Source organism: Burkholderia sp. BCC1988, assembly GCF_905339895.1.
Classification (GTDB): domain Bacteria; phylum Pseudomonadota; class Gammaproteobacteria; order Burkholderiales; family Burkholderiaceae; genus Burkholderia.
In genome coordinates this window covers 1-55,345 of record NZ_CAJPHA010000028.1, presented here as the reverse complement: position 1 = coordinate 55,345, position 55,345 = coordinate 1, and the positions used below count along the sequence as shown (strand labels likewise).

The 55,345-nt window shown below is 68.8% G+C and carries 54 protein-coding genes (1 of these 54 cut by a window edge); 26 read left to right on the top strand and 28 right to left on the bottom strand.

Annotated features, from left to right (window positions below; translation table 11 throughout):
- Positions 1-20, top strand: the end of a protein-coding gene (locus U4012_RS31045; protein WP_039317824.1) for a flagella synthesis protein FlgN. 421 nt of this gene lie to the left of the window's left edge; 20 of the gene's 441 nt are visible here — the last part of the coding sequence; its start codon lies off the left edge, out of view; the stop codon is at positions 18-20.
- A gap of 246 nt (positions 21-266) precedes the next feature.
- Here U4012_RS31045 and U4012_RS31040 read toward each other — a convergent pair whose 3' ends face one another.
- Positions 267-2,117, bottom strand: a complete 1,851-nt coding sequence (locus U4012_RS31040) for a M24 family metallopeptidase (RefSeq protein ID WP_321803247.1) — start codon at positions 2,115-2,117, stop codon at positions 267-269.
- 435 nt (positions 2,118-2,552) lie between these two features.
- Between U4012_RS31040 and U4012_RS31035 the strand changes: the two genes are divergently transcribed.
- Complete coding sequence (locus U4012_RS31035) at positions 2,553-3,365, top strand: helix-turn-helix domain-containing protein (RefSeq protein ID WP_321803245.1); 813 nt, start codon at positions 2,553-2,555, stop codon at positions 3,363-3,365.
- Positions 3,366-3,637: 272 nt separating this feature from the next.
- On the opposite strand, the gene U4012_RS31030 is transcribed toward U4012_RS31035, so the two are convergent.
- The 4 genes from U4012_RS31030 to U4012_RS31015 are packed head-to-tail and all read right to left on the bottom strand — an operon-like array spanning position 3,638 to position 8,550.
- Positions 3,638-4,879, bottom strand: a complete 1,242-nt coding sequence (locus U4012_RS31030) for a multifunctional CCA addition/repair protein (RefSeq protein ID WP_044847868.1) — start codon at positions 4,877-4,879, stop codon at positions 3,638-3,640.
- On the bottom strand, positions 4,876-5,523 hold the full coding sequence (locus tag U4012_RS31025) for a glutathione S-transferase family protein (protein ID WP_124486655.1): 648 nt from the start codon (positions 5,521-5,523) through the stop codon (positions 4,876-4,878). The genes U4012_RS31030 and U4012_RS31025 overlap by 4 nt, the downstream gene beginning before the upstream one ends.
- A gap of 54 nt (positions 5,524-5,577) precedes the next feature.
- The gene (locus U4012_RS31020; protein ID WP_044847866.1) at positions 5,578-6,540 is read right to left on the bottom strand and encodes a complex I NDUFA9 subunit family protein; all 963 of its coding nucleotides are present in this window, start codon (positions 6,538-6,540) and stop codon (positions 5,578-5,580) included.
- 57 nt (positions 6,541-6,597) lie between these two features.
- Positions 6,598-8,550, bottom strand: coding sequence for a lytic transglycosylase domain-containing protein (locus tag U4012_RS31015; RefSeq protein WP_124486656.1), 1,953 nt, complete (start codon positions 8,548-8,550; stop codon positions 6,598-6,600).
- Between the two features lie 8 nt (positions 8,551-8,558).
- Here U4012_RS31015 and U4012_RS31010 point away from each other — a divergent pair, with 8 nt between their 5' ends.
- The gene (locus tag U4012_RS31010) at positions 8,559-9,164 is read left to right on the top strand and encodes a 5-formyltetrahydrofolate cyclo-ligase (RefSeq protein WP_321803240.1); all 606 of its coding nucleotides are present in this window, start codon (positions 8,559-8,561) and stop codon (positions 9,162-9,164) included.
- 71 nt (positions 9,165-9,235) lie between these two features.
- Here the strand turns inward: U4012_RS31010 and U4012_RS31005 are convergent, their stop codons facing one another.
- Entirely contained in the window at positions 9,236-9,748 is a 513-nt protein-coding gene (locus tag U4012_RS31005) for a winged helix DNA-binding protein (protein ID WP_044847863.1), read from the bottom strand.
- A gap of 148 nt (positions 9,749-9,896) precedes the next feature.
- On the opposite strand from U4012_RS31005, the gene pxpB reads away from it, so the two are divergent.
- The 3 genes from pxpB to pxpA are packed head-to-tail and all read left to right on the top strand — an operon-like array spanning position 9,897 to position 12,436.
- Positions 9,897-10,553, top strand: coding sequence for a 5-oxoprolinase subunit PxpB (gene pxpB, locus U4012_RS31000; protein WP_321803238.1), 657 nt, complete (start codon positions 9,897-9,899; stop codon positions 10,551-10,553).
- On the top strand, positions 10,550-11,617 hold the full coding sequence (locus U4012_RS30995; protein WP_124520540.1) for a biotin-dependent carboxyltransferase family protein: 1,068 nt from the start codon (positions 10,550-10,552) through the stop codon (positions 11,615-11,617). Before pxpB ends, U4012_RS30995 begins: the two co-directional genes overlap by 4 nt.
- Positions 11,618-11,671: 54 nt before the next feature.
- Complete coding sequence (gene pxpA / locus U4012_RS30990; RefSeq protein WP_321803235.1) at positions 11,672-12,436, top strand: 5-oxoprolinase subunit PxpA; 765 nt, start codon at positions 11,672-11,674, stop codon at positions 12,434-12,436.
- A 570-nt stretch (positions 12,437-13,006) separates the two neighbouring features.
- On the opposite strand, the gene U4012_RS30985 is transcribed toward pxpA, so the two are convergent.
- From U4012_RS30985 to U4012_RS30940, 10 genes are all read right to left on the bottom strand, one after another.
- Entirely contained in the window at positions 13,007-14,152 is a 1,146-nt protein-coding gene (locus U4012_RS30985; RefSeq protein ID WP_321803233.1) for a TraB/GumN family protein, read from the bottom strand.
- Complete coding sequence (locus U4012_RS30980; RefSeq protein WP_124570738.1) at positions 14,145-15,161, bottom strand: peptide ABC transporter ATP-binding protein; 1,017 nt, start codon at positions 15,159-15,161, stop codon at positions 14,145-14,147. Before U4012_RS30980 ends, U4012_RS30985 begins: the two co-directional genes overlap by 8 nt.
- Positions 15,158-16,156 carry an ABC transporter ATP-binding protein gene (locus U4012_RS30975; protein WP_044848857.1) on the bottom strand — a complete coding sequence of 333 codons (999 nt, stop codon included), beginning with the start codon at positions 16,154-16,156 and terminating at the stop codon, positions 15,158-15,160. The genes U4012_RS30980 and U4012_RS30975 overlap by 4 nt, the downstream gene beginning before the upstream one ends.
- A 2-nt stretch (positions 16,157-16,158) precedes the next feature.
- Positions 16,159-17,076, bottom strand: coding sequence for an ABC transporter permease subunit (locus U4012_RS30970; protein ID WP_044848856.1), 918 nt, complete (start codon positions 17,074-17,076; stop codon positions 16,159-16,161).
- 4 nt (positions 17,077-17,080) lie between these two features.
- Complete coding sequence (locus U4012_RS30965) at positions 17,081-18,091, bottom strand: ABC transporter permease subunit (protein ID WP_044848855.1); 1,011 nt, start codon at positions 18,089-18,091, stop codon at positions 17,081-17,083.
- Positions 18,092-18,208: 117 nt separating this feature from the next.
- Positions 18,209-19,837, bottom strand: coding sequence for an ABC transporter substrate-binding protein (locus tag U4012_RS30960; protein ID WP_044848854.1), 1,629 nt, complete (start codon positions 19,835-19,837; stop codon positions 18,209-18,211).
- A 314-nt stretch (positions 19,838-20,151) separates the two neighbouring features.
- The gene (locus U4012_RS30955; protein ID WP_257774007.1) at positions 20,152-21,459 is read right to left on the bottom strand and encodes an MFS transporter; all 1,308 of its coding nucleotides are present in this window, start codon (positions 21,457-21,459) and stop codon (positions 20,152-20,154) included.
- Between the two features lie 188 nt (positions 21,460-21,647).
- On the bottom strand, positions 21,648-21,959 hold the full coding sequence (locus U4012_RS30950) for a high-potential iron-sulfur protein (protein ID WP_021163765.1): 312 nt from the start codon (positions 21,957-21,959) through the stop codon (positions 21,648-21,650).
- A 172-nt stretch (positions 21,960-22,131) separates the two neighbouring features.
- The gene (locus U4012_RS30945) at positions 22,132-23,241 is read right to left on the bottom strand and encodes an NAD(P)/FAD-dependent oxidoreductase (RefSeq protein ID WP_321803227.1); all 1,110 of its coding nucleotides are present in this window, start codon (positions 23,239-23,241) and stop codon (positions 22,132-22,134) included.
- A 151-nt stretch (positions 23,242-23,392) separates the two neighbouring features.
- Positions 23,393-24,373: an AAA family ATPase gene (locus U4012_RS30940; RefSeq protein ID WP_044848851.1), complete on the bottom strand. Its 981-nt coding sequence runs from the start codon at positions 24,371-24,373 to the stop codon at positions 23,393-23,395.
- Positions 24,374-24,600: 227 nt separating this feature from the next.
- Between U4012_RS30940 and U4012_RS30935 the strand changes: the two genes are divergently transcribed.
- From U4012_RS30935 to U4012_RS30895, 8 genes are all read left to right on the top strand, one after another.
- Complete coding sequence (locus tag U4012_RS30935; RefSeq protein WP_044848850.1) at positions 24,601-25,329, top strand: nitroreductase; 729 nt, start codon at positions 24,601-24,603, stop codon at positions 25,327-25,329.
- A gap of 147 nt (positions 25,330-25,476) precedes the next feature.
- Entirely contained in the window at positions 25,477-25,965 is a 489-nt protein-coding gene (locus U4012_RS30930; RefSeq protein WP_257774004.1) for a hypothetical protein, read from the top strand.
- A 5-nt stretch (positions 25,966-25,970) separates the two neighbouring features.
- Complete coding sequence (locus tag U4012_RS30925) at positions 25,971-26,786, top strand: endonuclease/exonuclease/phosphatase family protein (RefSeq protein ID WP_124486665.1); 816 nt, start codon at positions 25,971-25,973, stop codon at positions 26,784-26,786.
- A 359-nt stretch (positions 26,787-27,145) separates the two neighbouring features.
- Positions 27,146-27,916 (top strand): ferredoxin--NADP reductase, encoded by a 771-nt coding sequence (locus tag U4012_RS30915; RefSeq protein WP_059535031.1) that lies wholly within the window; start codon positions 27,146-27,148, stop codon positions 27,914-27,916.
- 416 nt (positions 27,917-28,332) lie between these two features.
- Positions 28,333-29,148, top strand: coding sequence for a quorum system sensor histidine kinase RqpS (gene rqpS / locus U4012_RS30910; protein WP_321803216.1), 816 nt, complete (start codon positions 28,333-28,335; stop codon positions 29,146-29,148).
- A gap of 7 nt (positions 29,149-29,155) precedes the next feature.
- A complete protein-coding gene (gene rqpR, locus U4012_RS30905) occupies positions 29,156-29,812 on the top strand; it encodes a response regulator transcription factor RqpR (protein ID WP_044848845.1) in 657 nt (218 codons plus the stop codon).
- Between the two features lie 214 nt (positions 29,813-30,026).
- On the top strand, positions 30,027-31,433 hold the full coding sequence (locus U4012_RS30900) for an amino acid permease (RefSeq protein WP_321803214.1): 1,407 nt from the start codon (positions 30,027-30,029) through the stop codon (positions 31,431-31,433).
- A 339-nt stretch (positions 31,434-31,772) separates the two neighbouring features.
- Positions 31,773-32,798 carry an XdhC family protein gene (locus U4012_RS30895; RefSeq protein WP_044848843.1) on the top strand — a complete coding sequence of 342 codons (1,026 nt, stop codon included), beginning with the start codon at positions 31,773-31,775 and terminating at the stop codon, positions 32,796-32,798.
- A 165-nt stretch (positions 32,799-32,963) separates the two neighbouring features.
- On the opposite strand, the gene U4012_RS30890 is transcribed toward U4012_RS30895, so the two are convergent.
- The 6 genes from U4012_RS30890 to fliE all read right to left on the bottom strand — a co-directional run bounded on the left by U4012_RS30890 (position 32,964) and on the right by fliE (position 37,258).
- Positions 32,964-33,698, bottom strand: coding sequence for a PepSY-associated TM helix domain-containing protein (locus U4012_RS30890; RefSeq protein ID WP_321803211.1), 735 nt, complete (start codon positions 33,696-33,698; stop codon positions 32,964-32,966).
- 468 nt (positions 33,699-34,166) lie between these two features.
- Positions 34,167-34,487, bottom strand: coding sequence for an EscU/YscU/HrcU family type III secretion system export apparatus switch protein (locus U4012_RS30885; protein WP_044848841.1), 321 nt, complete (start codon positions 34,485-34,487; stop codon positions 34,167-34,169).
- Positions 34,484-35,878, bottom strand: a complete 1,395-nt coding sequence (locus U4012_RS30880) for a flagellar hook-length control protein FliK (protein WP_321803207.1) — start codon at positions 35,876-35,878, stop codon at positions 34,484-34,486. The genes U4012_RS30885 and U4012_RS30880 overlap by 4 nt, the downstream gene beginning before the upstream one ends.
- A gap of 75 nt (positions 35,879-35,953) precedes the next feature.
- The gene (locus U4012_RS30875) at positions 35,954-36,286 is read right to left on the bottom strand and encodes a flagellar protein FliT (RefSeq protein WP_044849239.1); all 333 of its coding nucleotides are present in this window, start codon (positions 36,284-36,286) and stop codon (positions 35,954-35,956) included.
- A complete protein-coding gene (gene fliS, locus U4012_RS30870; RefSeq protein ID WP_044849240.1) occupies positions 36,283-36,717 on the bottom strand; it encodes a flagellar export chaperone FliS in 435 nt (144 codons plus the stop codon). Before fliS ends, U4012_RS30875 begins: the two co-directional genes overlap by 4 nt.
- A gap of 196 nt (positions 36,718-36,913) precedes the next feature.
- Entirely contained in the window at positions 36,914-37,258 is a 345-nt protein-coding gene (fliE, locus tag U4012_RS30865; RefSeq protein WP_044849241.1) for a flagellar hook-basal body complex protein FliE, read from the bottom strand.
- A gap of 251 nt (positions 37,259-37,509) precedes the next feature.
- On the opposite strand from fliE, the gene fliF reads away from it, so the two are divergent.
- Genes fliF through U4012_RS30835 form a run of 6 tightly spaced genes read left to right on the top strand, consistent with a single transcriptional unit; the run spans position 37,510 to position 44,326 of the window.
- Positions 37,510-39,273: a flagellar basal-body MS-ring/collar protein FliF gene (gene fliF, locus U4012_RS30860; protein WP_044849242.1), complete on the top strand. Its 1,764-nt coding sequence runs from the start codon at positions 37,510-37,512 to the stop codon at positions 39,271-39,273.
- Positions 39,263-40,258, top strand: coding sequence for a flagellar motor switch protein FliG (gene fliG, locus U4012_RS30855; RefSeq protein ID WP_044849243.1), 996 nt, complete (start codon positions 39,263-39,265; stop codon positions 40,256-40,258). The genes fliF and fliG overlap by 11 nt, the downstream gene beginning before the upstream one ends.
- Complete coding sequence (gene fliH, locus U4012_RS30850; RefSeq protein WP_321803200.1) at positions 40,251-40,934, top strand: flagellar assembly protein FliH; 684 nt, start codon at positions 40,251-40,253, stop codon at positions 40,932-40,934. The genes fliG and fliH overlap by 8 nt, the downstream gene beginning before the upstream one ends.
- The gene (fliI, locus tag U4012_RS30845) at positions 40,928-42,469 is read left to right on the top strand and encodes a flagellar protein export ATPase FliI (RefSeq protein WP_321803198.1); all 1,542 of its coding nucleotides are present in this window, start codon (positions 40,928-40,930) and stop codon (positions 42,467-42,469) included. Before fliH ends, fliI begins: the two co-directional genes overlap by 7 nt.
- Positions 42,470-42,474: 5 nt before the next feature.
- The gene (gene fliJ / locus U4012_RS30840; RefSeq protein WP_321803196.1) at positions 42,475-42,933 is read left to right on the top strand and encodes a flagellar export protein FliJ; all 459 of its coding nucleotides are present in this window, start codon (positions 42,475-42,477) and stop codon (positions 42,931-42,933) included.
- 31 nt (positions 42,934-42,964) lie between these two features.
- Positions 42,965-44,326, top strand: a complete 1,362-nt coding sequence (locus U4012_RS30835; RefSeq protein WP_321803194.1) for a flagellar hook-length control protein FliK — start codon at positions 42,965-42,967, stop codon at positions 44,324-44,326.
- Positions 44,327-44,359: 33 nt separating this feature from the next.
- Here the strand turns inward: U4012_RS30835 and U4012_RS30830 are convergent, their stop codons facing one another.
- Positions 44,360-46,000, bottom strand: coding sequence for a GMC family oxidoreductase (locus U4012_RS30830; RefSeq protein ID WP_321803192.1), 1,641 nt, complete (start codon positions 45,998-46,000; stop codon positions 44,360-44,362).
- Positions 46,001-46,217: 217 nt separating this feature from the next.
- On the opposite strand from U4012_RS30830, the gene U4012_RS30825 reads away from it, so the two are divergent.
- Together U4012_RS30825 and U4012_RS30820 are read left to right on the top strand one after the other, a co-directional pair.
- Positions 46,218-46,682, top strand: a complete 465-nt coding sequence (locus tag U4012_RS30825; RefSeq protein ID WP_321803190.1) for a hypothetical protein — start codon at positions 46,218-46,220, stop codon at positions 46,680-46,682.
- Between the two features lie 39 nt (positions 46,683-46,721).
- On the top strand, positions 46,722-48,164 hold the full coding sequence (locus U4012_RS30820; RefSeq protein ID WP_044847857.1) for a coniferyl aldehyde dehydrogenase: 1,443 nt from the start codon (positions 46,722-46,724) through the stop codon (positions 48,162-48,164).
- Between the two features lie 79 nt (positions 48,165-48,243).
- Here U4012_RS30820 and U4012_RS30815 read toward each other — a convergent pair whose 3' ends face one another.
- Entirely contained in the window at positions 48,244-49,275 is a 1,032-nt protein-coding gene (locus tag U4012_RS30815; RefSeq protein WP_321803187.1) for a serine/threonine protein kinase, read from the bottom strand.
- 49 nt (positions 49,276-49,324) lie between these two features.
- Entirely contained in the window at positions 49,325-49,537 is a 213-nt protein-coding gene (locus tag U4012_RS30810; RefSeq protein WP_011886311.1) for a hypothetical protein, read from the bottom strand.
- An 823-nt stretch (positions 49,538-50,360) separates the two neighbouring features.
- Here U4012_RS30810 and U4012_RS30805 point away from each other — a divergent pair.
- Both U4012_RS30805 and U4012_RS30800 read left to right on the top strand, forming a co-directional pair.
- Positions 50,361-51,242, top strand: coding sequence for a DMT family transporter (locus tag U4012_RS30805; RefSeq protein ID WP_321803183.1), 882 nt, complete (start codon positions 50,361-50,363; stop codon positions 51,240-51,242).
- A gap of 308 nt (positions 51,243-51,550) precedes the next feature.
- Complete coding sequence (locus U4012_RS30800) at positions 51,551-51,736, top strand: hypothetical protein (RefSeq protein WP_014895742.1); 186 nt, start codon at positions 51,551-51,553, stop codon at positions 51,734-51,736.
- 119 nt (positions 51,737-51,855) lie between these two features.
- Here the strand turns inward: U4012_RS30800 and mgrA are convergent, their stop codons facing one another.
- A complete protein-coding gene (gene mgrA, locus U4012_RS30795; protein WP_124486683.1) occupies positions 51,856-52,899 on the bottom strand; it encodes an L-glyceraldehyde 3-phosphate reductase in 1,044 nt (347 codons plus the stop codon).
- Positions 52,900-53,083: 184 nt separating this feature from the next.
- Between mgrA and U4012_RS30790 the strand changes: the two genes are divergently transcribed.
- Positions 53,084-53,290: a DUF3185 family protein gene (locus U4012_RS30790; protein ID WP_044847854.1), complete on the top strand. Its 207-nt coding sequence runs from the start codon at positions 53,084-53,086 to the stop codon at positions 53,288-53,290.
- A gap of 157 nt (positions 53,291-53,447) precedes the next feature.
- Here U4012_RS30790 and U4012_RS30785 read toward each other — a convergent pair whose 3' ends face one another.
- Complete coding sequence (locus U4012_RS30785; RefSeq protein WP_321803180.1) at positions 53,448-54,221, bottom strand: phytanoyl-CoA dioxygenase family protein; 774 nt, start codon at positions 54,219-54,221, stop codon at positions 53,448-53,450.
- 353 nt (positions 54,222-54,574) lie between these two features.
- Here U4012_RS30785 and U4012_RS30780 point away from each other — a divergent pair, with 353 nt between their 5' ends.
- Positions 54,575-54,916 (top strand): hypothetical protein, encoded by a 342-nt coding sequence (locus U4012_RS30780; protein ID WP_044847852.1) that lies wholly within the window; start codon positions 54,575-54,577, stop codon positions 54,914-54,916.
- Between the two features lie 119 nt (positions 54,917-55,035).
- Here U4012_RS30780 and U4012_RS30775 read toward each other — a convergent pair.
- A partial coding sequence (locus U4012_RS30775) for a methionine adenosyltransferase domain-containing protein (RefSeq protein ID WP_321803177.1) occupies positions 55,036-55,345 on the bottom strand: 310 nt, incomplete at its 5' end.

Genomic DNA, 55,345 nt, shown 5'->3' with positions numbered 1-55,345 from the left:
TATCGGCGCTGATGCGCTGATTCTCCGACGTACTGAATCTCCGACGTACTGATTCCCTGACGTACGGATTCCCTGACGCACCGATTCCCTGACGCACCGATTCCCTGACGTACCGTTTCACTGACGTACCGATTCTCTGACGTACCGATTCTCTGACGTACCGATTCTCTGACGTACGGATTCCCGACGGACCGATCACGCCGGCGCATCGACGCGCCGCGCGTGCATCGCGCGGCCCGCCTGCGGCCGCGCGCCCCTTCCCCGCCTTACAGCAGCGGACACGCAGTGACCTGCGTGCCGCGTTCCACGCAAAGCCGTTCGTAGTCGCGCAGGTATGCGCGCTCGTCGTCGTTCAGCAGTTCGACGTCGATCAGGTCCCAGTCGTAGCCGACCGTGACGATGTTCTCGAACGCGACGGTGTCCGACGCTTCGTCGTCCGCGCGCACGATCACGATGTTCTCGATCCGCACGCCGCCCTTGCCCGCCACGTAAATGCCCGGCTCGACCGAAATCACCGCGTTCGGCACCAGCCCGTACTGCGCGCCCGGCGCGAACCGCACGCCGCCCTCGTGCACGTGGATCCCGACGCCGTGCCCGGTGCCGTGACCGAAATCGTAGCCGTGGTCGCGGCACACCTGGCGCACCGCCGCATCGACGTCGCCGCCCGTCGCCGTCTTCGGGAAACGCGTGACGAGCCCCTTGATGCAGGCCTTCAGCGCGACCGTGTAGATCTCGCGTTGCCACGGCTGCGCGACCGTCTCCGGCCGCGTGCGGCGCAGCACGACGCGCGTGCAGTCCGTCGCGAAACCGGCGTCGTAATACGCGCCGCTGTCGAGCAGCACGAGTTCGCCTTCGGTCAGCTCGACGTCGGCGCTCGCCGCCGTGTAGTGCGCGAACGCGCTGTTCGCGCCGTTCGCCGCGATCGACGGGAACGTCAGCGCGACCGCCGAGCGGGCGCCGTACGCGTCGTTGATCGTGCGGGCCAGGTCGTACTCGGTATGGCGCTGCCCCGGCTCGCCGGCCTTCGCCCAGCGCATCGTTTCGGCGATCGCCGCCGAACTGCGCGCGAACGCGTCGCGGAACCGGTCGAGCACCGCCGGCGTCTTGCAGGCGCGCAGCGCCTCGACCGGGTTGAAGTCGGCGTGCCGCGCGTGCGGCCACACGCGGCGCACCGACTCGACCAGCGCGCAGTTGACCGACTCGAAGCCGTAACACACGTGCTCGACCGCGAACCGCGCGAGGAAGCGCTCGAGTTCGGCGAAGTCGCGCCGGATCACGTGCAGCGCCGGATACGACGCCAGTTCGACCGGGCAGCGGTCGCAGCCCTCCGGCAGGAACAGCGCGACCTGCTCGCCGATAGCGAACAGGAAGCCCAGGTGCGACGACGCATTCGGGATGTGATAGCCACGGCTGTTCAGCAGGTACGCGAGGTCGTCCGACGCGCACGTGAAGAACGCGGTCGTGCCGGGCGCAGCGCCCGTGTGCGCGGCGAGCCGCCGGTTCAGCGCGTCGAGGTTCTGCGCGACGCTCGCGCCGGTCATCGCGTCCGGCAGCTCGAAGATCGGCCGCTCGACCACCCAGCCCGGCAGCGCGATCGCGCGGTCGATCTCGCGCTCGACGAGGCCCGTCCAGTCGAGCGACGCCGCCTGCGTCTGCGCGACCAGCCGGTCGCGCTGCGCGACGCTGATCCGCAGCGCGTCGTAGCCGACCCGCGCGAGCCGGCTCGCGTGCGCGAGCAGCCAGTCGGCCAGCGCCTGCCAGATCGTCACGTTCATGCCGAGCTTCTCGATGCGCACGCGCGCCGGGTCGCACTGCTGTTCGGCCTGCAGGTGATAGCGGCCGTCGACGAACAGCACGAACGGCGGCACGCCGAGAGCCTCGGCGGTCGCCGCGCTCAGGAAGATGCCGCAGCCGGCCGAGCCGTCGAAGCCCGACAGCGCGTAGCGCGGGTTGTTGCGGCGCGGCAGGTATTCGGTGATGTACTCGTCCTGCGACGTGACCACGACCGCGTCGAGCCGGGCGGCGTCGAGCAGGCGCGACAGGCCGGCCTGCGTGTCGGCGACGGACGCGTCGTACGGGGGAAGGCCGGAGAAGCTGTATTTCAGTCGATCGATCATCGGATACCCGTTATGGATTGTTGTCGGCGGCCGGCGGCGTCACGCGGCATGGCGCCCGCCTCACCCGGCACGCTGCCCGCGCGCGGACGACTCGCGACCCGGCGGGCAGCCGGGCCGTGGTGCCGTTCCCGCAGCAGGCTCTCGGGAAAATTTTTGTCTCACTTAACTTTGTTTGATGCGTGCGACAGAATCTAGAGCACGGTGAAATTGAGGTCAAGCTAAAATTTTCGTAGGGCTAAAATTGCCGGTGCGTGCGGTGCGCGACGGCGGCACCGCCGTGCGCGGCGTGGCGGCGGACCGGCGCGACTGCGCGGTACAATGCGCCCGCATCGTCGTCCCGACGGCCGTGCTTCGTGCGATTCGCGGAACGGCAACGTCCGGCGACTGCACCGCCCCCCTCGCTCGCCTCCCGACTCGTTGCCACGAAAGAGATCCATGGATTCAGACATCATGCGTATCGGCCAGCGCATTCGCCGCCTGCGCCGGGAAGCGAAGAAAACGCTGCTGGAAGTCGCGACCGAAGCGAACCTGTCGGTCGGGTTCCTGTCGCAGGTCGAGCGCCATCTGACCGGCATCTCGCTGTCATCGCTCGTCAACGTCGCGAAAGCGCTCGACGTACCGCTCAGCACGCTGATCGACCAGCCGCGCCAGGCGCAGCCCGACTCGCACGCGGGCCGCCGCGAACCGTACGCGGTCGACGCCGCGTCGCAGTGGTACGAGCGCCTGTCCACCACCTTCGACGGCAGCCAGATCAACGCGCTCAAGGTCCGGATGATGGAGGGCTACCGGTCGGAATGGGTCGCGCACGGCGGCGACGAGTTCGTGTACGTGCTGACCGGCCGGCTCTGCTACACGATCGACAAGAAGGATTACCCGCTGTCGCCCGGTGATTCGCTGCACTTCGACGCGAGGAAGCGCCATCGCGTCGCGAACGTCGGCGACGGGCCCGCGGAGCTGATCGCGGTCGGCACGCTGCCCCTCTTCGACGACAACTGCGCCGAGTTGGGGTCCGCCGCGATGAAAATCAGGCTGCTCGCGCGCGATGCCGGCGCGACCCCGGGCGAGCCGCGCGTGAGCCGCCGCGAACCGGCTCCGAAGCGGGAGCGCGACGCGGACGCCGCGCAGCCCGCCGACAAACCGGCCCGCGCCGCGGCCAAGACGGCTGCCGGGAAGTCCCGCGCGGCCACCGGCAAACGTCCGGCTGCCGCCACGCCGGCGCGCCGCACCGCCGAGCGCATGAAGAAATGACGGCTGGCGGCCGGGCGGCGCACCGCTCGGCGCGGTCCGCACGATTTGCGGAATCGATTTGCGGAATCGATTCACGGCCTGATTCACGGCCTGATTCGCAGCCCGATTCGCAGCCCGATTCGCGGCCCGGTTCGCGGCCCGGTTCGCACCCCTGGTTCGCAAGCCGGTTCCCAGTCCGATTCCCGGCCCGGTTTGCAACCCAGCTCCCAAGCCGGTTCGCAACCCAGTTCACAGCCCGGTTCCCAGCCCAGTCCGCGCCCCGATTCCCCCGCCTATTCCGCGATCGCCAGCGCCTGTTTGACGGCCTCGACCCGCGCGCGATGCACGGCGTCCTTGATCTGCATCGCATCGTTGCCGACACCGCGCGCGATCGCGCCCGCGTCGACGCTGCGCGCCGCCACCAGCGCCACGCGCAGCCGCTCGGCCTGCGGATACGGCTGCGTGTCGAGCCCGAGCCGGCCGCGCGCATCCGCTTCGCACGCCTGCAGCATCTCGGCGAAGCGCGCCGGCTTGCGCAGCGCGTCGCTGCGCTCGAAGAAGCGCACCAGCGCGGCCGCGCCCATTTCCATCACGCGATGCAGGTTGCCGTGCTCGCGCGCGACCACCAGCGCGAGATCGCGGCAATCGTTCGGCACGCGCAACCGCTCACACAGCGGCTTGATGAGGTCGACGCTGCGGCCTTCGTGGCCGACATGGCGCGGCAGCACGTCGGCGGGCGTCGTCGCCTTGCCGAGATCGTGCGTGAGCGCCGCGAAGCGCACCGGCAGCGAATAGCCCTGCTTCGCCGCATAGTCGACGACCATCATCACGTGCACGCCGGTATCGACTTCCGGGTGATAGTCGGCGCGCTGCGGCACGCCCCACAGCGCGTCGACCTCGGGCAGGATGCGCGCGAGCGCGCCGCAGTCGCGCAGCACCGCGAACATCCGCGACGGTTTCGCCTCCATCAGCCCGCGCGCGATCTCCTGCCACACGCGCTCGGGCACCAGCGCATCCGCTTCGCCCGCGTCGACCATCCGCCGCATCAGCGCGAGCGTGTCGTCCGCGACCGTGAAATCGGCGAAGCGCGCGGCAAAGCGCGCGATCCGCAGGATCCGCACCGGATCCTCGACGAACGCGTCGCCGACATGCCGGAACACGCGTGCGCGCAGGTCGGCCTGTCCGTCGAACGGATCGATCACCGGGCCGACCAGCGCGCCCTCCGGGCTCACTTCGCGCGCCATCGCGTTGATCGTCAGGTCACGCCGCGCGAGGTCCTCTTCGAGCGTCACGTCCGGCGCATAGTAGAACTGGAAGCCGTGATAGCCGGCCGCCGTCTTGCGCTCGGTGCGCGCGAGCGCGTATTCCTCCTGGGTGCCCGGATGCAGGAACACGGGGAAATCCTTGCCGACCGGCCGGAAGCCCTGCGCGGCCATCTGCTCGGGCGTCGCGCCCACCACCACGTAGTCGCGGTCCTGCACCGGCACGCCGAGCAATTCGTCGCGGATCGCTCCGCCTACTGCGTAGATGTTCATGGCGTCGGTTCGTATTCGGCGATCACGTTGGTTTCGCGGCGCGCGCCATCGATCCAGCGCTGCACCGCCGGCAGTGCCGTCACGCGCGCCGCATACCCGGCCGCTTCCGGCGACAGCGCCGGCGCATACGTGTTGAAGCGCATCACGACGGGCGCATACATCGCATCGGCGATGCCGAATTCGCCGAACAGGAACGGGCCGCCCGAGGCCTCGATGCACGCGCTCCACAGCGCGTCGATGCGCGCGACGTCGGCGAGCGCCTCGGGCGTCGCGCCGCGCCCCGGCATCGACGCGCGCACGCTCATTCCCATCTGCGTGCGCAGCGCGGCGAAGCCCGAATGCATCTCGGCCGAGATGCAGCGCGCATGCGCGCGATCGAGCGGATCGGCCGGCCACATCGGGAACTGCGGATAGCGCTCGGCGAGCGTCTCGGCGATCGCGAGCGAATCCCAGATCGCGACGCCGTGGTCGTCGATCAGGCACGGCACCTTGCCGGTCGGCGAATACTCGCGGATGCGCGCGGCCGTGTCGTCGCGGCGCAGCTCGATCACGATCTCGTCGAACGGGATGCCGAAATGCGCGAGCAGCAGCCACGGCCGCATCGACCACGACGAGTAGTTCTTGTCTCCAATGACGAGTTTCATGGCGGTGTTCCGGAAAGCGCGAAAGTGAATGACGGAAGCGACGGTCCGCGGCGCCTAGCGGCGGCGCGAGCGGAACCAGTCGAAGCGGGAGCGCCGCGCGGCATGGCCGAGATACGCGGGCGCGATACTCTCGAGACTCGCGGGCGAGATCCCGAGTTCCGGTGCGAGCGGCCCGGACAGCACGTTCGGCACCGACATCGACGCGAGATTGTCGCGCGTGATCACCGGCTCGCCGGGCAGGCATTCGAACACGCTCGCCTGCAGCCGCGCGAGCGCGTCGGGCAGCCGCACGATGCGTGCCTGCCGGCCGACCAGCGTGCCGCAATAGCGCACCAGCTGCTCGAGCGTGTAGACGGTCGGGCCGCCGAGTTCGTAGGTCTTGCCGTGCGCGGCCGCGAGATCCAGCGTGTTGACGAACGCGCGCACGACATCGCCGACGAACACCGGCTGGAAGCGCGCATCGGGCATCGCGAGCGGCAGCACCGGCAGCGTGCGCTGCAGGTTCGCGAACGTGTTCAGGAACGCGTCGCCGGGGCCGAACACGACCGACGGGCGGAAGATCGTCAGCGCGAGCGAATCGGTCGCCGCGACCGCATGCAGCGCGGCCTCGCCGTCGCCCTTCGAGCGCTGGTACATGCTCGGGCCGTGCGAATCGGCGCCGAGCGCGCTCATGTGCAGCACGCGCCGCACGCCGACTTCGACGCACGCGGCGGCCAGCGCGGCCGGCAGCGCGACGTGCGCGCGCTCGAACCCGGGCCCGTACGGCGTGCCGCGGCCGCCGTGCAGCACGCCGACGAGATTGACGGCCGCATGCGCGCCGGCGACGAACCGGGCGAGCGTGCGCGTATCGAGCGCGTCGAGCTCGACGATCTCGACCGGCAGCATCTGCAGGTGGCGTGCGTGCTCGCGCCGCCGCGTGCCGATCCGCACCTGCTTGCCGGCGTCGATCAGCGCGTTGACGAGCCGGCTGCCGATGAAGCCGGTGCCGCCCAGCAGCGCGACGGTCTGGCGATCCATGTTCGGGTCCTCAAAAGAACACTGCCGCGTCTCGCGCGGCAGTGTGAAGATTGCGGATCAGGGCGAGATCATGCCTAGGCGTTTCTTCAACGACTGCGGTTTGCCCTCGAAGAGCGCCGCGTAGTAGACGGTATTCGACAGCACGTTCTTCACGTAGTCGCGCGTCTCGTTGAACGGAATCGTCTCCGCGAAGATCGCGCCTTCGACCGGCTGCGTCAACACCTGGCGCCACTGGCGCGGCCGGCCCGGACCCGCGTTGTAGCCGGCGGTTGCCAGCACCGGCGAGCTGTCGAAGTTGTTGTAGATGTCCGCCAGATACCAGGTGCCGAGCTGGATGTTGGTATTGATGTCGTGCATCTGCGCACGCGTGATCGTGCCCATCCCGAGCTTCTTCGCGACGAGCTGCGCGGTAGCCGGCATCAGCTGCATCAGGCCGCCCGCGCCGACCGACGAACGCGCGTTCGTGATGAAGCGCGACTCCTGGCGGATCAGCCCGTATGCCCATTCGATGTCGAGGCCCGACGACTGCGCGTAGCGCTCGACGATGTCACGGTACGGCGACGGGTAGCGCAGCGTGAAGTCGTGCTCGGCCTTCGTGCGGTCGGCCGTGTTGACGGTGCGGTCGAGCAGGTCGATGCGCTTGCCGTATTCTGCGGCCGCGAGCAGCTGGCGATCGGTCATCCCGCGCAGCGGCCAGTTCCATTCGCGGTTGCCTTCGAGACGCAGGTTCAGCCCGTAGAAGCGTTGCGCGAGCGCGAAGCCCGGGATCTTGCTCATCGCGTCGATGTCGCCATCGCTCACCTTCGTGCGCGGCGGGATCGACGTGCGCTGGCCAAGCTCTTCGCCGGCGAGCTGCCCGTAGAAGTTGTACTGGCCCGCGACCTGCTCGAATTCCTGGTTCGCCTGCAGCGTGTCGCCGCTCTGCTTGAGCGCGCGCGCATGCCAGTAGATCCATGCCGGATCGTCGCGCAGCGACGGCGGCATCTGTTCGATCGACCAGCGCACCATCGGCCAATTGCCGGCGAGCAGCGCGGCGCGCGTGCGCCATTCGTAGCCCGGGTTCGACAGCGGCGCGTTCGCGGATTTCGCATACCAGACCGACGCGAGCGCCGAGCGCTTGATCGCGCCCTGGTAGCCGATCGCGCCCCACGCGATCGCCTGCTCCTGCTTCGTCAGCGAGCCGGCGATCGACGTCAGCATCCCGGCCGCCGCGTCCGGATCGTTGCGCGCCATGCGGCCGAGCGCGATCAGCGCGAGCTGGTGCGATGCCGCGTCGGGGCCGACGCCGCGCGCGAGGTACAGCGGCGGCGCGCTGGTCGCCTGGTCGAAACCGACCGGGCGCGCGCCGAGCGCGTCGACGATCTTGCCGCCGAGCGTCGTGTAGTTCTGCTCGTACGCGAGGCGCGCCTGCTGCCACACGTCGTCGCTCGTGAACTGCTGGTTGACGGTGAGCGCCGTAATCAGGTCGACACAGGCGTCGCCGTAGTATTTCGGCTCGACGAGCAGCGCACGCGCCGCCTCGGCGACGTTCTCGCCGCGCGCCGCGCGCGATTCGAGCGCGTAGCACTTGACCTGCGTGTCGTCGTCGAGCACGAAGCGCTTGTACTGGTCGTCGAAGTTGCGCCAGTCGTGACGCGCGCCGAGCACGAGCAGGTAGTCGTTGCGCAGGCGGTCGGCGATCGCCTGGCCGTCGTAGCGCTGCAGGAACGACTGCACCGGCGCGTCCGGTGCGTCGACGCGTGCGCGGCCGGTCGAATCGAACAGCTGCGGCTTGATCTGGAAATACTCGACGTAGGACGGGACCGGATAGTTCGGGATCATCGACGCGAGCTGCGCGGCCTTCGCGGCGTCGTTGCGGCGCGCGGCCTCGCGCAGCTGCACGAAGATCTGGTCGTCCCCGGCGAGCGTGTCGTCGCCCGGTGCGGCGCACGCGGCCGTGCCCGCGACGAGCGCGGCGGCCGAAAGCGTGAGCGCGACCGCGCGATATACTCGGAAAAGGCTGTTCGACATCGTTATGAATGGAGCACGAAGTGAGCGAAAGCATAGCATGCAACCCTGTGCCGAACCCGAAGGTTGCACTGCGCAAAACGCTGTCCGGCGCGCGTCGCGACGCCGCGTCGCAGCCCGCCGCGAACGCCGCGCTCGACGCGCGGCTGCGCCTGTTGCTCGAGCGCCTCGCGCCCGCGACGGTCGGCTTCTACTGGCCGCTGCCGGGCGAATTCGACGCGCGCGACGCGGTGCTCGCGTGGGCCGCGGCCGGCGCGGGCCGCCGCGCCGCGCTGCCGGTGATCGGCGAGCGTCACACGCCGCTCGCGTTCCATGCGTGGGATGCGGATACGCCGATGCGCGAAGGCCATCACCGGATTCCGGAACCGGCGTCGGGCGTCGTCGTCGTGCCCGACCTGCTGCTGATTCCGTGCGTGGGATTCGATCTGCAGCGCTACCGGCTCGGCTATGGCGGCGGCTACTACGACCGCACGCTCGCGGTGTGGCCCGGCGACACGCTGCCGGTGACGGTCGGCATCGCGTATGAAGCGTGCCGCGTCGATGCGCTGCCGGCCGAGGCGCACGATCTCGCGATGCGCTGGATCGTGACCGACGGCGCGCTTTACCCGGCCGCCTGATGACGCGGCGCGCGCTGCTGCGTGAGCGGCATGCCGCGCGTCACCGCGCTCACCCTCCCGTCCGCAATCGTTTACAGCGACGCCGCCGCGCGCGCGGCCGTGTCGTAGAGGCCCGATGCGTGGCGCAGCAACTGCGCCGCGTCGCCGATCTGCTCGTTGGTGAGGCCGCTGTCCTTGAGCGTCTCGATCAGGCAGTGCTCGCGCACCTCCCGATACTTCAGGCACAGCTCGCGGCCCGCGTCGGTCGCGAAGAAGAACACTTCCTTGCCGCTCTTCTCGCTCTTCACATAGCCGCGCGCGATCAGTTTTTTCAGCGCATAGGTCGCGACGTGCGTATCCTCGATATTGAGCACGAAGCAGATGTCGGCGAGCTTCTTCTTGCGTTCGCGGTGGCTCACGTGATGCAGCAGCGACACCTCGACCGCCGTCATGTCCTTCGCGCCCGCGGCCGACATGCAGCGCACCATCCAGCGGTTGAATGCGTTGCCGGCCATGATGAGCCCGTATTCGAGTTCCGACAGCTCCGCGCTCGAATCGGAAACGAGGTGTTCGGATGACACGATCTTGGTCGCAGGACGCTTCATGGAAAGGCGGAGCAAGCCGGATGACAGGGTGTGCCGAGTGTACGCCAGAAGCCCGGACATACGGGCTAGGCGAAAACGCTTATTGGGAAGTTGTCGATATTTTATTGACAATGTGCGCTAACATTGCCGTCCGAACCGTGCCAGTCCGATGACGCAACCCCGCATTTATCCGCTCGGCGATGCCGCCCTCGTCTGCGAGGTACCGCCGCCCGCCACGCTCGATTGCCAGCGCCGCGTCTGGGCCGTCGCCGAGGTCGCGCGCGCGTGGCCCGACGTGATCGACGTCGTGCCGGGCATGAACAACCTGACGATCGTGTTCGACGCGCTCGCCACGACGGCCGACTCGCTCACGCCGGCGCTGCGCGACGCGTGGGAAACCGCCGATATCGAGCACGCGGACGGCCGGGAAATCGACATCCCGGTCGAATACGGCGGTGCCGCCGGCCCCGACCTCGCCGCCGTCGCCGCGCACACCGGGCTGTCGGCCGACGAAGTCGTCGCGCGCCACGCGGCCGGCGCCTACGTCGTGTTCTTCGTCGGCTTCCAGCCGGGCTTCGCGTATCTCGGCGGCCTCGATGCGTCGCTGCACACGCCGCGCCGCGCGGCCCCGCGCCTCGAGGTGCCGGCCGGCTCGGTCGGCATCGGCGGTGCGCAGACGGGCATCTATCCGGCCACGTCGCCCGGCGGCTGGCAGCTGATCGGCCGCACGTCGCACGTGCTGTTCGACCCGGCGCGGCCGCAGCCCACGCTGCTGCTGCCCGGCGACCGCGTGCGCTTCACCATTGCCGGAGTCGACGCGACATGAGCCAGAACACCGCACCGGGCACGATCGAGGTCGTCCGCGCCGGCCCGCTGTCGACCGTGCAGGATCTCGGCCGCCGCGGCACGCGCCATCTCGGCGTCGCGCAGGGCGGCGCGCTCGACGGCCTCGCGCTCGAGGTCGGCAACCGGCTCGTCGGCAACCGCCCCGACGCGGCGGCCGTCGAAATCACGATCGGCCCGGCCGCGTTCCGCTTCACGCGCGCGACGCGCATCGCGATCACCGGCACCGAATTCGGCGCGACGCTCGACGGCCGGCCCGTGTATTCCTGGTGGAGCCTGCCGGTCGACGCCGGCCAGACGCTCGTGCTGCCGGCCGCGAAACGCGGCATGCGCGGCTACCTGTGCATCGCGGGCGGCATCGACGTACTGCCGATGCTCGGCTCGCGCAGCACCGATCTCGCGTCGCGCTTCGGCGGCCTCGGCGGCCGCGCACTGCGCGACGGCGACCGGCTGCCGGTCGGCGTGCCGCCGGCCGGCGCCGGCTGCCTCGCGGCCGACGCGCCCGAATTCGGCGTGAAGGCGCCCGCGTGGTGCGCGTTCGTGCGCGTCGACGAACCGCCGCGCCGCCACCGGCCCGCGCATGCGCCGTGGGCGATGCCCGTGCGCGTGCTGCCGGGCCCCGACTACGCGTCGTTCGCGGCCGATTCGCAGCAGGCGTTCTGGGACGAGGAATGGCTCGTCACCGCGAACAGCAACCGGATGGGCTATCGTCTCGCCGGCGCCGAACTGGTGCGCGAGCGGCCGGTCGAGCTGCTGTCGCACGCGGTGCTGCCCGGCACGATTCAGGTGCCGCCGAACGGCCAGCCGATCGTGCTGATGCACGACGCGCAGACCACCGGCGGCTATCCGAAGATCGGCACGGTGATCCGCGCGGATCTCTGGAAACTCGCACAGGCGCGGCTCAACCTGCCGATCCGCTTCGTGCGCACGACACCCGACGCCGCGCGCGCCGCCCTGGTCGCAGAACGTGCCTATCTGCGCCAGATCGACGTCGCGATCGAGATGCGCGAGGAAACGCGCCGCCGCGCGCAATCGCGCGCAGCGTGACAATGACGGAAGCAGGACGAAGGACGCGCCACGCACCCGTGGACGAGGAACATCATGGAAATCGATCTGAATGCCGATCTCGGTGAAGGATGCGGATCGGACGAGGCGCTGCTCGACCTCGTCACGTCGGCGAACATCGCGTGCGGCTGGCATGCAGGCGGCGCCAATGCGATGCGCGACTGCGTGCGCTGGGCCGTGCAGAAAGGCGTGTCGATCGGCGCGCACCCGAGCTTTCACGACCCGGAGAATTTCGGCCGCAAGGAAATGCAGCTGCCGGCCGGCGACATCTATGCGGGCGTGCTGTACCAGCTCGGCGCGCTGTCGGCGATCGCGCAGGCCGAGGGCGGCCGCATCGCGCACGTGAAGCCGCACGGCGCGCTGTACAACCAGGCCGCGCGCGACCCGCTGATCGCCGACGCGGTGGTGTCCGCGATCCACGACTTCGATCCGTCGCTGGCCGTGTTCGGGCTCGCGAACAGCGTGTTCGTCGCGGCCGCGCGCCACGCGGGACTCGCCGCGGTGGAGGAAGTGTTCGCCGATCGCGGCTACCGCGCGGACGGCTCGCTCGTGCCGCGCAACCAGCCCGGCGCGCTGATCGACGATGAAGATGCGGTGCTCGCGCGCACGCTCGACATGGTGCGCGAGCGGCAGGTGCGGGCAGTGAGCGGCGAGTGGGTGCCGCTCAACGCGCAGACGGTCTGCCTGCACGGCGACGGCCCGCATGCGCTCGCGTTCGCGAAACGGATCCGCGCGGCGCTCGAAGCGGCGGGTGTCGACGTCGTCGCGCCCGGCGCGCTGCAGGCCGGGGAAGACGCATGATGGCGTGACGCGTCGTCGAAGCGCTCAGCCGTCGCAGGTCGAAAACCGCCGCCACAAAAGAAAAAAGCGCCCTCGTGGCGCTTTTCTGTTGGCGCAATCGCCGCGGACTTCGCCGTCTGTCGATTCGCCCCCCGAAACCGTCTGTCGACGGTGACCGGAAACATGCTCCGGATCAAAAAACGTCCGCCGCCGCCCGCTTGCTGCTTCCCCCGGTCGGACGACGGAACGTTGCTTATGCCGCAAGTCTGTCGCATGCATTTGTTGTGCCGACGATGTTTGGCCCCGCCGTGCATGCAGACACTCCGCGGCCGGCACGTTACAGACGTGCCGGCTACGCCAACCCCGCGCTTTGTTTTCTGCTACCCCGTAGAACTTATCTATTCTTTTCATTTTTTCAACTTGTGGGATGAAGAATAGAGATTGGCAGAACCGGATGTCAATCGTTTTAAACGCTATTTCCTGAAGATTCGAGGGTTTTCCTTATCGAGTCGCGCGGCCGCGCGGGGGCCTCGCAGCGCATGCATCTCGTCGATCAAACAGGGGAGGATCGGCGCGCGGTGCGCGGCGCGATCAGTTCGCGTCGACCTGATACCCTTGCTGGCGCAACAATTCGAGCACGCCGCGCGGGCCGCCCAGATGCAGCGCGCCGATGGCCACGAATACCGGCCGGTTCGGCGCGGCGATTGCCGTCATCCGTGCAACGAAGCGCCGGTTGCGCTCGTACAGGATCTTGTTGTCGATCGACGCCGACAGCGCCTTCGAACGGGCCAGCCGCTCGCTCTTCGCGACCGCCCACGCCGAGATCGCGTCGGCGTCGCCAATTCGCCACAGCCGGTGCAGCGCCTTGATGTCGTCGGCGTTCTGCGCCGGGGTCTGCACCATGTCCTGCGCGAGCATCTCGCGCTGCTCGGCGAGCGTCAGCCCGGTGAACGCGCGCATCTGCTCGGCGAGCGCCTCGAGCCCGATCACGCGGCCGCCCTTCTTCTTCAGGAACACGTTCTGCAACTGCGCCTCGGTGCCGTACTCGGTCTGCAGGCCGGCCGCCAGCGAGTCGTAGGTTTCGACGACCAGCGCCGCGAGCCACGGCCGCATCCGGCGGATCTCCGCGAGCGCGGCCGGGTTGCCGCGCAGGCGCGCCGCGAGGCGCTGCCACTGCGGCTCGGGCAGCAGGCGCTGCAGGCACGGGTAGCGGCACACGCCGTACTTCGACACGTCGTCCTGCGATTCGAGGAGATCATCCGGCGACAGTTCGAGCGCGAGCGTCGGCGACGCGGCGAGCGCCGCGAGGATGCGCGGCCTGAACGGCTGCGCGGGCGGATAGTCGGACGGGTCGCCCGTGTGCAGCGTGCCGAGCACGTACAGCGTGACCCTGCCCCGGGTCGCGACATAGAACGGCATGCGCGCGGGCTGCACGCGCACCGTGCCGCGCGCGACCGTGCCGTTCGACACGGACGGCACGTGGAAACCCGGCAGGTTCATGCCGGGCGGCGGAACCTGCGACGGATGGATCGGCGAACTCGCCGGCGCGCGCCGTTCGGCACGCGCGGCGTCGACCGGGACCAGCACGCTGGCCGCCACGCACGCGCCGGCCAGCGCCGCGCCCGTGACCGTGCGCACGCTCCAGCGCCGTGCATTGCGGCACGCGCGCATCACGCGCGCGCGGCCGCCCCCCGAACGGCGCACGCCAGGCGCGCGCGCCGCCAAACCATCAGGCATTCACCTCCCCTACCTCCTCGGCGCGATGGCAGGCCACGCGGCGTCCGTCGACGTCGCGCAGCTGCGGTTCCTCGACGCGGCAGCGCTCGACCGCGTACGGGCAGCGCTGGTGAAACGCGCAGCCCGACGGCGGATTGAGCGGCGACGGCAGCTCGCCCTGCAGCTTGATCTGCACGCGGCGGTCTTCCTCGAAGATCGCCGGCGTCGCCGACATCAGCGCGCGCGTGTACGGATGGCGCGGATGCGCGTAGATCGTCGCCTTGTCGCCGAGCTCGGCGACGCTGCCGAAGTACATCACCATCACGTCGTCGGCGACGTGCTCGACCACCGACAGGTTGTGCGAGATGAACACGTAGCTCGTCTTGAACTGCTCCTGCAGGTCCATGAACAGGTTCAGGATCTGCGCCTGGATCGACACGTCGAGCGCGGACACCGGTTCGTCGGCGACCACGATCCGCGGATCGAGGATCATCGCGCGCGCGATCGCGACCCGCTGGCGCTGGCCGCCCGAGAACATGTGCGGATAACGCTTCGCGTGCTCGGGCCGCAGGCCGACCGTGCGCATGATCTGCGCGACGCGCTGCGCGCGTTCGGCGGCCGTCAGGTTCGCGTTGATCTCGAGCGGCTCGGAGAGCGTCTGCTCGACGGTCTTGCGCGGGTTCAGCGACGCGAACGGGTTCTGGAACACCATCTGTACGCGGCGGCGCAGGTCGGCGACCGTCTCGCGGCTCGCGCCGGCCACGTCCTTGCCGTCGATCGTCAGGTGGCCCGAGGTGGGCGTCTCGATCATCGTGAGCTGGCGCGCGAGCGTCGATTTCCCGCAGCCGGACTCGCCGACGACGGCGAGCGTCTTGCCGCGCTTGAGCGTGAACGACACGCCGTTCAGCGCCTTCACGGTGCCCTGCCCGAACATCCCGCGCTTGACCGTGTAGTGCTTCGCGAGCCGGTCGGCGACCAGCACCGCTTCCTCGTCGTGCGGCACGCGAGGCGTTTCGTGGACTGCATTCATCGTGCGCCTCCCGTCAGGTCGAGGTTGGAAACATTGAGCGGCTTGATGCAGCGCGCGCGCATCGCATCGTTGGCCGGCACCAGCGTATCGAGCGCCGGACGCGCCTTGCGGCAATCGTCGACGACGTACTTGCAGCGCGGCGCGAACAGGCACCCGGACGGGCGATCATCGCGGCCCGGCACCATGCCCGGCAATGCGGCAAGGCGACGCGCCCCCTGATTGTGCTCGGGAATCGCCGCGAGCAGCGCTTCGGTATACGGATGATGCGGCGCACGGAAGATGTCCGGCACGCGATTGGTCTCGATGACCTCGCCCGCATACATCACCGCGACGCGCTGCGCGACCTCCGACACGACGGCCAGGTCGTGCGAGATCAGCACGAGCGCCATCCCGCGCTCCTTCTGCAGCTTCACGAGCAGGTCCATGATCTGCGCCTGGATCGTCACGTCGAGCGCGGTGGTCGGCTCGTCGGCGATCAGCAGCTTCGGGTTGCACGCGACCGCCATCGCGATCATCACGCGCTGGTTCATGCCGCCCGACATCTGGTGCGGGAACGCCGTGATGCGGTTCTTCGCATCCGGAATGCCGACCTGGTCGAGCAGCTCGAGCGCGCGCCGGTGCAGCGCGTCGCCGCGCAGGCCTTCGTGCAGCTTCAGCACCTCCTTGATCTGGTAGCCGACCGTGTAGCTCGGGTTCAGGCTCGTCAGCGCGTCCTGGAACACCATCGCAATGTCCTTGCCGACGATCTTGCGGCGCGCCTTCGGCGACGCCTTCAGCAGGTCCACGCCGTTGAACGTGACCTCGTCGGCCGTCACCTTGCCCGGCGCATCGATCAGGCCCATCAGCGCCATCATCGTCACGCTCTTGCCCGAGCCCGATTCGCCGACGACGCCCACCACCTCGCCCGGCGCGATCGACAGGTTGATCCGGTCGACCGCGGGCAGGCCGTTGAAGTTCACCGCGAGATTGCGGATAGTCAGTAGATCTTGGCTCATGGTCACGCCATCCGCTTCAGTTTGGGATCGAGCGCGTCGCGCAGCCCGTCGCCGAGCAGGTTGATCGCGAGCACCGAAATCAGGATCGACAGGCCGGGCATCGTCACGATCCACCATGCGTTGTCGATGTAGTCGCGCGCGGACGCGAGCATCGCGCCCCACTCGGCGGTCGGCGGCTGCACGCCGAGGCCGAGGAAGCCGAGCGCGGCCGCGTCGAGGATGGCCGACGAGAAGCCGAGCGTCGCCTGCACGATCAGCGGCGCCGTGCAGTTCGGCAGCACCTGCGAGAACATCAGGCGCAGCGTGCCGGCACCGGCCACGCGCGACGCCGTCACGTACTCCTTCTGCAGTTCGCCGAGCGCGGATGCGCGCGTGAGACGCACGTAGGCCGGCAGCGCGACGATCGCGATCGCGAACATCGTGTTGGTGAGGCCCGGGCCGATGATCGCGACGACCGCGACCGCGAGCAGCAGCGACGGCAGCGCGAGCAGCACGTCCATGATGCGCATCACGGGCGTGTCGGCCCACTTCTGGAAGAACGCGGCGATCAGCCCGAGCACGATGCCGGGGATCAGCGCGAGCACGACCGACACGAAGCCGATCCAGAACGACATGCGCGCGCCGAACATCAGGCGCGAAAGGATGTCGCGGCCCGCTTCGTCGGTGCCGAGGATGAACTGCCAGTTGCCGCCCGCGAGCCATGCGGGCGGGATCTTCACGTAGTCGCGGTATTGCTCGACCGGGCTGTGCGGCGCGATCAGCGGCGCGAACAGCGCGACGAGGATCAGCACCAGCACGACGATGCCGGCGCCGACGGCGCCGCGGTTGCGCGAGAAATTGGCCCAGAACTCGCGCAGCGCGAGCGCACGGCCGCCGGCCGGCGCGGATTCGCTCGGCAGGGTGTTTTGCAGATTGCTCATGGGATTACCTCGTGTGGCGGATGCGCGGATTCAGCACGCCGTACAGCAGGTCGACGACCAGGTTCACGACGATCACGAGCGTCGCGATCAGCAGGATGCCGCCCTGGACGACCGGATAGTCGCGGCGGCCGATCGCATCGATCAGCCACTTGCCGACACCGGGCCACGAAAAGAGCGTCTCGGTCAGCACGGCGCCCGCGAGCAGCGTGCCGATCTGCAGGCCGATCACGGTGACGACCGGAATCAGCGCATTGCGCAGCGCATGCACGACGACCACGCGCACGGGCGACAGCCCCTTCGCGCGCGCCGTGCGGATGTAGTCCTCGCGCAGCACTTCGAGCATCGACGAGCGCGTCATCCGCGCGATCACCGCGAGCGGGATCGTGCCGAGCACGATCGCCGGCAGGATCAGGTGGCTGACAGCCGATTTGAACGCGCCTTCGTCGGGTGCGAGCAGCGCGTCGATCAGCATGAAACCGGTCGGATGCGGGAAATCGTATTCGACCGCGATGCGGCCCGACACGGGCGTCCAGCCGAGGTACGACGAAAACACCATGATGAGGATCAGCCCCCACCAGAAGATCGGCATCGAGTAGCCGGTGAGCGCGGTGCCCATCACGCCATGATCGACGACCGAGCCGCGCCGCAGCGCGGCGATCACGCCGGCCGGCAGCCCGACCGCGAGCGCGAACACGAGCGCGCACAGCGACAGTTCGACGGTCGCCGGGAAGCGCGCGAAGAATTCGCCCGCGACGCTGGTGTTGGTGATGATCGACGTGCCGAGGTCGCCATGCAGCGCCCGGCCGATGTAGTGGATGTACTGCAGGGGCAGCGGCTGGTCGAGCCCGAGGCGTTTCATGGCCTCCGCATGCATCGCGGGATCGACGCCACGCTCGCCCATCATCACTTCGATGGGGTCGCCCGGTATCAGGTGAATCAGCGCAAACGCCAGGATGGTGATGCCGATGAAGGTCGGGATCACCATGCCCACGCGGCGCAACACGAATGTGAACATGATGCGTCTCGTATTTTCTTGTGGGAAATGTACGACCGGCGACGAGGGGCTTTTGGCCCCTCGTCGCCGGATGATTTCAAGCCGGTCTTCTCAAGACGACAGCTTACGCCAGGCCGGTTACTTCACGCTGACACCGTCGAAACGCGCATAGCCGAGCGGCTCGATGCGCATGTCGACCACGTTCTTGCGTACCGGCTGGTAGACCGTCGAGTTCGCGATCGGCGAGAACGGCAGCTGCTGCGCGAAGATCTGCTGGGCCTGCGTGTAGATCTTCGTGCGCGCGTCCTGGCCCGTCGTCGTGCGACCCTTCTGGATCAGGTCGTCGAACGGCTTGTAGCACCAGTGCGAGAAGTTGTTGCCCTTGATCGCCTCGCAGCCGAGCAGCGTGCCGAGCCAGTTGTCCGGGTCGCCGTTGTCGCCCGTCCAGCCGATCAGCATCGTGTCCTGCTCGCCCGTGTGTGCGCGCTTGATGTACTCGCCCCACTCGTACGTGACGATCTTCGCCTTCACGCCGATCTTCGCCCAGTCGGCCTGGATCATCTCGGCCATCAGGCGGGCGTTCGGGTTGTATGCGCGCTGCACCGGCATCGCCCACAGCGTGATGTCGAAACCGTTCGGATAGCCGGCCTTCGCGAGCAGCGCCTTCGCCTTCTCGGTGTCGTTCGGGGCCATCTTCAGGTTCTTGTCGTACGACCATTGGGTCGGCGGCATCGGCGCGCTGGCGGCCTGGCCGGCACCCTGATAGACGGATTCGAGAATCGCCTTCTTGTTGATCGCCATGTCGAGCGCCTGACGCACTTCGAGCTTGTCGACCGGCTTGTGCTCGACGTTGTACGCGAGGTAGCCGAGGTTGAAGCCCGGCTGCGACGGCATGTCGATGCCCGAGTCGGCCTTCAGCGCCGCGATGTCGGCCGGACGCGGATAGCTCATCACCTGGCACTCGTTGCGCTTGATCTTCTGCACGCGCACGCCCGGGTCGGGCGTGATCGAGAAGATCAGCTTCGACAGCTTCACCGCGCCCTTCTTCCAGTAATCAGGATTGCCATCGAAACGGATCGTCGCGTCCTTCGTATAGCTGCGGAAGATGAACGGGCCCGTGCCGACCGGCTTCTGGTTGATGTCGGCGGCCTTGCCGGCCTTCATCAGCTGGTCGCCGTATTCGGCCGACAGGATCGACGCGAATTCCATCGCCATGTTCTGGATGAACGGCGCGTTCGGCTCGGACAGCGTGAACTTCACGGTGTACGGATCGACCTTCTCGATCTTCGTGATCAGCTTGTCGAGGCCCATGTCGGTGAAGTACGGGAACGACACCGGGTAGGCCTTGCGGAACGCATTGTTCGGATCGAGCATGCGCTCGAACGAGAACACGACGTCGTCCGCGTTGAATTCACGCGTCGGCTTGAAGAAGTCGGTCGTGTGGAACTTCACGCCATGACGCAGGTGGAACGTGTACACCTTGCCGTCGGACGAGACGTCCCACTTCTCGGCGAGGCCGGGCTCGACCTTGGTGCCGCCGCGCTCGAATTCGACGAGGCGGTTGTAGACGGTGAACGTGGCGGCGGTGAAATCGACGCCGGTCGTGAATTGCGCGGAATCAAAACCCGCCGGGCTGCCTTCTGAGCAGTAGACGAGCGTTTTGTTCGGGATCTGTGCGAATGCAGAACCCGCGACGCCGAGCGATGCCGCTGCCACGCCTGCGATGGCGGTAACACGCAGGGTGTGCAACAGACGGTTGTATTCCATGTTTCCTCCAGGTCTCCAGATCGGAACCGGTCCCCCTGGGGGCCGGGTACGCGGATATTACTTGAGCTAGCGATTTTGCAACAAGCTGGAGAAAAAACTCTTCTAGACGCGCATCCACGCGGGTTTTTGCCGATGTCTTGCACACGCGAAAAGTGCCTCTGCGCGCGCGAGCGGCCATTTCGTTCATCCCGCGCATGTTTCGTTCGACAACTAAACAATTCGGGCGCGAACGCAGAGGGTTGTCGCGCCGTGGTCGCAGCCAGTCCGCACATCGTTGCTGCTTCCGAAACGATGCATGCGATGCAATGCAACTGTCAGGCCGGCGCGTCGAGATCCGCGCTGCGCGCGGGCACGAACGCGACCGCGACGATCGACAGTGCGATTCCCGCCATCACGTAATAGGTCGGTGCGAGCGGCGTGCCCGTCACCTTGATCAGCCACGTGACGATGAACTGCCCGAAACCGCCGAACAGCATCACCGCGACGTTGTACGCGATCGACAGCCCGGTCGAGCGCACGTTGGCCGGGAACAGCTCGGCGATCATCGCGCCGAACGGCCCGTAGTAGCCGGCGAGCGTCACCGACAGCACGGCCTGCACCGCGATCAGCCGCGCGATGCTCGGCGCCGCGTCGAGCCACGCGAACAGCGGATACATCAGCACGAGCGTCAGCCCGAGCGACCACAGCGACAGACCCTTGCGGCCGATGCGGTCCGACCATGCGCCCGCGACCGGCGACAGCACCATCAGCAGCAGGTTGCCGATGATCACCGCATAGAACGATTGCGCATACGGCAGCTTCAGCTGCTTCACCGCGAAGGTCGGCAGATAGCTGATCAGCACGTAGACCGTCACCGTCAGCGCGATCACCGAGCCGAGCCCGCACAGCACCTCGCGCGGATGGCGCGTGAACACTTCGCCGAGCGTTGCGCGGCGTGCGCTTTGCTGCGCATGCAGGAACGCTTCGGAATCGGCGAGATGACGGCGGATGTAGAAACCGATCGGGCCGATCACGAGCCCGAGGATGAACGGCACGCGCCAGCCCCAGCTGCGCAGCGCGTCGTGCGACAGCCCGCGCGTGACGGCCGCGCCGACGAGCGCGCCGATCAGCAGCGCGCCCGCCTGGCTCGCCATCTGCCAGCTGCCGTAGAAGCCGCGTTTCGAGAACGGCGCGGCTTCGATCAGCAGCGCCGTTGCGCTGCCGAATTCGCCGCCCGCCGAGAAGCCCTGCAACAGGCGGCCGAGCACGATCAGGAGCGGGCCGCCGATGCCGATCGCCGCATAGGGCGGCGCGATCGCGAGCAGGAAGATGCCGGCCGTCATCAGCAGGATCACGAGCGACAGCGCGGCCTTGCGGCCCGCGCGGTCGGCGTACAGCCCGAACACGATGCCGCCGATCGGGCGCATGAAGAACGCGACGCCGAAGGTCGCGGTGGTCAGGAGCAGCGACGAGTATTCGCTGGTCGTCGGGAAGAACAGTTCGGCGATCACGACGGTCATGAAGCCGAACACCGTGAAGTCGTACCACTCGAGCGCGTTGCCGATCACGGCGGCGACTACCGCGCGGCGGTTCAGCGCGCGCTCGGGCCGGATCGTTTTCGTTGAATTCGCAATCGTCGCCATGCGAGCCTCGTTCTCGTGAATCCGCCGTATCGGGCGCGGCGCGCGGAGGGCCCGCGGCGCGTTGGTTTGCAGCGAGTGTAGAAAGCGACGGAACCGTTTTCAAGCATAAAAAACGCCCGCCATCGTCCGATGGCGGGCGTTTTGCGGTTTTCGCCACATTGCGGCATCGCACGATGCCGCCGCGGCCATCAACCCATCTTCGAGAATGCGCTGCACCAGCCCTTCGCCGATACCTGCTTGCCCGGGAATGCACCGCACGGGCCCGACGCCGAGCCCTTCTTGCCCTGGTACAGCATGCAGGCCGCGCAATCCTGGCCCGCTGCGTATTTCGGATACTTCGTCTTGTCGACCTTCGTCGCATCGGCCTTGTAGCCGAGCGCCACGGCGGTCGGATCCGTTTCCGACAGCATCGGCGCATCGGCCAGCGCTTCGCGCGACAGCGCCAGCGCGGACACGGCGCCGATGCTCGTGATCAGGAAACTCCGACGGGATGTTTTCATGGGGGACTCGCTCCAACGTTATCGGTTTGAAAGCCGTTCTGGCGACGGCCGTTCAACAGAATAACGCTCAAGCGCATGAATGTGCGCGCCGAAATGCCGGAGATAAGGGATTTCACACGGGTCTCGCCCGGGGTTTCGCACGGCCGGCCCGCACGGATGCGGGCCGTGAGCGTCAGCCATGCGACGTCATGTCGGCGACGCGCTGCGCGAGCGCGAGCGACGCGGTCAGCCCCGGCGACTCGATGCCGAACAGGTTCACGAGGCCGCGCACGCCGTGCTGCGCCGTGCCCTGCACGATGAAGTCGGCCGGCGGCTCGCCGGGCCCCGCGAGCTTCGGCCGGATCCCCGCGTAGGCCGGCTGCAGCGCGTCATCCGGCAGGTCGGGCCAGTACGTGCGGATCGACGTGTAGAACGCCGGCGCGCGCGCCGGATCGACTTCGTAGCGCAGCGCATCGACCCACTCGACGTCCGGGCCGAAGCGCGCCTGCCCGGCGAGATCGAGCGTCAGATGCACACCGAGCCCCGCGCGGTCGGGCAGCGGATAGACGAGATGCGAGAACGGCGCGCGCCCGGACAGGCTGAAGTAGTTGCCGCGCGCGAGATAGAGCGGCGGCACCCAGCGCGGATCGAGGCCGCGCGTGCGGCGTGCGAGCGCCTGCGCGCCGAGGCCCGCGCTGTTGATCACGCACGCGGCCTCGATTTCGGTCGGCGCGTCGCCGCCGGTGCGCACGACGAAGCGGCCGCCGCGCAACACGTCGATCGACTCGACCGGGGATTTCAGCGCGCACACCGCGCCGTCGCGCTCCGCGTCGCCGAGCAGCGCGAGCATCAGCTGGTGACTATCGACGATGCCGGTGCTCGGCGAAAACAGCGCCTCCACGCAATCGAGCGCGGGCTCGAGCGTCTGCGCCTCGGTGCGCGTGAGCGGCATCAGGTCGAGCACGCCGTTTTCCGCCGCGCGCGCGGCGATCGCCTTCAACTGCTTCACCTGCGCGGTGCTCGTCGCGACGAGCAGCTTGCCCACGCGCCGGTGCGGCACGTGACGCGTCTCGCAGAACTCGTACAGCAGGTCGCGCCCGCGCACGCACGACATCGCCTTCAGCGAGCCGCGCGCGTAGTAGAGCCCCGCGTGAATCACCTCGCTGTTGCGCGAGCTCGTGCCCGTGCCGATTGCGTCGGCCGCCTCGAGCACGATCGTTTCGCGTCCGCGCGCGGCCAGCTCCCGCGCAATCGCAAGACCGACGACACCCGCGCCGATCACCACACAATCCATCTGCTCCATGGCGTTTCGCGTCGCTCACGCGTCGAGGGGAGAGAAGAGAATTGTACGTCCCGGTTCGCCCGCCTGCCGAACGCGCTTGCATCGGCACCTCGCGTGCGCCGCGCCGCACGGCGCGACGCGCGCAGGCCGCGGCGAGGCGCGCGCCGCCGGCTCAGAACCCGATCGGCCGGCGCTTCGCCGCGCCCTCGTCGGCGCGGATGTCGGACGGTGCGATCACGTCCCGGCCGTCGAGCCGCGCGGCGCCGAACGCATGCAGCAGCGCACGGCGCATCGTGCGCGGCGGCGTCGCGGCCAGCACGTCGAGCGCGTCGTCGTCGAGCGTGTCGGGGAAGCGCCGCCCCCACGCGTGCGACGTGCGGATCTCGTCGTAGATCGTCTGCGCGATCCGGCGCGCGCCGGCCGCGTCCGGCGGCGCGATCTCGTACACGTTCATCCGGTTCAGCAGCGGCTCCGGGATCGCCTGCGCATCGTTCGCGGTCGCGACCCAGATCACGTTGCCCGCGTCGATCGGCACCTCGGCGAATTCGTCGACGAACGCGCGCGCGGTGTCGTGCTCGAGCAACGCGTACAGCGCGCCGAGCGGATCGTATTGCGCGTCGCTGCCCGCCTTGTCGATCTCGTCGACCGCGATCACCGGGTTCGCGTAGCTGCCGTTGACGAGCGCTTCGAACACCTTGCCGGGCTTCGCGTTCTTCCATTGCGACGACGCGCCCGACAGGATCCAGCCGGCCGTCAGCGAACTCATCGGCACGTAGTGGTACGCGGTGCCGAGCAGCTGTGCGAGCGCCTTCGCGAAATGCGTCTTGCCGATGCCGGGCGGCCCAAGCAGCAGGATCGGCATCAGTTCGAGCCGGTCGTCGGTCTCGAGGCACAGCGCGACCTGCTTGCGCACGTCGTCGAGGGGCTCCGTGAAATTGGGCAGCGCGTCGCCGAGTTCGTCGAACGACGGCATCCGGTTCGGCTTCACGCAAAAGCGCAGATTGCCGGTCTTGAGCATCCGCTCGTAGGTAGCGCGCAGTGCGTCGCTCGCGCTCTCGTTCAGCTCGTTCAACGCGGTCTCGACCTGCTCGAGGTCGTACACCGTGCTGAAGGACGCCACCGCCAGTTCCTGTTTCACCATCGCCGTCGTCATACCAACCTCGCCACTGCTGCCGTCACTCGATCATCAGACCCTTACGATTTCAGTGTAGCGATCCCGCATCGGCGTGCAAGCAAGCAGCCACCGCGGTCTGCTGCTAACACCGTGCGCGCGCTGCGGCGTCGCGCCGCGCGGCGTATGATCGATGATTCACCGGCCGTCGCGCCGGCCTCGCCACGGCGCCCGCGCGGCGCCGCGCGCTTCGTCTCGAAGGGTTGCCGATGTCCGTCCCCGCTGCTGTCTCGCGCGTCGATCCCGACGCGATCCACGCCGTCGACGCTGTCGACGCCGCGCTCAAGTCGCGCCGCGCGATTCGCGCGTTCCTGCCGACGCCCGTGCCGCGCGACACGCTCGAGGCGATCCTCGAAGCCGCGAGCCGCGCGCCGTCGGGCACCAACATCCAGCCATGGCACGTGTACGTCGCGACCGGCGCGACCCGCGACGCGCTCGCCGCGGCCCTCACCGCGGCATACGACGATCCGGCACGCGACGAGAAATACGTCGCCGAGTACGACTACTATCCGCGCGAATGGGTGTCGCCGTACCTCGACCGGCGCCGCAAGGTCGGCTGGGACCTGTATGGTCTGTTGAACATCGGCCGCGACGAAAAGGCCCGCATGCACGCGCAGCATGCGCGCAACTTCCGCTTCTTCGATGCGCCGGTCGCGCTGTTCTTCACGCTCGACCGCGTGATGACGCACGGCGCGTGGCTCGACTGCGGGATGTTCCTGCAGGGCGTGATGACGGCCGCGCGCGCACGCGGCCTCGACACCTGCCCGCAGGCCGCGTTCGTGCCGTTCCACCGGATCGTCGCCGAGCATCTCGGCATCCCGGCCAACGAGCAACTCGTGTGCGGGATGTCGCTCGGCCATGCGGACCCGCACGCGATCGAGAACCGCCTCGTCACCGAGCGCGCGAGCGTCGCCGAGTTCGCGCGCTTTTTCGCTTGAAAACGCGTGACGCGCACCTACCTTTCGATCAGGACCAGATCGTGCTGCGAACCCGCGGCGACGCATCGTGTCACGCGACCGTCCGGATCGATCGGGCGTAAGATGTGCGTCCGTTCCCCGCTACCCCCGCGTTTCCGGAGAAGTTTCATGCTGAAACACGGCCTGGCCGTCCTGCTCGCGAGCGCCGCGCTCGCGGCCCATGCGCAGAGCGCCGCACCGGCAGCCGTCGCATGGGAGATCCAGGTGGTGCGCGACGGTCAGACGATCGACACGTTCCAGCAACGCACCACCGTCGGTCAGACCCGCACCGACACCCATCGCTATCCGTCCGCCGTGCCCGTCGGCTGCGGCAACGCCGCGCGCGTCGTGCCGACCGAGCGCTCGCGCTCGGTGACGGTCGCGCCGCTCACCGTCGACGACGCCGCCCGCACCGTGTCGCTCGCGCTCGACGTGCAGGAAACCCTCGACGACGAAAACGCGACGCGCAACGATCCGTGCGTGCCCGCGTCGCCGCGGCAGATCGTCGCGAGCCATCCGGGGCTGTCGGTCGGCGGCGACGCATGGACCGACTGGACGCTCGTCGAGCAGCGCCCGCATCTCGTCTACCGCGTGCGCGCGCACGTCGCGAAGGACTGAGCGCCATGTCCGCCGACGCCCTGTCCCTGCCGTTCGCCGAACCGCACGCCGCGCCCGACGAAATCACCGCGGTCAGCTGGAACCTGCACAAGGGCCGCTCGCCGCTCGGCTTCACCGCATGGAACGCGATGCGCAACTGGATGCAGTCGACGCACGCCGACGTGTATTTCCTGCAGGAAGCGATGGCGCGCCGCATGCCGCGCCCGATGCTCGCCCCCGGCTTCGGCGCGCCGATGGACGACGCGGTCGACGACGTGTGGCACTGCCAGGCCACCGAGATCGCGCAGGCGCTCGACTGGCAGATCGCGCTCGGACCGAACGTGTTCAAGCCGTCGTGGCGGCACGGCAACGCGATCCTGTCGCCGCACCCGCTGGACCTCGGCGGCCGCTGGGACATCTCCGCGCACCGCTTCGAGCGGCGCGGGCTGCTGGTCGCGCGCGCGACGCTCGCCGGCGCGCGGCCCGTCACGCTGCTGTGCGCGCACCTCGCGCTCACGCGTGCGGCGCGGCTGCGCCAGATGCACTGGATCGCACACTGGATCGTGCGCAACGCGGGCGACGACCCGCTCGTACTCGCCGGCGACTTCAACGACTGGCGCAACGATTCGGTCGCGCTGTTCGCCGAGATCGGGCTGTCCGAAGTCGCGACGCTGCTCGGCGAGTCGGGCCGCACGTTCCCCGCGTTCTCCCCGGCGCTCGCGCTCGACAAGATGTTCGTGCGCGGGCTGACGCCGCTCGAATGGCAGGCGCCGTCCGGCGAAACCGCGTGGCTGTCGGACCACCTGCCGTATATCGCGCGGCTGCGCCTCGATTCGCAGTGACGCGGCAGCACCGCATGCCCGCGACTACCGAAGCGCATATCGCGGCGGCCGGTTCACCTGCCTGACCGGCTCGAAAGCGTGCGCGTTCCGGACCCGCGTGTTCGCGGCGCGAAGCTCGCTGCCGATTACTGAAAGCCGTTTGCAAGATTCCGTTGCGCCAAATCCGCGCAGCCACGCGGGTCAAGCCCGCATCTGCCCCAAGCAGGGTAAAATAAAGAGTTCCTCAAACGTCTGTCATCGAGAAGGCGCGTGTCCGACGCGCCGGCCGGCCGATCCGCGATCGGGCCGACGCACTCGGTTTTTTTGCCCGTTTTTGGGCCCGTTACACGCGTCCGCTACGCGCGTCCGTTTTCAAAGCCATGAGCAAATACGACACCGCCACCGTCCAATCCGTCCATCACTGGACCGACACGCTTTTCAGCTTCACCTGCACCCGTGAGCCGAGCCTGCGCTTCAACAACGGCGAATTCACGATGGTCGGCCTCGAGGTCGACGGCAAGCCGCTCGCGCGTGCCTACTCGATCGTCAGCCCGAACTACGAAGAGCACCTCGAATTCTTCAGCATCAAGGTCCAGAACGGCCCGCTGACGTCGCGCCTGCAGCACCTGAAGGTGGGCGACTCGGTGCTGATCGGCAAGAAGCCGACCGGCACGCTCGTCGCCGACAACCTGCTGCCCGGCAAGACGCTGTGGATGCTGTCGACCGGCACGGGCCTCGCGCCGTTCATGTCGATCATCCGCGACCCGGACATCTACGAACGCTTCGACAAGGTCATCCTGACGCACACCTGCCGCCTGAAGGGCGAGCTGGCGTACATGGACTACATCAAGCACGACCTGCCGGGCCACGAGTACCTCGGCGACATCATCAAGGAAAAGCTCGTCTACTACCCGACGGTCACGCGCGAAGCGTTCGACAACGAGGGCCGGATCACCGACCTGATCGCGACGGGCAAGCTGTTCACGGACCTCGGCGTGCCGGCGTTCTCGCCGGAAAACGACCGCGTGATGCTGTGCGGCAGCACCGCGATGCTGAAGGACACGACCGACCTGCTGAAGCAGGCCGGCCTCGTCGAGGGCAAGAACAGCGCGCCGGGTCACTACGTGATCGAGCGCGCATTCGTGGACTGATCGAGCCCCGAATTTGTGCCGTATCAAGAACCGGAGCAAAAGCTCCGGTTTTTTTTCGTCCCTACTTGGCGAATTCGTAACAAACTGGGACTATTCCATGTCAAATCGTTACATTTGGATACGCGCAGCGCCGGTGCTTTCGTGTCGGTGTTTTTCCTACAGCCAGCTTCATTCCGATTATTCACATTTACCCTTAAACCTCCGTCTGACATGACCTTTTCAAAATTTTTGAGATATTATTCGGCCCGCATGGTTGGCGTCGGGACGGTCATCGAAGGGTCGGACTCAAACGTTACAAATTGTAACTTCTGTTACCTCGGCAAGGGGCGATTCCCTGACGGCGACCGTCATCGAAACGGCAGCCGATCCACGCAGCCAGCCGGTGCCCGAACCGCTTTCTGACAGCAGGGAGAGTCATGGATACGTCGCTCAACGCGCCCCCGGGCGCCCACGCCCCGTTCCCGTCGCAGCCGCGCGTGCCTGGCGACGGCGCGGCAGCCCCCGTGGCCGAAGCCCTGCCCAACCGCGACACGTCCGCCGCCCGGATCGCGGCGCTGTCTCTTCAGCTGACGGCCGCCGACGAAGCGGCCCGCCGCCATCTGGCCGGCGAACTGCATGACGGGCTCGGCGCCGAACTCACCGCCGCGCGTTTCGCGCTCGCAAACGTTCAAACGTGGCTGCCGGCCGATGCGCCGGAGGGCTGTCTGCGCGCGCTCGAGCTGGCGCAGCGGTCGCTCGACGCCGCGACCGACGCCAACCGCAGGCTGATCGACGAGCGCGACACGCCGGCACTCGACGGCGGCGTCGTCGGCGCACTGTCGACGTGGGCCGACAGCCACGCGGCCCGCACCGGCCTGCGTACGAGCTTCGTCTGCGCGGCCGACGCGCGGCTCACGCAACTCGGCGGCGCCGGCGCGCTCGCGATCTTCCGTGTCGCGCAGGAAGCGCTGTCGAACGTCGCGAAGCATGCGCGCGCGGCGTCCGTCGACGTGCAGATCGACACGGACGCCACGCATCTGTCCCTGATCGTCACCGACGACGGGACCGGTTTTGCCCGCAGCCGGCGCGCCGGCTACGGCCTCGCCGGGATGCGCGCACGCTGCGAGGCGTTCGGCGGCAGCTTCGACGCGCGTGCGCCGGAAGCGGGCCGCGGCACGCGCGTCATCGCGCGCTTCGCGTGGGACTCGCTGTTCGCGGTGCCGGCCGCCGCGCGCCGCGCGTCGCTTTCGTGAGGTCGTCATGAGCCTGAACATCCTGCTCGTGGACGATCATGCGATCGTCCGCCAAGGGATCCGCCACCTGCTGATCGACCGCGGTGTCGCGCGCGACGTGACCGAAGCCGAGACCGGCAGCGATGCGATGGCCGCGGTCGACCGCCAGGCCTTCGACGTGATCCTGCTCGACATCTCGCTGCCGGACGCGAACGGCATCGAGGTGCTCAAGCGCATCAAGCGCAAGCTGCCGGGTGCGCCGGTGCTGATGTTCTCGATGTACCGCGAGGATCAGTACGCGGTGCGCGCGCTGAAGGCCGGCGCCTCCGGCTACCTGTCGAAGACGGTGAATGCCGCGCAGATGATCGGCGCGATCCAGCAGGTCGCGGCCGGCCGCAAGTACGTGAGCCCGGCGATGGCCGAGGCGCTCGCCGAATACGTGTCGTTCGAGAACGAACCGCTGCCGCACGAGAAGCTGTCCGACCGCGAATACCAGACGCTCTGCATGCTCGCGTCGGGCAAGCGCCTCACCGACATCGCGAACACGCTGTCGCTGTCGGTGAAGACGGTCAGCGTGTACCGGTCGCGGCTGCTCGAGAAGATGCGGCTGTCGAACAACGCGGAACTGACGTTCTACGTGATGAGCAACCGGCTCGTCGAGATGACGCCCGCGTCGGGCGCCTGATCCGCCGGATTCACCGGAATCGCGCCGTTCACCGCGCCTGCCTGCGCCGCGCCGGCGCCGGCCGCCGAATGCTGCGCGCAAGCGCTTGTTTTGTCGGGCGATTCCGGAGCACGCCGCTGCGCCGCAGCGGGTCTTTCACGCCAAATCGGCTAAAATTGCGGGTTTTCACTCACTCGGCGCCGCCGCGCTCGCGCGCGCCGGAGACACATCCGCAATGTCCCTCTTCCGCAAGAAAAACGTCGATCGCATGATCGCCGGCGCGCACGGCGCCGGGCTCAAGAAAGCGCTCGGCGCAATCGACCTCACCTTCCTCGGCATCGGCGCGATCATCGGCACCGGCATCTTCGTGCTGACCGGCACGGGCGCCGTGCAGGCCGGCCCCGCGCTGATGCTGTCGTTCGTGATCGCCGCGATCGCATGCGGCCTCGCGGCGCTGTCGTACGCCGAATTCGCGTCGACGATTCCGGTCGCGGGCTCGATCTACACGTATTCGTACGCGACGCTCGGCGAGCTCGTCGCGTGGATCATCGGCTGGGACCTGATGCTCGAATACGGCCTCGCGGCGTCGGCCGTGTCGGTCGGCTGGTCGGGTTACCTGCAGTCGCTGCTGCAGGGCTTCGGGCTCTCGCTGCCGACCGTGCTGACGGCCGCACCCGGCGCGATTCCGGGCGTCGTCACGTGGTTCAACCTGCCGGCGTTCCTCGTGATGGTGGTGATCACGACGCTGCTGTCGATCGGCATCCGCGAGTCGACCCGCATCAACAACATCATGGTGTTCATCAAGGTGTCGGTCGTGCTGCTCGTGATCGCGGTCGGCATCTTCCACGTGACGCCCGCGAACTGGAAGCCGTTCATGCCGCACGGCTGGAACGGCGTGTTCGGTGCTGCGGCCGTGATGTTCTTCGCGTTCATCGGCTTCGACGCAGTGTCGTCGGCGGCCGAGGAAGTGAAGAACCCGAAGCGCGACCTGCCGATCGGCATCATCGCGTCGCTCGCGGTGTGCGCGGTGCTGTACGTGACGGTCGCGGCGGTCGCGACCGGCATCGTGCCGTCGGCGCAGTACGCGAACGTGTCGCACCCGATCTCGTATGCGCTGCAGATCGCCGGCGAGACGTGGGTCGCGGGCTTCATCGACCTCGGCGCGGTGCTCGGCATGCTGACCGTGATCCTCGTGATGAGCTACGGCCAGACGCGGATCATCTTCGCGATGTCGCGCGACGGGCTGCTGCCGGCGACGCTGTCGCGCGTGCATCCGCGCTACGCGACGCCGTTCCTGACGACCTGGCTCGTCGGCCTGTTCTTCGGGCTGATCGCCGCGCTCGTGCCGCTCAACGTGCTCGCCGAGCTGATCAACATCGGCACGCTCGCCGCGTTCTCGATGGTGTCGATCGCGGTGCTGGTGCTGCGCCGCACGCACCCGGAGCTGCCGCGCGCGTTCCGCTGCCCGGGCGTGCCGGTGGTGCCGATCCTCGCGGTCGGCGCGTGCCTGTTCCTGATGCTGAACCTGCAGCCCGTCACGTGGGCCGCGTTCGGCATCTGGCTCGTGATCGGCCTCGTGATCTACTTCCTGTATTCGCGGCGCCACTCGAAGCTCGCGCACGGTCACCACGACGCGCATTGACCGCCGCCGCTGCGCGCGCACACCGCGCGCAGCACGCAGCGTGTAGCGGTACGACGCCACGCCGGGCCGGCACCGGCCCCGTGCCCCCGCTCCCTCCCGCCTGAATCGTCCCCGCCCGAATCGTCCCCGCCATAGGCGCACCCGCGCGGGCGGCGCGACATGCGCCGCTTCGCCCCGCCCGCGCACGATCGCTGCCCGATCGTCGCGATTTCTTGCCCGATCGTCCGGATTTGCCGCCACGATCTGCACGCTGCCGGCACGCGCGCGCCGGCCGGTTCATAATCCCGCCATCGAACGACGGCCCGGCCCGGCGGGCCGTCCGGCAACAGGAACAGGATGATGGAAAGCGTCGATCTCGATGTACTGAAATCCAGCGCGCGCTGGCTCGACGAAGGGCGCCGCGTGCTGCTCGTGACGGTCGTGAAGACGTGGGGCTCGTCGCCGCGCCCCGAAGGCGCGATGCTCGCGGTGCGCGAGGACGGGCTCGTGGTCGGCTCCGTGTCCGGCGGATGCATCGAGGACGACCTGATCGCCCGCGTGCATGCGAGCGGGATCGCGGCCGACGCGCGCCCGGAAGCCGTCAAGTACGGCGTGACGGCCGAGGAAGCGCACCGCTTCGGGCTGCCCTGCGGCGGCACGATCCAGCTCGTGCTGGAGCCGCTCACGCGCGACAGCGGGATCGCCGCGTTGTGCGCGGAAGTCGAAGCCGGCCGCCTCGTCACGCGCACGATGACGCTCGCGACCGGGCGCGCGTCGCTGTCACCCGCGCAGGCGACCGACGGGCTCGCGTTCGACGGCGAGCGGCTCGTGACGATCCACGGGCCGCGCTACCGGATGCTCGTGATCGGCGCCGGGCAATTGTCGCGCTATCTGTGCCAGATCGCGGTCGGCCTCGACTATCAGGTGACGGTTTGCGATCCGCGCGAGGAATACACGGATGCGTGGGATGTGCCGGGCACGCGCGTCGTGCACACGATGCCCGACGACACGGTGCTCGACATGAAGCTCGACGCGCGTTCGGCCGTGATCGCGCTCACGCACGACCCGAAGCTCGACGATCTCGCGCTGATGGAGGCGTTGAAGACGCCCGCGTTCTACGTGGGCGCGCTCGGCTCGCGACGCAACAACGCGGCGCGGCGCGAGCGGCTGCTCGAATTCGACCTGAGCGAGGCGGAACTGGCGCGGCTGCACGGGCCGGCCGGCATCTACATCGGCAGCCGCACGCCGCCCGAAATCGCGATCTCGATCCTCGCCGAAGTGACGGCCGCGAAGAACAACGTGTCGCTGCCGACGATCCTGCAGGTCGAGGGCGCGAAGGCCGCCCGCGAAATCGCGGCAAACGGCGGCGCGGCCTGCGGCCTCTGAGGCCCCCTCCAAACCGGTCGCTTCGCGCCAGCCCCCAAGGAGACTTCCTTCGGGGCGGAAAACCTGGGGCGGCCCGGCGTTTTCTTGACGCCGTCGCTGCGGTGCAAGGCCGCGCCGGATGGCCGTCATGCGTCGGCGGAAAACCGGCGCGCGTCGATGCCGACGTCAGGCAAGGCCCGCGGCGAGCGCAGCGGCGACCGAGCCGGCCACCAGCACGACGCCGACCGTGCGGCGCTTGTTCAGCTCCGTCCACAGCAGCACGCCCGTCAGCGATAGCAGGATCAGCGAACCCGCGATCGTGTCCATCAGCAGCACCCAGCCGAGATTCATGCCGACGCCGCGATGCAGGTTGTTCAGCGTCGTCAGGAACGTGTTGCCGCTGCGCTTCACCGACACGTAGCCGTTGCCGACCCAGTATTCCGCCTGCAGGTTCTGGTGCGGACCGAACAGGCCCATCTGCCAGTGCTCGGGCTGCATCACGCGCTTGTCGCCCCAGGCGACCGGCTGCGCAGGCTCCTCGCGCACGCGGCCCGGCCGGCCGTCGAAGTGCAGTTCCTGCTGGAGCCACTTCGTCATCGCGGCGGGCGACTTCGGCACCGGGTCCGGCAGCGCGATCTGCATCTGTTCGACCTGCGGTTCGCCGGTCGGGATCTTCAGCGGCGGCGCACGGTGGTTCAGCAGCACGCCCGTCACGCCGAACAGCAATCCGAGCACCGCGCCCCACAATCCGACCCAGCCGTGCACCTTGCGCAGCCATTTGATGAAGGTCGCGCGGCGCGAGCGCTGGCGGCGCGCCGCCAGTTCGGCGTCGCTCAGGGGCCGTGCGGCCGGATGCAGCACGGTAACGCCCGCGGGGGGCCTGCCCGCCTGCGGCGGGGCGATCGTTTCGGGCGCGTTCACGCGAGAGTATCCATTCGTTCAAAGCAACGGGCGGCGCACGGAAAACGTACGCCGCCCGGACAGCATGAAAATGAGAATGGATATCATTACACAAATGAAGCGGCCACTCAATCCGCCGGCACACGCCGGAGCGGGCGAGAAAGTCCATAGATAACCGAAAAAGCATGCTGATCGCGCGCAGATTCCGGTCAATAGACGAGAAATGCCGACAAAATGATCGCGAACGACCCGGATAGCATTTCGCAAGAAAACCCGGGCGGGCGTGGGCGTGGGCGTGGGCGTGGGCGTGGGCGTGGGCGTGGGCGTGGGCGTGGGCGTGGGCGTGGGCGTGGGCGTGGGCTCAGCGATTCAGCGATTCAGCGATTCAGCGATTCAGCGATTCAGCGATTCAGCGACTCAGCGATTCAGCGACTCAGCGACTCAGCGATTCAGCGACTCAGCGATTCAGTGGCTCAGCAGCTCAACTACTCAGCGGCGCAGCGGCGGCAACGGAAAGCGCGGCGCGGCGTCACCCGGTTCGGGCTCGGTGCGATCGAGCGCATACAGCCACGCGAGCAGATCCGCGACGGCCTGGTAAAGCTGCGGCGGAATCCGGTCGTCGAGGTCGACCTGCATCAGCAGCGACACCATCTCCGGCGCGGTATGCACGTACAGCCCCGCATCACGGGCGCGCGCGACAATCATCTCGGCGAGCAGGCCATACCCCTTCGCGACCACGCGCGGCGCGGCATCGCCGCCTTTCGGATCGTAGACGAGCGCGGCCGCGCGCTTGCGCGACGTCATGCTCATCGCGGCACCTCGTCGTCGGCGCCCGGCATGCCGCCAGCCGCACTGCGCGCATACGCGGCAGCGGCGGCCTGCGCGACGAGCGGATCGAAGCCGTCCGGCTCGTCGCCGACCGCGCGGATCGACAGTCCGCCGAGCTGCAGGCCCGATCCCTCGAACCGTTGCCGCAACGCCGCCTCGTTTCGCGTGAGCCGGTCGGCGCCGGCCGAATTCGCGCGCAGCCGCGCGACGAGCTGCTTGCCGTTCAACACCAGCTCCGCGTCGACCGTGCCGAGCGACGGCAACGTGAGCGTCAGCCGGGTGCGCCAGGCGATCCCGTCACCCGTGTCGTCGCCGCTGCGCGACGCGCGGCCCCCCGGCTCGTCGGGCTCGATCGTCCAGTCGAGCCGCGCGCCGGGCCATGCCTCACCCGCCCAGCGAAACTGGTCCGTCGCGAGTGCGTCGAGCTGCTGCCGGACGATCGGCACGGCGGCCGGATGCACGGGAGCCGATGCCTGCGCCTGCGGATCGGCCGACGCGGCGGCCAGTTCGGCGCGCGCCGGCGTCCAGCGCGGGTCGGGATGGTCGCCGAGCGGGTCGGTCAGCGCGGCCGTGGCCGACGCGGTACCGGGCCGTGCGGCCGGCTGCGTGTTCTGCACGAGCTCGTGCGGCACCGCACCGCCCGGCGCGGGCGCGCCCGGCTGCATGGCGGATCGCGGCGCGGCCGCCGGCAACGGCAGACGCGGCGCGAGCAGTTCGTCGAGCACATCGGGCGCATCGTGCTGCGCGGCATCCGGGGCGGGCTGCACCGGCACGGTCGTGAGGCGCGCCTGCGGTTCGCGCATCAGCGCGGCGAGCGGGCGCTGGCCGGCCAACCACTGCGCGAGATGGGATTCGTAGAAGAGGCCGCTTTCGCTCACGGCCTGCGCGAGCGCCGCGCGCAGCGCCGCGACGGGTGGTGCGGCAGCCGCAGCGCGCGTGGCCGCGACGTCGGACGCGGGCGACGCGGTTGAAGAAGTGCTGGAAGAAGCGATGTAGGAAGCAGTGGAAGAAGCGGCGGCCGAAGCGGCCGGATCGGAGGCGCTCTGCCCGACCGGGAGCGCGGTCGCCGCGCCGCCCAGCAGCACGGTAGGGTCGGCCAGCAGCGGCGTGCGCCCGGCGATCACGGGTGTCGCGACACCGCCCGAGCGCGAGATCGCATCGAGCACGAGCGCGACATCGGACAGCGCCGTCTGCGCGGACGCCGGCGGCGCGGCCGGCGTGGCCCCCGTCGCGGGCGGCAACGACGCGCCGGCACCCGGCGTGCCGACTTGCGCGGTCGCGCCGCCGCCGGCGGGCGCCGTCACGGTGCCGGCCAGCAGGCTGTCGAGGCGGCTCGCCAGCAGGGCGGCCGCAACGGAGTCGATACCGGTCATGATCGAAGCCTGCTCACCTCAGCCACATCGTTGCGAAGCCGGGCACGCGGCTACCGCCGCCCCGGCAAACGGGCACTATCCGCGAGCGCGGTAGAGATCGGTCAATACCTCGGTCGAGCGCCGCGCCTCGAACAGCGCGGACAACCGCGCGACTTCCGGGCTCGCGAGATCGCGGATCGCGGCGTCGTCGGCGAGGATGCGGCGAATCAGCGCGAGCTTGCGGCCGAGGTCCGCTTCGTCGAGCGCGACGCCCGGAGCGGCCGCCTTCAATCCGTCGACGAGCCTCAGGAATTCGGCCTGCAACTCCGGCAGCGCCCGCCAGTCCGCGCCGCGCGCCGCGCACAGCATGCGGCCGGATACGGCCGCGAGCGCCTCGTAGCGAGCGAAGTATTCGGCCTTGAGATTCATCGCGCCGCGCCCGCCGCCTGTTGCGCGGCCATGCGCGCGACTTCCGGAGCGATGCCCGTCCACGCTTCCTCGAGCGTCGCGAGCAGCCCGTCGACCTCGACCAGCATCGCGTCGCTCGCGTGCATGTTGGCTTCCAGCAGGCGCCGGCCGATATAGGTGTACAGCGCGTCGAGGCGCTCGGCGATCTGGCCGCCCGCGTCGCGATTCAGCGACACCTGCAGGCCGTTCTCGACGATCCCGATCGCCTTGCCGATCGCTTCGCCGCGTGCGGACACGTTGCCCTGCTGCAAATGCATGCGCGCGAGCGCGATGGCCTGCCGCGCGCCCTGATACAGCATCGCGATCAGCCGGTGCGGGGAGGCGCCCATCACCCCCGTCTCGACGCCGACACGCGCGTACGCACTGGCTCCAGCGTGTCCTGGGGAAAACATGCGCTTCTCCTTGTGATGCGTTGGCTATGCGGTGGCCGCCGCCTTGCGATGCACGACGCGGCCTCGTTCCAGAGTTATCGGAACGGAATTGGAAAGCTTTAGGTGCGCGGGCCGCCGGCGCGGCAGGCAGGCTGCTCGCCTGGGCGGCTGCCCCGGGAAGCCCGTCGCCGGATGCCCGTCGCCGGTTGCCCGCGGGTCAAACCGACATCTGCATGATGTCGTTGTATGCGCTCACGAGCTTGTTGCGGACCTGGAGCCCGAACTGGAAGCCGATGTTGGCCTTCTGCATGTCGACCATCACGTCGTTCAGCGACACGTTCGCCGCGCCGACCTCGAACGCGTGCGCCTCGCCGAGCGCGTGCTGCTGGTCGCCGCTGATCTTGTCGAGCGACGCCTTCATCGCGCTCGCGAACGTGCCGGCCGTCGCGGCGCCCGAGCCGGCGAGCGCTGCCGCCGGGCTCCCGACGCCGCCGCTCGCCTGCGCGGCCATCGCCTGCATCTGTTGCAACACCGAACCGATTCCGCTCACGTTGGCAGCCATGCTGTTCCCAGACCTGTAAGAAATGAGACCCGGGCACACCGGGCGTTTCCGACGGCGCCGCACGACGCGCACCATGCCGGATCGCGAAAAAGGATAGCAGCGCGGCGCGCGCCAAAGCCGCGAAAGTACGGGGGAAACCCCGCTCTTTTCGGTCGATCGGAGTCGCGCCCGGGTCCCGATAATCGCATCGTGTCATTGTCCGTCCGCTCGTCCGAGCGGCTCAGTCGTCCCGCTCCGGAGAAACTCCACGCATGGATTCGCAGGCCAACTCGCTGATCAACCCCGACGCCCGCACGGGCCTCGCCAGCCCGGTGCCAGGCGCCACCGCGGCCGCCGCGTTGCCGGGAGCAGGCGGCGCCGGCGCGGACTTCGGGTTCGGCGGCTTCGCGGAACGCATCCCCGGCATCTCGCGGATGAAGGGCAACCCGAAGCTGCCGTTCGTGATCGCCGTCGCGTTCGCCGTCGCCGCGATCACCGCGCTCGTGCTGTGGAGCCGCGCGCCCGACTATCGCGTGCTGTACAGCAACCTGTCGGACCGCGACGGCGGCGCGATCATCACCGCGCTCCAGCAGGCAAACGTTCCCTACAAGTTCGCCGACGCGGGCGGCGCGATCCTGGTGCCGTCGAACCAGGTGCACGAAACGCGCCTGAAGCTCGCCGCGATGGGCCTGCCCAAGGGCGGCTCGGTCGGCTTCGAGCTGATGGACAACCAGAAATTCGGCATCAGCCAGTTCGCGGAGCAGGTGAACTACCAGCGCGCGCTCGAAGGCGAGCTGCAGCGCACGATCGAATCGATCAACGCGGTGAAAACGGCGCGCGTGCATCTCGCGATCCCGAAGCCGTCGGTGTTCGTGCGCGACAAGGAAGCGCCGAGCGCGTCGGTGTTCGTCGACCTCTACCCGGGCCGCGTGCTCGACGAGGGCCAGGTCCAGGCGATCACGCGGATGGTGTCGTCCGGCGTGCCCGACATGCCGGCCAAGAACGTGACGATCGTCGACCAGGACGGCAACCTGCTGACCCAGACGGCGTCGGCCTCCGGCCTCGACGCGAGCCAGCTCAAGTACGTGCAGCAGGTCGAGCGCAACACGCAGAAGCGCATCGACGCGATCCTCGCGCCGATCTTCGGCGCCGGCAACGCGCGCTCGCAGGTCAGCGCCGACGTCGATTTCTCCAGGCTCGAGCAGACCTCGGAAAGCTACGGCCCGAACGCCTCGCCGCAGCAGACCGCGATCCGCAGCCAGCAGACCAGCACGGCCACCGAACTCGCGCAGGGCGGCGCCTCGGGCGTGCCGGGCGCGCTGTCGAACACGCCGCCGCAGCCGGCCTCCGCGCCGATCGTCGCCGGCAACGGCCAGAGCGGGCCGCAGTCGACGCCCGTCAGCGACCGCAAGGACCAGACGACCAACTACGAACTCGACAAGACGATCCGCCACGTCGAGCAGCCGATGGGCAACGTGAAGCGGCTGTCGGTCGCCGTCGTCGTCAATTACCAGCCGGTGGCCGACGCGAAGGGCCACGTGACGATGCAGCCGCTGCCACCCGCGAAGCTCGCGCAGATCGAGCAGCTCGTGAAGGACGCGATGGGCTACGACGAGAAGCGCGGCGACTCGGTGAACGTCGTGAACAGCGCGTTCTCGACCGCGAGCGATCCGTACGCCGACCTGCCGTGGTGGCGCCAGCCGGACATGATCGCGATGGCGAAGGAAGCCGCGAAGTGGCTCGGCATCGCGGCGGCCGCGGCGGCGCTCTATTTCATGTTCGTGCGCCCGGCGATGCGCCGCGCGTTTCCGCCGCCCGAGCCGGCCGCGCCGGCGCTCGCGGCGCCGGAGGATGCGGTCGTGCTCGACGGCCTGCCCGCCCCGGACAAGGCCGACGAGCCCGATGCGCTGCTGCTCGGCTTCGAGAACGAAAAGAACCGCTACGAACGCAACCTCGACTACGCGCGCACGATCGCCCGCCAGGATCCGAAGATCGTCGCCACCGTCGTGAAGAACTGGGTGTCCGATGAACGCTGAAGGCCTGACCAAGAGCGCGCTGCTGCTGATGTCGATCGGCGAGGAAGAGGCCGCTGAAGTATTCAAGTTCCTCGCGCCGCGCGAGGTGCAGAAGATCGGCGCCGCGATGGCCGCGCTGAAGAACGTCACGCGCGAGCAGGTCGAGGACGTGCTGCAGGAGTTCGCGAGGGAAGCCGAGCAGCACACCGCGCTGTCGCTCGATTCGAGCGAGTACATCCGCTCGGTGCTGACCAAGGCGCTCGGCGAGGACAAGGCCGGCGTGCTGATCGACCGGATCCTGCAGGGCAGCGACACGAGCGGCATCGAGGGCCTGAAGTGGATGGACTCGGGCGCGGTGGCCGAACTAATCAAGAACGAGCATCCGCAGATCATCGCGACCATCCTCGTGCACCTCGACCGCGACCAGGCGTCCGAGATCGCATCGTGCTTCACCGAGCGGCTGCGCAACGACGTGCTGCTGCGGATCGCGACGCTCGACGGCATCCAGCCGGCCGCGCTGCGCGAGCTCGACGACGTGCTGACCGGCCTGCTGTCCGGCAGCGACAACCTGAAGCGCAGCCCGATGGGCGGCATCCGCACCGCGGCCGAGATCCTGAACTTCATGACGAGCAATCATGAGGAAGGCGTGCTCGAAAGCGTGCGCCAGTACGACGCGGAGCTCGCGCAGAAGATCATCGACCAGATGTTCGTGTTCGAGAACCTGCTCGACCTCGAGGATCGCGCGATCCAGATGGTGCTGAAGGAAGTCGAGTCGGAAACGCTGATCATCGCGCTGAAGGGCGCGCCGCCCGCGCTGCGCCAGAAGTTCCTCGCGAACATGTCGCAACGCGCGGCCGAACTGCTCGCCGAGGATCTCGACGCGCGCGGCCCGGTGCGCGTGTCCGAAGTCGAGACGCAGCAGCGCCGCATCCTGCAGATCGTCCGCAATCTCGCCGAAAGCGGCCAGGTCGTGATCGGCGGCAAGGCGGAAGACGCGTATGTCTGATTCCGCGCGCGAGCCCGCCGGCACCCTCACCGCGTACCAGCGGTGGGAGATGGCGTCGTTCGATCCGCCGCCGCCCCCGCCGCCGCCCGACGCTGCCGCAGCGGCCGCCGCCGCGCTCGCCGCGGACCTGCAGCGCGTGCGCGACGCCGCGCATGCCGAAGGCCATGCGGCCGGTCACGTCGAAGGCCAGGCACGGGGTTATCAGGCCGGTTTCGACCAGGGCCGCGAGCAGGGTTTCGAAGCCGGCCAGGCCGAAGCCCGCAAACAGGCCGCGCAGCTCGCGACGCTCGCCGCGTCGTTCCGCGAAGCCGTGTCGAGCATCGAGCACGATCTCGCGTCCGACCTCGCGCAGCTCGCGCTCGACATCGCGCAGCAGGTCGTGCGCCAGCACGTGAAGCACGATCCGGCCGCGCTCGTCGCGGCGGTGCGCGACGTGCTCGCCGCCGAACCGGCGCTGTCCGGTGCGCCGCATCTCGCGGTGAATCCGGCCGACCTGCCCGTCGTCGAAGCCTATCTGCAGGACGAACTCGATACGCTCGGCTGGAACGTGCGCACCGACGCGTCGATCGAGCGCGGCGGCTGCCGCGCGCACGCCGCGACGGGCGAGGTCGACGCGACGCTGCCCACCCGCTGGCAGCGCGTCGCCGCCGCGATCGGCAAGGTGAGCGCATGGTGACGCCCACGCCCGAATCGATCCTGCACGACGGAATGACGCCGCTCGAGCGCGAACTCGCGCTCGCGTCGTTTGGCCCCGACGGTCCGCACGACACCGCGCACGACGCGCCGGCACACGCGACGGAGGCCGCCTGCGACACGCCGCGCGCGCCACACAATCCGCATCTCGCGCACTGGCGCACGCACCTGAACGGGCTCGCGACACGCAGCCACCGCGCGCTGCCGCTGCGGCCGTGCGGGCGCCTCACGCGCGCCGCGGGCCTCGTGCTCGAGGCGATCGGGCTGCGCCTGTCGGTCGGCGCCGAATGCACGATCGAATTGCCGCCCGGCAGCACGCTGCCGCACGCGGAAGCGGAAGTCGTCGGGTTCTCCGGCGATCGCCTGTTCCTGATGCCGACCACCGACGTCGCCGGCGTCCTGCCCGGCGCGCGCGTATGGCCGCTGGAGGCCGCGCCCGTCGCCGATCCGCTCGCGGGCGCCAAGCGGCTGCCGGTCGGCTGGGAAATGCTCGGGCGCGTCGTCGACGCGTCGGGCCGCCCGCTCGACGGCCTCGGCCCGCTCGGGTCGAAGGTCGATGCGCCGCTCTCGGCGCCGTCGATCAACCCGCTCGATCGCGAGCCGATCCACCACGTGCTCGACGTCGGCGTGCGCGCGATCAACGGCCTGCTCACCGTCGGCCGCGGGCAGCGGATGGGCCTGTTCGCCGGCTCCGGCGTCGGCAAGTCGGTGCTGCTCGGCACGATGGCGCGCTACACCAGCGCGGAAGTGATCGTGATCGGGCTGATCGGCGAACGCGGCCGCGAAGTGAAGGAATTCATCGAACAGATCCTCGGCGAGGACGGGCTCGCGCGCTCGGTCGTCGTCGCGGCGCCGGCCGACGTGTCGCCGCTGCTGCGGATGCAGGGCGCCGCCTACGCGACGTCGCTCGCCGAGTATTTCCGCGACCAGGGCAAGCACGTGCTGCTGCTGATGGATTCGCTGACGCGCTACGCGATGGCGCAGCGCGAGATCGCGCTCGCGATCGGCGAGCCGCCCGCGACCAAGGGTTATCCGCCGTCGGTGTTCGCGAAGCTGCCCGCGCTCGTCGAGCGCACCGGCAACGGGCCCGAAGGCGGCGGCTCGATCACCGCGTTCTACACGGTGCTGACCGAAGGCGACGACCAGCAGGACCCGATCGCCGACTCGGCGCGCGCGATCCTCGATGGCCACGTCGTGCTGTCGCGCGCGCTCGCCGAGGCCGGCCACTATCCGGCGATCGACATCGAGGCGTCGATCAGCCGCGCGATGACCGCGCTGATCGACGAACCGCATCTCGACCGCGTTCGGCAGTTCAAGCAGATGCTGTCGCGCTACCAGCGCAATCGCGACCTGATCGCGGTCGGCGCCTATGCGCCCGGCCGCGACGCGCAGCTCGACCGCGCGATCGCGCTCTACCCGCGCATCGAATCGTTCCTGCAGCAGGGCTTTCGCGAATGCGCACCGTTCGAATCGAGCCTCGCCGCGCTCGATGCGCTGTTCGACGTACACGGAGGCTGATCCCGATGGCACACGGCTTTCCCCTTCAACTGCTGCTCGATCGCGCGCAGGAAGATCTCGACACGGCCGCGAAGCAGCTCGGCACCGCGCAGCGCGACCGCACCGCGGCCGCCGAGCAGCTCGATGCGCTGCTGCGCTATCGCGACGAATACCACGCACGCTTCGCGCAGTCCGCGCAGAGCGGGATGCCGGCCGCCAACTGGCGCAATTTCCAGGCGTTCATCGATACGCTCGACGCTGCGATCGCGCAGCAGCGCAACGTGCTGGCCGCAGCTGAACGCCGCATCGACGAGGCACGCCCGAACTGGCAACAGAAGAAACGCACCGTCGGCTCCTACGAAATCCTGCAGGCGCGCGGCGTCGCGCAGGAAGCTCAGCGTACCGCGAAGCGCGAACAGCGCGACGCCGACGAACACGCCGCGAAGATCCTGCGCATGCGGGCCGACGCCGCCCGCTCGGCGTAGCCGCTCACCGCTTTCGAACGAGAGAATCGTCATGCCTCCCCTGCCCCTGCTCGGCGCGCTGCTCGACACCGCCGGCACCGCACTCAAGGCCGTCCGCGACGCGGGTTCGTCGGCCGCCGCCGGCAAGACCGCCGGCAACGATGCCGCCGCCAGCCCGGCCGCCGTGCCGTTCGCGAAGACGCTGAAGCAAAGCGTCGACACGCGGCACGACGCGACGAATGCCGGCATGCCGGACGCCACGACGAAACAGGTGTCGGCGACGCTGGCCGCCGGCACGAAGCCGTCCGGCACGGGCGACGACAAGCCGACCGACGACGCGAACGCGACGCCCAATCCCGACGCCGCCGCGCTCGCAGCGGCCGCCGCCGTGCAGGCGCAGCTGCTGGCTCGCACGAACGACGCGGCGCCGGCCGATGCCGACAGCACCGCCACTGCCGCGCAGACGACGGCCGTGTCCGGCCAGCCCGACGCCACGGCCGCGCTGACGAATCATGCCGGCAAGGATGCGGCCGCCGAGCCGGCTGCCCCCGCGCCGGGTCGCGACGCGCTGCAGACCGCACTCGCGAAGCTGACCGGCGGCGCGGGCGCGATCGCGATGCCCGCGACGGGTGCGGCAGCGGCCGCAGCGCCCGCACCGGCAGCGACGACGTCGGCCTCGACCGCCGCCCCGCTGACGCCGAAGGTCCCGACGTTCGACCGCGCGCTCGCCGACGCGAAAGGCGCGCCCGCGACGCAGCAGCCCGCCACGCAGGCCGCCGCACCGGCGCTGCAGGCCGGCGCAACGGCCCAACCCGCCGCGCAACATGCATTCGCGACCGCCGAAGAAACCGCCAGCCCGGCCGCCGACGCAACGGTCGCTGCCGCCGCCACGGCTGCGGCAGCCGCCCAGGCGAACCTCCAGGCATCGCCCGCCGCAAGCACGATCGCCGCGGCCAACCCGCACGTGCTGGCCCCGCACGTCGGCACCGCCGACTGGACGGATGCGCTGAGCCAGAAGGTCGTGTTCCTGTCGAATGCGCACCAGCAGAGCGCCGAGCTGACGCTGAACCCGCCGGACCTCGGCCCGCTGCAGGTCGTGCTGCGCGTCGCGGACAACCACGCGCATGCACTGTTCGTATCGCAGCACGCGCAGGTGCGTGACGCGGTGGAAGCCGCGCTGCCGAAGCTGCGCGAGGCGATGGAAGCGGGCGGGCTCGGCCTGGGCAGCGCGACGGTCAGCGACGGCGGCTTCGCGTCGCAGCAGCAGAACCCGCAGCAAAGCTTCGCCGGCGGCCGGTCGTCGCCGCGCGCGCGCGCCGGATCGTCAGCCGTCGACGCACCGCTCGACGCCGCGCAATCCGCATCGGCCGCCGCCACCGTGAGCCGCGCGGGCCTCGTCGATACGTTCGCCTGAGCATCGCGTCGCTCGCGTGCCGGTATGTGCCGCTCAGCGGCCGTGCGCGGCCGCGGCCGCCTCGCCGCGCGGCACGCCGCCCCGGCGCGCCGCGACGATGAAGTCCGCCGCACGTTCGCCGATCATCACCGACGGCGCATTCGTGTTCCCGCCGATCAGCGTCGGCATCACCGACGCATCCACCACCCGCAGCCTTTCGACGCCCCGCACGCGCAGTTGCGGATCCACGACCGCGCGCGCATCCGAGCCCATCCGGCAGGTGCCGACCGGGTGATAGATCGTGTCGGCGTGCGCGACGATCGTCGCGCGCAGCTCGGCTTCGCTCTGGCCCGCGCGCGTGTACAGCTCGCGCCCGCCCTGCGACGCGAGCGGCGCCTGCGACAGGATCCGGCGCATCGCCTGCGCACCGCGCACGAGCAGGTCGAGATCGCGCGTATCGCTGAAGAAACGCGGATCGATCAGCGGCGCGTCGCGCGCATCGCCGCTCGCGAGCGCGACCGTGCCGCGGCTGAACGGGCGCAGCGCACACACGTGCAGCGAATAACCGAAGCCCCAGTGCATCTTGCGGTTGTGATCGTCGACGAGCGCCGTGCAGAAATGCAGTTGCAGGTCCGGACGATCGAGCGACGGATCGCTCTTGATGAAGCCGCCGGCCTCCGCGACGTTGCTCGTCATCATCCCCGTGCGGCTCGAGAAATAGCGCGCGAGCGCCGGCGTCATCTTCGCGATCCCGCGCAGGCAGATGCCGACCAGCTCCGACGAATTCACGCGCGTGTTGACGATGAAGTCGATATGGTCGATCAGGTTGCTGCCGACGTCCGGCGCGTCCTGCACGACCGCGATCCCGTGCCGGCGCAGTTGTTCCGCCGGCCCGATCCCCGAGCACATCAGCAGTTGCGGCGAATTGAACGCGCCGGCCGACAGGATCACTTCCGCGCGCGCGCCGAGCGTCTCGACGCGTCCGTCGCGCGACACCACCACACCGACCGCGCGCTTGCCGTCGAAGCCCACACGCAGCACCGTCGCATCGGTGATCACATGCAGGTTCGGCCGGTCGCGGTCGTAGATGTACGCACGTGCAACGCTGCAGCGCGAGCCGTCGCGATGCGTGACCTGATAGAAGCCGACGCCTTCCTGCGTCGCGCCGTTGAAGTCGTCGTTGAGCGGATAACCGGCCGCGTGCGCGGCCTGGATGAATCGTTCGGAGAACGGATTGCGAAAGCGCAGATCGGACACCGTCAGCGGCCCGTCCGCACCGTGCCAGGCGTCGGCGCCGCGCGCGTTGCCTTCCGCGCGGCGGAAATACGGCAGCACGTCCTGCCAGCCCCAGCCCGTCGCACCGAGTTGTGCCCACTCGTCGTAGTCGCCCGGATGGCCGCGCGTGTAGATCATCGCGTTGATCGCGCTCGATCCGCCCATCCCGCGTCCGCGCGGCTGGTAGCCGCGGCGGCCGCCGAGGCCCGGCTGCGGCACCGTTTCGTAACCGTAGTTCGTGCCGAGCTTGAACGGCACGAGCGCCGCGATCCCCACCGGCATGTTGACGAGCAGGTTGCGCGCCGTGTGCGAACCGGCCTCGATCAACGCGATCGTCGCGTCGGGGCATGCATCGGCGAGGCGGCTCGCGAGGCTCGACCCGCCCGATCCTCCGCCGACGATGATGTAGTCGTATTGCATGTCACGTCTCCTTCGTGTCATGAACGGCACCCGGCGCGGCCCGGCTCCCGCTTGTAATGTTCGGGCATTGTAGGAATGGCCGTCGCGCGCGCGGCACGCCGATTCAAGAGCGATTCCTCTAAACGCCCGCGTGAACTAAATTTAAGATGTATCGATGAATTCGACGCGATGCAGCGGCCGCCAGAAGCCGCGCCGTCGCGAAACTGGGGAGACGACGATGCAGCGCGACGTACTGCAGGCCGCGTGCCGACCGGATTGCCCGGACGCACCGCGCGCGGCCCGCATTTCATTTCAAACGGGTGCCTTGGCGGTGACGTGCAACACCGTGCGCGCGGCCGGTCGAAATCGAACGACGCCGCGTATCGCCGACCGTTTGAACGGCTCGTCGCATGCGCGGCTCGACCGGCCGATTCATGCGTCGTCGCGCGCATCGCGTCATGCCGCTTCGGTGCGCCGGCAAGCATCGGCAATTCGCGATCGCGCACCATTCGGAAGTCGCAGCGAGCCGTACGCGCACCCCGGGCAATCCCGTTTTCGAACACGAATACCGTCGCGCGGATACGACGCTTGCCGCACGTTGCACCCTGTTTTCGACCGTGCATTGCATCCGGCCCCGTGCCGCGCGACGCGCGCCATCCCGACCCGCCCCACCACGCTCGTCGAGCGGGTACGTGCGGCCTGACTGCTGGCCGACGTGCCACGCCCAACTGGAGTAGACGACATGAAGAACGACCTGCCCGAACTGGCCCCGCAAACGGCGCCGTCGGTCGATGCGCTGACGTCGCTGCTGCGCGACCAGCGCGCGGCCTACCTGCGCGCGCCGTATCCGGAGTGGGACACCCGCGCGCAGCACCTGCGCGCGCTGCGCACGATGCTGCTCGATCACGCGGATGCGCTCGCCGATGCGATCAGCGCCGACTTCGGGCATCGCGCGAAGCAGGAAGTGCTGCTGTCGGAAATCTGGATGGCGAAGGAAGAGATCGACGATGCGCTCAAGCACGGCAAGCGCTGGATGAAGCCCATCCGCAAGCCGATGAACAAGTGGCTGCGGCCGGCGCGCGCGAAGGTGCTGCCGCAGCCGCTCGGCGTGGTCGGCATCGTCGTGCCGTGGAACTATCCGCTCCTGCTCGCGGCCGGGCCGCTGATCTGCGCGCTCGCGGCCGGCAACCGCGCGATCATCAAGATGTCCGAACTGACGCCGCGCACGTCGGCGCTGTTCGAGCAACTGATTGCGAAGACCTTCTCGCGCGACCACGTCGCGGTCGTGAACGGCGATGCGGAGATCGGCGCCGCATTCAGCGCGCTGCCGTTCGATCACCTGCTGTTCACCGGGTCGACGCACGTCGGCCGCCATGTGATGCGCGCCGCGGCCGACAACCTCACACCCGTCACGCTCGAACTCGGCGGCAAGTCGCCGGCGATCGTCGGTCCGAATGCGCGCTTCGATGCGGCCGTCGACGCGATCATCGGCGGCAAGACGCTGAACGCGGGCCAGACCTGCATCGCGCCCGACTACGTGCTGCTGCCGCGCGGGATGGAAGCCGCGTTCATCGAGCGGGCACGAGCGCGCTTCGCGAAGCTGTATCCGGACCTGTCGACCAACGGCGACTACACGACGATCGTGTCGCCGCGCCATTACGCCCGGCTGCAGCAACTGGCGACCGACGCGCAGGCGGCAGGCGCGCAATTGCATCCGCTGTCGGACGCGCAGTCCGATCCCGCGTCACGCCGCTTCGTGCCGTGCGCGGTCACGCACGTGCCGGCCGCGTCGCAGCTGATGCAGGAGGAAATCTTCGGGCCGTTGCTGCCGCTCGTGCCGTACGAGCGGCTCGACGAGGCGATCGCGTACGTGAACGCGCGACCGCGGCCGCTCGCGCTGTACCTGTTCGACGAGGATGGCGGCACGGTCGAGCGCGTGATGCGCGAAACGATCTCGGGCGGCGTGACGGTGAACGACGCACTGCTGCACATTGCGTGCGGCAGCCTGCCGTTCGGCGGCGTCGGCGCGAGCGGGATGGGCGCGTATCACGGCTACGACGGCTTCGTGACGTTCTCGAAGATGAAGCCCGTGCTCACGCAGGCGCGACTGAATACCCGTGGGCTGATCGCACCGCCTTACGGCAAGCGCTTCGCCGCGGTCATCAGGATGATGCTGAAGTTCTGAGCGATGCGGGCCGCGCGCCACGCGCGCCGGCCCGCCCGCGAACGCCGCGCGGCGACGCTGCCGCGCGCGCCGTCGCACGTCACACGGGCCAGAGCGGCCCTTCCTGCATCGCGCCGATCTGCTCGCGCAGCTCGAGCACGCGTGCTTCCCAGTAGCGATGCGTGTTGAACCACGGGAACGCGGCCGGAAACGCCGGATCGTCCCAGCGGCGCGCCAGCCAGGCCGCGTAGTGGATCAAGCGCAGCGTGCGCAGCGCTTCGACCAGATGCAGCTCGCGCGGCTCGAATTCGCAGAAGTCCTCATAACCGGCGAGCAGGTCCGCGAGCGCGCGCGACGCGCCTTCGCGATCGCCCGGCAGCAGCAGCCACAGATCCTGGACGGCGGGCGCCATCCGGCTATCGTCGAAGTCGACGAAATGCGGGCCTGCGTCGGTCCACAACACGTTGCTCGGATGGCAGTCGCCGTGCGTGCGCAGCAGGCGAATCTCGCCCGCACGCTCGAACGCGGCCTCGACGCCTTCGAGCGCGAGGTTCACCGCCGTCTCGTAGGCGGGCCGGACATCGTCGGGAAGAATATCGTGCGCGAGCAGGTAGTCGCGCGGCTCGTAGCCGAACGTGCGGATGTCGAGCACCGGACGCGCGACATACGGCTCGGTCGCGCCGACCGCGTGAATCCGGCCGATGAAGCGGCCGAGCCATTCGAGCGTGTCGCTGCGGTCGAGATCGGGCGCGCGGCCGCCGCGCCGCTCGAAGATCGAGAAGCGGAAGCCGTCGAACGCGTGCAGCGTGCGGCCGTCGAACACGCGCGCGGGCACCGCCGGAATCTCGCGCGCGGCGAGTTCGGCGACGAACGCGTGTTCTTCCAGGATCGCGTCGTCCGACCAGCGCGCGGGCCGGTAGAACTTCGCGACGACCGGCGGGCCGTCTTCGATGCCGACCTGGTAGACGCGGTTCTCGTAGCTGTTGAGCGCGAGCAGGCGCCCGTCGGTGCGCAGCCCGGACGGCATCAGCACGCTGTCGAGCGCGTCGAGCACGCACTCGGGCGTGAGGCCGGCGAACGGCGGGCCGGCAGGAGCTGCGGGGGCGGAAGTGTCGTCTTTCATGCCCCGCATTGTGCCGTCAGCCGCGCCGAAACACGAGCGCCCGGTGCGGCACGCGCGCTCAGTGGATCGCGGCGCCGGCCGGCAGCACGGATTCGCCGGTGTCGATCAGGTCCTCGAGAAAGAACGGCTCGGTGTTGAGTTCCTTCGACTCGCCCGGCACGCCCGCGTACCAGGTCACCATGGCCATGTCGCCCAGAACGCGCTGAACGATGCCGCGCGCGCCCTTCGGCACTGCGATATGGGTAGTGCAGACAATCGACCCGACATGCATGATGGTTCCCCACTCTTGAAACTTGAAACCCGGCTCGCTGGCGAGCCGGCAAATGCACGATCCGCGCCGCCCTCGTCGGGGTGTTGCGCGTGATCCCATTGTTCACGGTTTATCGAAGCGCGAAAAGAAGAAGAAGCAGGCGAAGTGCCGCGAATTCGTCGAATGTCTCCAATCAACCACTGCGCCGCGCGTGCGCTTGCACGGGCGGATACCCCCATCATACCCTGTCGAATGTGACCGTCCGCCGAATCCGGCCATACGCGCGGCGCGCACGCGAATCGCACGACAGGCGTATCGTCTGCCCTTTGCCCGGTCGCGAGGAGACTTCGCGTGAGCGCAGCGAACGGAACCACGCCCGCGGCCTCGCGCCTCAATGCCGCGCCCCCTACCTCGAACGCGACTCACGCAGCTACCGACGCGCGGCGTGCGGCGTGATGTCGTAGTGTCGTGGCGCCATAGCGTATGGCGGTGCCAGTGCGCCAGCGGTTGCGCTGCACGGCCGCCTTGCGTTACCTTTGACGTTCATTCGCGTTCAAGCGCATTTCGACACGATGCATCCGCTCACGTCCGCTCTCGCAAAATCAAGGCCGCAGTTCGACTCGCGGCCGCAGGCGTGCGCGCATCCGTCGGTCCTCCCTCCTCCTGTCGCACCGCCGCTCGTCGGCGCCGCGCCGCCCCCGCCGGCGGCACGCGTCGGCTGACCGGCCGGCTTTCGGTTTCCGTTTTCCATTTGCCCGTTTGGGCCGTTCGTGCGTGATCGCGCACGACGCGTTCCCGCACGCGCGACATGGAACGTTTCGATCCGTTCGACAGGTGGATTCACATGGTTTCGTTCAAACGCGCGCTCGCCGCGCATGGCGTGACGTCGCTCTTCGTCCTGCTGTGGAGCAGCGGCGCGATCTTCGCGGAACTCGGTCTGCATCACGCATCCGCGTTCGTCTTTCTCACCGCGCGATTCGCGCTCGCGTCACTCGTGCTGCTCGCGCTGGCCGTCATGCGCGGACGCTGGCTGCCGCCGCGCGGCGAGCGCCGCATGGCCGCGCTGACCGGCCTGCTGATGATGGGCGGCTATTCGATCTTCTACCTGCTCGCGCTCGACCGCGGGATCGCGCCGGGCGTGCTCGCGACGATCCTCGGCGTGCAGCCGATCCTCACGCTCGCGATCGTCGAGCGGCGCTGGCAACCGATGCGTATCGCCGGGCTCGGGCTGTCGCTGGCCGGTCTCGCGCTCGTCGTGTGCCGCGGCGTGGGCGGTGCCGGCCTGCCGGTCATCGGCGTTGCCTGCGCGCTCACGGCGCTCGTCGCGCTGACCGCCGGCTCGCTGCTGCAAAAGCGCGTGCGCGCGGCGCCTGCCGACGTGCTGCCGCTGCAGAACGCGATCGGCCTCGTGCTGTGCGTGGCGATCCTGCCGTTCCGGCCGATGTCGCTCGAGATCGGCTGGGCGTTCGTCGTGCCGCTGCTGTGGCTCGGGATCGTGATCTCGGTGATCGCGCAGTTGCTGTTCTACCGGTTGATGCAGCGCGGCGATCTCGTCAACGTGACGAGCCTGTTCTATCTCGTGCCCGTCGTCACCACGCTGATGGACGCGCTCTGGCTCGGCAACCGGCCCGAACCGCTCGCGCTCGCCGGCATGGGGGCGATCGTCGGGGGCCTCGCGCTCGTGTTCCGCACGCCCGCCGTTCGCGCGCAACCCGATCGCGCATAAGCGGCCGGGCTGCCGCGCCCGCGGATGCGGCAGCCCGTAGCGAACACGTACGACGTTTCCGCGCCAATCGAAAGGAACGGGAAAGACTGGCGCAAGGCATTCGTCCAATTCGCGGGAAAAAATGCGGAATCCCCCGGGTTTTCCGCATACTTTTAATGGTTCGGATAGCGAAAAACGCGGCGAGCTTGCCTATACTCGAACTGTCCGACCCGCTCGCAATCGCGAATCGGTCGGCCCAACAAGAGAAATGCCCGGCATGGGGCTGGAAGACGCGCATGCGCCTGTTCCGGCTGACTACGGAGACACGCATGACGACCTATTTCACGATCGGCGACTTCATCCTGTTGATTCCGATGGCGCTGGCCGGAGCGCTATTTCTCGGCGCGGTGCCGTGCGCAACCGAATTCCGCCACAACCTGCTGCGCGTGCTCGGCGTCATCCTCGGCGTCGGCGTTGCGGTATTGCTCGTCGAGGGCCTGCCTGCACTCCTCTAGCCACGCGTCGGCGCGCGGCGGTCACGTCGCTGCATTGCAGCGACGCGACGGCGTGCGTGCGTGCGCGGCGATACGGCATGCAATGCTTCGCATCCCGTATCGACGGTCGTTGCTGCCGCTCAGATCGCCTGATCGGTGGACGGCTTTTCCCACAGATTGATGCCGCCCTCGATCGCGTGGCGATCGATCTCCGCGAGTTCGTCGGCCGAGAATTCGAGATTCTTCAGCGCGCCGACGTTTTCACGCACCTGCTCCGCACGGCTCGCGCCGATCAGTGCGGACGTCACGCGGCCATTGCGCAGCACCCACGCGAGCGCCATTTGCGCGAGGCTCTGCCCGCGCCGCTCGGCGATGCCGTTGAGCTTGCGCACGTGCTCGAGGTTCTCCGCGCTCAGGTGATCCTGCTTCAGCGAGCCGCCGCCCGGTTTGTTCACGCGTGCGTCGTCCGGCACGCCGTTCAGGTATTTCGACGTCAGCAGCCCCTGCGCGAGCGGCGTGAATGCGATGCTGCCCGTGCCGATCTCGTCGAGCGTGCCGAGCAGGTCCGGCTCGATCCAGCGGTTCAGCATGTTGTACGACGGCTGGTGGATCAGCAGCGGCACCTTGTATTGCGCGAGCAGTTCGGCCATCTCGCGCGTCTTCGCGGCCGAGTACGACGAGATGCCGATATACAGCGCCTTGCCCTGCTGCACGGCCGATGCGAGCGCGCCGGCGGTTTCCTCGAGCGGCGTGTGCGCGTCGAAGCGGTGCGAATAGAAGATGTCGACGTAGTCGAGGCCCATGCGCTGCAGGCTCTGGTCAAGGCTCGCGAGCACGTACTTGCGCGACCCGCCGCCGCTGCCGTACGGCCCCGGCCACATGTCCCAACCGGCCTTCGTCGAGATCAGCAGCTCGTCGCGGTACGGCCGGAAATCTTCCTTCAGCAGCCGGCCGAAGTTGGTTTCGGCGCTGCCGTACGGCGGCCCGTAGTTGTTCGCGAGGTCGAAGTGATTGATGCCGAGGTCGAACGCGGTGCGCAGGATCTCGCGCTGCGTCGCGATCGGCGTCGAGTCGCCGAAGTTGTGCCACAGGCCGAGCGACAGGGCGGGCAGTTTGAGCCCGGATTTGCCGCAGGTGCGGTATTGCATGTCGGCATAACGTTCGGAAGCTGCTTCGTAGGCCATGAGTCGGTTCCGTCAGGACGTCGGGGAAGGGACGCGCGCCGCGCGCGAACATCACGCGCCGGCGGCGAAGGAAACATACGACGGCTATGGTAGCGAACGTGGCCGATGCGCGCACGGCAATGGACGCGGCCGCGCGCGTCGCCTACACTGCGGCGTCTCGAATCACCGTTACAGCGAGGTTGGTATGTCCCGGGTCATCTCGGTTGCGCTGCTCGTCGGCGGCGTCGTGCTGCTGTATTTCGGCGGCCAGTCGTTCCATTCGATCAACGACAACGTGTCGCGCTTCTTCACCGGCTCGCCCGCCACGAAAACGATCCTGCTGATCGCCGGCGGCGCCGTCGCGATGCTGATCGGCCTGATCGGCCTCGCGATGCCGGCCAACAAGCGCTGATCACGCAGCCGCGCGACGCACGACGACGTGCCCGCCTCGCGCGATGCGGGCCGCACAAAACGCAACGGGCGGCCAGGCCGCCCGTTTCTTCATCCGCTCATGCAGCCGACGCGCCGCATCGAATCATCGACGCGGCTGCAGCGCCGCCGAACCGCTGCTAGAACTGCACTTCCGGCTTCGCCGCCGAACGCGTGCCCGGCATCGGCCGGTTGCTCACGCCGTGATACGTGTAGACGAGCGAGAACTTCACCTGGTCGGAGCGGTTCTGCCCCGCCGAATGCAGCGTGTTGCAGTGGAAAAACACGACGTCGCCCGTCTGGAGCGGCGGGCAGGTTGCCGCGTCGATCATCTTGCGGTTTTCCGGCAGGTCGCTGCGGAAGAACTTCGCGTCGTCGAACGCTTCCGGCCCGAATTCGGCCGTGTGCGAGCCCGGCACCAGCCAGAGCGCCCCGTTTTCATTCGTTTCCGGGCCGAGCGCGAGCCACACCGACACCATGTCCGCACGTTCGAACGACCAGTAGCGGAAGTCGCGATGCCAGCCCGTCAGGCTGCCGTACGCCGGATGCTTCGTCATCATGCAGTTGTGATGCGCGCGCGACAGCACCGGCTGCTCGCCGAAGTACTCGCGCATCCACGCGCCGATTTCCGGCGCGATCGCGCGCTCGGCGAACGCCGGATCGCGCGTGTAGGCGTCCAGCAGCCGCCGCACCGTATGCCCGCCCGGCGCATGCTTCGACTCGGGCGCGCCCGGGTAGCGCAAATCCGCCTCGAACTCGATCGGCTCCGCCGCTTCCTGCAACTGGCGCGCCGCGATCCGCTTGAGCGTCGCGCACTGCGCTTCGCCGACGAGGCCGCGCGCGACGACGAAGCCGCGTTCGCGCAATTCCGCGACTTGCGCGCGGATCGATTCCGACTGCAATGAAGACGACATGGGATGCCAGACGTTTATTGTGTGAATGTGACGATTGTAAATCGGCGCCGGATGCCGCGAACAGCGCCATTGTCGTACGCAGGGGCATGCCAATCGCCGATTTGATCTGGCTCAAGGGAACTGTGCGGCGCGGCGCGAGCCTCAGCGACAGGCGGTATGCGACGACACGCTTGCGGCACAAGGGTTTATCGCGACTTTTGCACGTCATGAAACCCCGGTAGCCTGTCGCGGCCTGTCAATTCTGGCGGGCGCGGCGCGCAACGACTTTCGGTAAGATCCGTTGCGCCATCCGAGGCCGTTCATACCAGTGCGCTCTTCAAGGGCGCCATCCATACAAGCGAAGCATCGTTCACATGCCATTCCGTCTGACTTCCCGTCTCAGCCGCGCTGCGAAGCGCGTCGTGCCGTCCGCTCCCGCCCGCCCGCTGCGCCATCACCGCGCGCGCACGCAGGCGCTCGCCGAGCACACGCACGCGCACAGCCGGCTGGACGGCATCCGCGCGTGGTTCCACGCGTTCTTCTCGATGATGAGCGCACAGGCGTTCGCCCGCCGCGCCGGCCTGCGCTCGCTGCTGCAGAAGCCGTCGTCGCTGCGCGCGCTCGCGCTACGCCGCACGCTGGGCCCGCAGCGCCGCGTCAATCGCCCGCGCCGCCTCGCGGCCAGCAACGGCTGGTTCGGGTTCGGCGCACGCTGAAGCCGAGCCGGCGGCACGCTGCCCGCCACGATCGTCGCGCGCGCCGTCATTCCGCCGGCGTGCGACGCGCATAAAAAAACCCCGGCATGCCGGGGTTTTTCGTTTCAGGCGGACGACGCTTATGCGACGCGTGCCGTCGGCTCCACGCCAGCCGCTTCGGCCAGCGCGAGTGCCTTGTCGGTTGCTTCCCACGAGAATTCCGGCTCGTCGCGGCCGAAGTGGCCGTAAGCGGCCGTCTTCTCGTAGATCGGGCGCAACAGGTCGAGCATCTTGATGATGCCCTTCGGACGCAGGTCGAAATGCTCGCGCACGAGCTTCGTGATCACCGCATCCGACACTCGGCCCGTGCCGAACGTGTTGACCATCACCGAGGTCGGCTCGGCAACGCCGATCGCGTACGACACCTGGATCAGCGCGCGCGATGCGAGA

Excerpts from the sequence above, each read along its gene's own strand:
- U4012_RS31040 (WP_321803247.1), bottom strand. The coding sequence starts at position 2,117 with ATGATCGATCGACTGAAATACAGCTTCTCCGGCCTTCCCCCGTACGAC.
- U4012_RS31035 (WP_321803245.1), top strand. The coding sequence starts at position 2,553 with ATGGATTCAGACATCATGCGTATCGGCCAGCGCATTCGCCGCCTGCGC.
- U4012_RS31030 (WP_044847868.1), bottom strand. The coding sequence starts at position 4,879 with ATGAACATCTACGCAGTAGGCGGAGCGATCCGCGACGAATTGCTCGGC.
- U4012_RS31025 (WP_124486655.1), bottom strand. The coding sequence starts at position 5,523 with ATGAAACTCGTCATTGGAGACAAGAACTACTCGTCGTGGTCGATGCGG.
- U4012_RS31020 (WP_044847866.1), bottom strand. The coding sequence starts at position 6,540 with ATGGATCGCCAGACCGTCGCGCTGCTGGGCGGCACCGGCTTCATCGGC.
- U4012_RS31015 (WP_124486656.1), bottom strand. The coding sequence starts at position 8,550 with ATGTCGAACAGCCTTTTCCGAGTATATCGCGCGGTCGCGCTCACGCTT.
- U4012_RS31010 (WP_321803240.1), top strand. The coding sequence starts at position 8,559 with ATGGAGCACGAAGTGAGCGAAAGCATAGCATGCAACCCTGTGCCGAAC.
- U4012_RS31005 (WP_044847863.1), bottom strand. The coding sequence starts at position 9,748 with ATGAAGCGTCCTGCGACCAAGATCGTGTCATCCGAACACCTCGTTTCC.
- pxpB (WP_321803238.1), top strand. The coding sequence starts at position 9,897 with ATGACGCAACCCCGCATTTATCCGCTCGGCGATGCCGCCCTCGTCTGC.
- U4012_RS30995 (WP_124520540.1), top strand. The coding sequence starts at position 10,550 with ATGAGCCAGAACACCGCACCGGGCACGATCGAGGTCGTCCGCGCCGGC.
- pxpA (WP_321803235.1), top strand. The coding sequence starts at position 11,672 with ATGGAAATCGATCTGAATGCCGATCTCGGTGAAGGATGCGGATCGGAC.
- U4012_RS30985 (WP_321803233.1), bottom strand. The coding sequence starts at position 14,152 with ATGCCTGATGGTTTGGCGGCGCGCGCGCCTGGCGTGCGCCGTTCGGGG.
- U4012_RS30980 (WP_124570738.1), bottom strand. The coding sequence starts at position 15,161 with ATGAATGCAGTCCACGAAACGCCTCGCGTGCCGCACGACGAGGAAGCG.
- U4012_RS30975 (WP_044848857.1), bottom strand. The coding sequence starts at position 16,156 with ATGAGCCAAGATCTACTGACTATCCGCAATCTCGCGGTGAACTTCAAC.
- U4012_RS30970 (WP_044848856.1), bottom strand. The coding sequence starts at position 17,076 with ATGAGCAATCTGCAAAACACCCTGCCGAGCGAATCCGCGCCGGCCGGC.
- U4012_RS30965 (WP_044848855.1), bottom strand. The coding sequence starts at position 18,091 with ATGTTCACATTCGTGTTGCGCCGCGTGGGCATGGTGATCCCGACCTTC.
- U4012_RS30960 (WP_044848854.1), bottom strand. The coding sequence starts at position 19,837 with ATGGAATACAACCGTCTGTTGCACACCCTGCGTGTTACCGCCATCGCA.
- U4012_RS30955 (WP_257774007.1), bottom strand. The coding sequence starts at position 21,459 with ATGGCGACGATTGCGAATTCAACGAAAACGATCCGGCCCGAGCGCGCG.
- U4012_RS30950 (WP_021163765.1), bottom strand. The coding sequence starts at position 21,959 with ATGAAAACATCCCGTCGGAGTTTCCTGATCACGAGCATCGGCGCCGTG.
- U4012_RS30945 (WP_321803227.1), bottom strand. The coding sequence starts at position 23,241 with ATGGAGCAGATGGATTGTGTGGTGATCGGCGCGGGTGTCGTCGGTCTT.
- U4012_RS30940 (WP_044848851.1), bottom strand. The coding sequence starts at position 24,373 with ATGACGACGGCGATGGTGAAACAGGAACTGGCGGTGGCGTCCTTCAGC.
- U4012_RS30935 (WP_044848850.1), top strand. The coding sequence starts at position 24,601 with ATGTCCGTCCCCGCTGCTGTCTCGCGCGTCGATCCCGACGCGATCCAC.
- U4012_RS30930 (WP_257774004.1), top strand. The coding sequence starts at position 25,477 with ATGCTGAAACACGGCCTGGCCGTCCTGCTCGCGAGCGCCGCGCTCGCG.
- U4012_RS30925 (WP_124486665.1), top strand. The coding sequence starts at position 25,971 with ATGTCCGCCGACGCCCTGTCCCTGCCGTTCGCCGAACCGCACGCCGCG.
- U4012_RS30915 (WP_059535031.1), top strand. The coding sequence starts at position 27,146 with ATGAGCAAATACGACACCGCCACCGTCCAATCCGTCCATCACTGGACC.
- rqpS (WP_321803216.1), top strand. The coding sequence starts at position 28,333 with ATGGATACGTCGCTCAACGCGCCCCCGGGCGCCCACGCCCCGTTCCCG.
- rqpR (WP_044848845.1), top strand. The coding sequence starts at position 29,156 with ATGAGCCTGAACATCCTGCTCGTGGACGATCATGCGATCGTCCGCCAA.
- U4012_RS30900 (WP_321803214.1), top strand. The coding sequence starts at position 30,027 with ATGTCCCTCTTCCGCAAGAAAAACGTCGATCGCATGATCGCCGGCGCG.
- U4012_RS30895 (WP_044848843.1), top strand. The coding sequence starts at position 31,773 with ATGGAAAGCGTCGATCTCGATGTACTGAAATCCAGCGCGCGCTGGCTC.
- U4012_RS30885 (WP_044848841.1), bottom strand. The coding sequence starts at position 34,487 with ATGAGCATGACGTCGCGCAAGCGCGCGGCCGCGCTCGTCTACGATCCG.
- U4012_RS30880 (WP_321803207.1), bottom strand. The coding sequence starts at position 35,878 with ATGACCGGTATCGACTCCGTTGCGGCCGCCCTGCTGGCGAGCCGCCTC.
- U4012_RS30875 (WP_044849239.1), bottom strand. The coding sequence starts at position 36,286 with ATGAATCTCAAGGCCGAATACTTCGCTCGCTACGAGGCGCTCGCGGCC.
- fliS (WP_044849240.1), bottom strand. The coding sequence starts at position 36,717 with ATGTTTTCCCCAGGACACGCTGGAGCCAGTGCGTACGCGCGTGTCGGC.
- fliE (WP_044849241.1), bottom strand. The coding sequence starts at position 37,258 with ATGGCTGCCAACGTGAGCGGAATCGGTTCGGTGTTGCAACAGATGCAG.
- fliF (WP_044849242.1), top strand. The coding sequence starts at position 37,510 with ATGGATTCGCAGGCCAACTCGCTGATCAACCCCGACGCCCGCACGGGC.
- fliG (WP_044849243.1), top strand. The coding sequence starts at position 39,263 with ATGAACGCTGAAGGCCTGACCAAGAGCGCGCTGCTGCTGATGTCGATC.
- fliH (WP_321803200.1), top strand. The coding sequence starts at position 40,251 with ATGTCTGATTCCGCGCGCGAGCCCGCCGGCACCCTCACCGCGTACCAG.
- fliI (WP_321803198.1), top strand. The coding sequence starts at position 40,928 with ATGGTGACGCCCACGCCCGAATCGATCCTGCACGACGGAATGACGCCG.
- fliJ (WP_321803196.1), top strand. The coding sequence starts at position 42,475 with ATGGCACACGGCTTTCCCCTTCAACTGCTGCTCGATCGCGCGCAGGAA.
- U4012_RS30835 (WP_321803194.1), top strand. The coding sequence starts at position 42,965 with ATGCCTCCCCTGCCCCTGCTCGGCGCGCTGCTCGACACCGCCGGCACC.
- U4012_RS30830 (WP_321803192.1), bottom strand. The coding sequence starts at position 46,000 with ATGCAATACGACTACATCATCGTCGGCGGAGGATCGGGCGGGTCGAGC.
- U4012_RS30825 (WP_321803190.1), top strand. The coding sequence starts at position 46,218 with ATGCAGCGCGACGTACTGCAGGCCGCGTGCCGACCGGATTGCCCGGAC.
- U4012_RS30820 (WP_044847857.1), top strand. The coding sequence starts at position 46,722 with ATGAAGAACGACCTGCCCGAACTGGCCCCGCAAACGGCGCCGTCGGTC.
- U4012_RS30815 (WP_321803187.1), bottom strand. The coding sequence starts at position 49,275 with ATGCGGGGCATGAAAGACGACACTTCCGCCCCCGCAGCTCCTGCCGGC.
- U4012_RS30810 (WP_011886311.1), bottom strand. The coding sequence starts at position 49,537 with ATGCATGTCGGGTCGATTGTCTGCACTACCCATATCGCAGTGCCGAAG.
- U4012_RS30805 (WP_321803183.1), top strand. The coding sequence starts at position 50,361 with ATGGTTTCGTTCAAACGCGCGCTCGCCGCGCATGGCGTGACGTCGCTC.
- U4012_RS30800 (WP_014895742.1), top strand. The coding sequence starts at position 51,551 with ATGACGACCTATTTCACGATCGGCGACTTCATCCTGTTGATTCCGATG.
- mgrA (WP_124486683.1), bottom strand. The coding sequence starts at position 52,899 with ATGGCCTACGAAGCAGCTTCCGAACGTTATGCCGACATGCAATACCGC.
- U4012_RS30790 (WP_044847854.1), top strand. The coding sequence starts at position 53,084 with ATGTCCCGGGTCATCTCGGTTGCGCTGCTCGTCGGCGGCGTCGTGCTG.
- U4012_RS30785 (WP_321803180.1), bottom strand. The coding sequence starts at position 54,221 with ATGTCGTCTTCATTGCAGTCGGAATCGATCCGCGCGCAAGTCGCGGAA.
- U4012_RS30780 (WP_044847852.1), top strand. The coding sequence starts at position 54,575 with ATGCCATTCCGTCTGACTTCCCGTCTCAGCCGCGCTGCGAAGCGCGTC.